This is a genomic window from Actinotignum vesiculae, assembly GCF_051267215.1.
GTDB classification, from domain to species: Bacteria; Actinomycetota; Actinomycetes; order Actinomycetales; family Actinomycetaceae; genus Actinotignum; species Actinotignum schaalii.
In genome coordinates, this window is record NZ_JBOZGG010000008.1 from 57,672 (window position 1) to 99,090 (window position 41,419).

25 protein-coding genes and 1 tRNA gene (1 of these 26 running past the window's edge) are annotated in these 41,419 nt (G+C 62.2%); 13 read left to right on the forward strand and 13 right to left on the reverse strand.

All coding sequences use genetic code 11. The features are described from left to right. Positions 1–842, reverse strand: the 5' portion of a protein-coding gene (locus ACRQHG_RS05730) for a cell division protein DivIVA (protein WP_241227345.1). The gene continues 484 nt to the left of window position 1, outside the view; only the first 842 of its 1,326 coding nucleotides appear in the window; it begins with the start codon at positions 840–842; its stop codon lies off the left edge, out of view. Positions 843–1,142: 300 nt separating this feature from the next. Between ACRQHG_RS05730 and ACRQHG_RS05735 the strand changes: the two genes are divergently transcribed. From ACRQHG_RS05735 to ACRQHG_RS05745, 3 genes are read left to right on the forward strand one after another with little or no spacing between them, the layout of a single operon-like run. After that, positions 1,143–2,390, forward strand: coding sequence for a hypothetical protein (locus tag ACRQHG_RS05735; protein ID WP_126134878.1), 1,248 nt, complete (start codon positions 1,143–1,145; stop codon positions 2,388–2,390). Beyond that, positions 2,383–3,408 (forward strand): DUF8094 domain-containing protein, encoded by a 1,026-nt coding sequence (locus ACRQHG_RS05740; protein WP_126134879.1) that lies wholly within the window; start codon positions 2,383–2,385, stop codon positions 3,406–3,408. Before ACRQHG_RS05735 ends, ACRQHG_RS05740 begins: the two co-directional genes overlap by 8 nt. 1 nt (position 3,409) lies before the next feature. Further along, positions 3,410–4,297 (forward strand): tetratricopeptide repeat protein, encoded by an 888-nt coding sequence (locus ACRQHG_RS05745; protein ID WP_126134880.1) that lies wholly within the window; start codon positions 3,410–3,412, stop codon positions 4,295–4,297. 12 nt (positions 4,298–4,309) lie between these two features. On the opposite strand, the gene ACRQHG_RS05750 is transcribed toward ACRQHG_RS05745, so the two are convergent. After that, positions 4,310–6,037 carry a glycoside hydrolase family 13 protein gene (locus ACRQHG_RS05750; RefSeq protein ID WP_126134881.1) on the reverse strand — a complete coding sequence of 576 codons (1,728 nt, stop codon included), beginning with the start codon at positions 6,035–6,037 and terminating at the stop codon, positions 4,310–4,312. A gap of 11 nt (positions 6,038–6,048) precedes the next feature. Next, positions 6,049–7,074, reverse strand: coding sequence for a LacI family DNA-binding transcriptional regulator (locus tag ACRQHG_RS05755; RefSeq protein WP_126134882.1), 1,026 nt, complete (start codon positions 7,072–7,074; stop codon positions 6,049–6,051). 401 nt (positions 7,075–7,475) lie between these two features. Between ACRQHG_RS05755 and ACRQHG_RS05760 the strand changes: the two genes are divergently transcribed. From ACRQHG_RS05760 to ACRQHG_RS05770, 3 genes are all read left to right on the forward strand, one after another. Beyond that, the gene (locus ACRQHG_RS05760) at positions 7,476–8,726 is read left to right on the forward strand and encodes a sugar ABC transporter substrate-binding protein (RefSeq protein WP_435719742.1); all 1,251 of its coding nucleotides are present in this window, start codon (positions 7,476–7,478) and stop codon (positions 8,724–8,726) included. 64 nt (positions 8,727–8,790) lie between these two features. Further along, complete coding sequence (locus ACRQHG_RS05765) at positions 8,791–10,428, forward strand: ABC transporter permease subunit (RefSeq protein WP_126134884.1); 1,638 nt, start codon at positions 8,791–8,793, stop codon at positions 10,426–10,428. Further along, positions 10,428–11,405 carry a sugar ABC transporter permease gene (locus ACRQHG_RS05770; protein ID WP_126134885.1) on the forward strand — a complete coding sequence of 326 codons (978 nt, stop codon included), beginning with the start codon at positions 10,428–10,430 and terminating at the stop codon, positions 11,403–11,405. The genes ACRQHG_RS05765 and ACRQHG_RS05770 overlap by 1 nt, the downstream gene beginning before the upstream one ends. Before the next feature lie 703 nt (positions 11,406–12,108). On the opposite strand, the gene glgB is transcribed toward ACRQHG_RS05770, so the two are convergent. The 6 genes from glgB to glgX form a co-directional block, all read right to left on the reverse strand. Next, positions 12,109–14,433, reverse strand: coding sequence for a 1,4-alpha-glucan branching protein GlgB (glgB, locus tag ACRQHG_RS05775; protein WP_241227346.1), 2,325 nt, complete (start codon positions 14,431–14,433; stop codon positions 12,109–12,111). 288 nt (positions 14,434–14,721) lie between these two features. Then, a complete protein-coding gene (locus ACRQHG_RS05780; RefSeq protein WP_435719744.1) occupies positions 14,722–16,173 on the reverse strand; it encodes a hypothetical protein in 1,452 nt (483 codons plus the stop codon). After that, a complete protein-coding gene (gene treS / locus ACRQHG_RS05785) occupies positions 16,170–18,041 on the reverse strand; it encodes a maltose alpha-D-glucosyltransferase (RefSeq protein ID WP_320755703.1) in 1,872 nt (623 codons plus the stop codon). The genes ACRQHG_RS05780 and treS overlap by 4 nt, the downstream gene beginning before the upstream one ends. 4 nt (positions 18,042–18,045) lie before the next feature. Further along, a complete protein-coding gene (locus ACRQHG_RS05790; RefSeq protein ID WP_126134887.1) occupies positions 18,046–20,430 on the reverse strand; it encodes an alpha-1,4-glucan--maltose-1-phosphate maltosyltransferase in 2,385 nt (794 codons plus the stop codon). Positions 20,431–21,182: 752 nt separating this feature from the next. Then, positions 21,183–22,283, reverse strand: a complete 1,101-nt coding sequence (gene trpS / locus ACRQHG_RS05795; RefSeq protein ID WP_126134888.1) for a tryptophan--tRNA ligase — start codon at positions 22,281–22,283, stop codon at positions 21,183–21,185. Between the two features lie 89 nt (positions 22,284–22,372). Next, positions 22,373–24,607, reverse strand: coding sequence for a glycogen debranching protein GlgX (glgX, locus tag ACRQHG_RS05800; RefSeq protein ID WP_435719746.1), 2,235 nt, complete (start codon positions 24,605–24,607; stop codon positions 22,373–22,375). A gap of 46 nt (positions 24,608–24,653) precedes the next feature. Here glgX and nudC point away from each other — a divergent pair, with 46 nt between their 5' ends. Continuing rightward, positions 24,654–25,679: an NAD(+) diphosphatase gene (gene nudC / locus ACRQHG_RS05805; protein ID WP_435719747.1), complete on the forward strand. Its 1,026-nt coding sequence runs from the start codon at positions 24,654–24,656 to the stop codon at positions 25,677–25,679. A 20-nt stretch (positions 25,680–25,699) separates the two neighbouring features. Here the strand turns inward: nudC and ACRQHG_RS05810 are convergent, their stop codons facing one another. Further along, positions 25,700–25,957 carry a mycoredoxin gene (locus ACRQHG_RS05810; protein ID WP_016441700.1) on the reverse strand — a complete coding sequence of 86 codons (258 nt, stop codon included), beginning with the start codon at positions 25,955–25,957 and terminating at the stop codon, positions 25,700–25,702. 104 nt (positions 25,958–26,061) lie between these two features. Between ACRQHG_RS05810 and ACRQHG_RS05815 the strand changes: the two genes are divergently transcribed. Beyond that, a complete protein-coding gene (locus ACRQHG_RS05815; RefSeq protein ID WP_126134890.1) occupies positions 26,062–28,056 on the forward strand; it encodes an ATP-dependent helicase in 1,995 nt (664 codons plus the stop codon). 26 nt (positions 28,057–28,082) lie between these two features. On the opposite strand, the gene ACRQHG_RS05820 is transcribed toward ACRQHG_RS05815, so the two are convergent. Both ACRQHG_RS05820 and ACRQHG_RS05825 read right to left on the reverse strand, forming a co-directional pair. After that, positions 28,083–29,141: a hypothetical protein gene (locus ACRQHG_RS05820; RefSeq protein ID WP_126134891.1), complete on the reverse strand. Its 1,059-nt coding sequence runs from the start codon at positions 29,139–29,141 to the stop codon at positions 28,083–28,085. 179 nt (positions 29,142–29,320) lie between these two features. Next, positions 29,321–30,889 (reverse strand): zinc-dependent metalloprotease, encoded by a 1,569-nt coding sequence (locus tag ACRQHG_RS05825; protein ID WP_126134892.1) that lies wholly within the window; start codon positions 30,887–30,889, stop codon positions 29,321–29,323. 239 nt (positions 30,890–31,128) lie between these two features. Here ACRQHG_RS05825 and ACRQHG_RS05830 point away from each other — a divergent pair, with 239 nt between their 5' ends. From ACRQHG_RS05830 to ACRQHG_RS05840, 3 genes are all read left to right on the forward strand, one after another. Continuing rightward, positions 31,129–32,286, forward strand: coding sequence for a YlbL family protein (locus tag ACRQHG_RS05830; protein WP_126134893.1), 1,158 nt, complete (start codon positions 31,129–31,131; stop codon positions 32,284–32,286). A gap of 136 nt (positions 32,287–32,422) precedes the next feature. Next, complete coding sequence (locus ACRQHG_RS05835; RefSeq protein ID WP_126134894.1) at positions 32,423–35,494, forward strand: UPF0182 family membrane protein; 3,072 nt, start codon at positions 32,423–32,425, stop codon at positions 35,492–35,494. A 334-nt stretch (positions 35,495–35,828) separates the two neighbouring features. Then, positions 35,829–37,226 (forward strand): Na+/H+ antiporter family protein, encoded by a 1,398-nt coding sequence (locus ACRQHG_RS05840; RefSeq protein ID WP_435719750.1) that lies wholly within the window; start codon positions 35,829–35,831, stop codon positions 37,224–37,226. 131 nt (positions 37,227–37,357) lie between these two features. On the opposite strand, the gene ACRQHG_RS05845 is transcribed toward ACRQHG_RS05840, so the two are convergent. Next, positions 37,358–37,431, reverse strand: a tRNA-Met gene (locus tag ACRQHG_RS05845). Between the two features lie 186 nt (positions 37,432–37,617). Between ACRQHG_RS05845 and ACRQHG_RS05850 the strand changes: the two genes are divergently transcribed. Both ACRQHG_RS05850 and ACRQHG_RS05855 read left to right on the forward strand, forming a co-directional pair. Next, positions 37,618–38,502, forward strand: a complete 885-nt coding sequence (locus ACRQHG_RS05850; protein ID WP_435719751.1) for a LysR family transcriptional regulator — start codon at positions 37,618–37,620, stop codon at positions 38,500–38,502. A gap of 798 nt (positions 38,503–39,300) precedes the next feature. Continuing rightward, positions 39,301–41,419: thrombospondin type 3 repeat-containing protein (locus tag ACRQHG_RS05855; RefSeq protein ID WP_435719753.1), on the forward strand; the 2,119-nt coding region annotated here is incomplete at its 3' end.

A 41,419-nucleotide genomic window follows, 5' to 3' on the forward strand; every position in this document is an offset into this window, starting at 1 on the left:
GCTTCCGCCAGGCGGCGTTCCGCACTGGCGGCCCGAGCCTCGGCGTCGTCGACAAACTTCGCCATGGCCGTACGCGATTCTTCATCGGAACGTGCGCGGGCCGCGGCCGAATCCGCTCGCAATTGCGCAACCTCACGTTCGGCCTCCGCGCGGATTTTCGCGACCTCGGCCTCCGCCTCGCTGCGCAAACGCGCCACCTCAGTTTCAGCCTCGGTGCGCAATTGCGTGACCTCTTCCTCGGCCCGGGTGCGCGCCTGCGCCAATTCCTGGGCGAGAGCCGCGCGGCGCTCCTCTTCTTCGTGGGTGAGCCGGGTGGACTGCTCGGCCTCATCGTGGCGCATTTTCGCCTCCAAACGCTCGGCTTCCCGCTGGGCCGAGGTCACCAGCTCCTCGGCCGTGCGCCGCGAGGTCGTGGTCAATTCAGTGGCTTCCGCCTCGGCACGCTGGCGCACCTGAGCTGCCTCGGTACGCGAGGTATCCAACGTTTCCTGCGCTTCTTTTTCCGCCGCGGAGGTGAGATTTTCCGCCTGCGAACGCGCCCGGGAGACCAGTAGTTCCGCATCGGAATTCGCCCGGCTCATCACGTCCATCGCTTGCTGTTCCGCCCCGCGCAACAGCCGCTCCACCCGGGTGCCCAAACCCGAATAGGACGGGCGTTCATCTTCGCGCAAACGGCTGTGCAATTCGGTGAGCTCACCGGACATACGCAAAACCTGCGCATCCAAACCCGCTACTCGCGACCGAGCTTCGGCGAGCGCATCAGCCAGTTGGTGAATGCGTTCATCGACCTGAGCTTTGTCGTAACCCCTGCGTACTGTTGGAAACAGTTCTAAATCCGCCATAACAACCTTTCCGCGCGCTGCTGGATAGAAATTGCTGCCCTAAGCCTACCGGTCAGCGCACCCGGTGGGGGTAGCGCTGGGCATGTGGTGAACGCTGTGGAGCTCACCACCATCGGCCGGAACGGAGTTTTATAACGGTTAGATAACGGTTAGGCTTTTCTCTAAGCCTAAAAGCGCGGCCGTGCGCCGAAAAATTCCGCCACCGAGCAGGTCACGCGGTAGCTTTAACGTAGGAAACTGTCGTCGATGGTCTTTCGCCGGTGCGGTTGTACCGGGCCGCAAGCCGGAGTGAGAAGGGGAATGATGAAGAAGAACGGAGGAGTCGGTCTCGCGCTCGCGGGCTTGGCGATCCTGGTGGTGGGCATTTTGCTCGGCACCGTGTGGAAGCCAGCCTCCAGCGTCTCCGCCACCGTGGCGCCGGATGGGAAAGGCGTGCTCGTCACCGCCCCCGGCGTCCTGGATATGGGCGGGACCGATGTGGAGGTAGCTGTCTCCGGCCCGGCGCAGGACACCATTTCCGTGGGCGCCGGCTTTTCCGGTGACGTGCTCGCGTACGCGGAAGGCGTACCCGGCGCCACTATTACCGGCATGAACGACGACGCCGCACTGACGCTGACCCCCTCTCAGGGGGAGGCGGACCCGGGCCAGGTTCTCGCCTCGGATATGTGGTTCTCCAAGGAAGAAGGCAAGGGGAAGGTGGAATTCACCTACACCGTGACCTCCCCGGGCGCGGAATCCCTCATTATGCAGACCTCCTCCGGGGCACTCCCGCAAGTGGAACTCACCTGGGCGCTGCCGGGTGGGCGGAATTGGTCCCTGCCCGTGAGCCTGCTCGGGCTGATTGTGGGGCTCAGCGGGGTGGCCCTGCTCATGACCGCCACCAAGAACCAGCGCAGCTTCGCCGCGAAGGTGCGGGCCGGGCAGGATGAGCGCGTATCGCGTGCCAAGCGGGCCGCGGATGAAACGACCATTATGCCGGCCGTACCGGCGGCGGTGGGCGAAGCCGGTGGTGCGGGTGGCACGGGCGGGGCGGTTCAGCCCGTAAGTGACTGCGCCGCGGGTGACCGGGTCGCGGTAACCGGGGGAGCGCTGGGCGCGGGCATCCTGATGGAAAGCCCGCGCGCGCAGGAGCTGCGCGAACGCCCCCTCGATCCGGCTGACCGCATCGAGCTGATCGCTCCGGAAGAAGGCGTTTCGGAAGAAACACCCGCCGACGAACCAGCAACCGAGGAATCGGCGGTAGACGAACCCGCGGCAGCGGAACCGGCAGCCGCGCTCCCGGGCCCGGATGAGGAACCCGGCTACCGCGGCTCGCGCGCCGAATGGCAGGCCGCGGCAGATTCTGGAATCCTCCCCGTTATCCACATGAAGGACGGGGTACCGGTCAAACCTGCCGAACTTGGCGATGCGGACCGCCCGGAAAACTCCGGTGACAACAGTAGCGATAGCGATATCGCCGCGGAATCCGATCCGCAAAGCTGGTGGAATATCTGGGGGCAAAAGCGGCCCAAACAGAACGACGACGAGGAAGGAACGACCCATGCGTAAGGCCCTGGCCACCCTCGCGGCACTGGCATTACTGGGCGGATGCTCGGCAAACGCCGTCGTCCTGGAACCCACCCCGGCTCCGGCAAGCCCGCGTGCCGCGCTCTCCGATAAACACTTCACCGAGCGGGTCGCCCCCGCGATTTTCGAGCAGCTCACCAAGGCCGACGCCGCCGCCAGCCCCGAGGAATTCAGCGGGCGCGGTTCCGGCCCCTTTAGCGTGGAGCGTAGCGCCCACTACGCGCTCAAACGCATTCTGGCCGATAGTTACGATATGCCCGAACTGTCCACCACCATTGATTCGGTGGCAATTTCCGGGGCGGAAGGTTTCCCGCGCAGCGCGCTCGCGGTGGTGAAATGGCCGGCGAATACCACCTCCCAGGGCCTTAACGTATTCACCCAGGGCGCGGCCCGGGAAAATTGGGCGCTGTGGGCCGCCATGGATATTCTTCCCGGCAGTGTGATTCCGGAAATTCCCGCAGGCCCGGCAGGTGCGCAGCGCGTGGCCGCGGATAACGGCGAAGGAGCGGTGGCCTCTCCGCAAGCCGCCCATGACGGCTACCTCGGTACCCTCAACGCCAAGGGAAGCGCCCTCAGTTACGGCTCGGATGCCGATCCGGCCGCCGCGGACGCGGTGCGCACCCAGCTGTCGCAGACCTATGATTCTTTGGCCGGCGCGGTGCAGGGCGTGGGCGCGGTGAGCCAGGCATTCGGCCCGGCCCAAACCACCCCGGAAAGTTTCCGCGCCAGCGATGGCGGCATCCTCACCGTTTTCCAAGTCAACCAGGCCCTCGAAATCCGCCACACCGCCCAGGGCGGTTCCATTAAGGTCACGGATGCGAAAATTGCCGGGCTGGCCACCGGCCAGGCCAATACCGAGGTGACGGTCCAGGGGACCATGCGCCTCAACTATTCCTTCACGGTGGCCCTGAAAATCCCGGCGGCAGGCGCCCAGAACACAACGATCACCACGGTAGCGGCATCGAAACCGGTGCTCACCTCGGTGCAGAACGGAGGCTAATATGGCAGATATGTCCATGCGCGGCCCGGTCGATTTAGCGGCCCTGGCAGCGGCGAAGAAGCAGGAAAACGCGGCGCCGGTGCCCGGCGCATACCTCACCACCCTCACCGCTGCCGGTCTCAACGCCGAAGTGCAGCTATCCGCGCAGGTTCCGGTTATCGTGCTTTTCGTGGCCGACGGCGAGGCCGGCGAGCTGGGCACCACCCTGGAAAGCGAAGCGCGCCGGCGTCATGGCCAGATCCGCATCGCGGTGGTCAACGCCAGCACCGAAGCGGAACTCGTCCAGGCTTTCGGAGTACGGACCATCCCCATGGGTATCGCGCTCGTCGGCGGCCAACCCGTTCCGCTTTTCCAGGGGGAACCCACCACGGCGCAGCTCACGGAACTCGTTAACCAACTTTTGGCTGCGGCCAACCGGGCCGGCGTGGCCGGCCGCGTGAGCGGGAAAGCCGATGAAGCGGGTGAAACACCTGTCAACCCCCACCATCTAGCAGCGCTCGAAGCCCTGGATAGGGGAGATCTGGACGCCGCGGAATCCGAATTTGACGCGCTCGCGGCAGAAGATCCGGATAGTGACGTGGCTCAGGTGGGCCGCGCTCAGGTGCGTTTGCTGCGTTCCACCCGCGGGCAGGACCCGCAAGCCGTTATGGCCGCGGCGGATGCCGGTGGGCCGGGCGATGCGGCGGCGCAGATCGCCGCTGCCGATATCGAGGTAGCTGCCGGCCGTCCCGATCTGGGATTCGCCCGGCTTATCACCGCCATCAAGGTCACCAGCGCTGAGGCGCGCGAAGAATTGCGCACCCACCTGCTGGAACTCTTCACCGCGGTGGGAGCGGATACCGAAGTTGTGCGCAAGGCCCGCCGTGACCTTGCCTCCGCGCTTTTCTAAGGAGAGGGGCTCCTACTCCACCGGCACCAGCCAGACGGTAGTATCCGCCGGGATCATCTCCCCTTCGCCCAAGGAACTGGCCGCCGGATCCGAGGCCAGCAGGACCCGCCAACCGGCCGGAAGCGGAGCGGCGTCGTCGAATACCGTGAGCATGAGAACCGGTGGACGCTGCGCGTTCACAGCTCGGTTGGTGGTCGCGGCGCGATTGACATAGGCGAGCACGCCGGCGCCGTACTCATCGCAGACGTCCTCGAGGGAACCGACCCCGAGCTCCAGCTCGTCGCGCAGGCGCAGCATGGTGCGGAAGAAGTGGAGCGGGGAGTGCGGATCAGCCTCCTGCACATCCACCGTGTAGCGTGCCCAGTCCGTGCCCTGGGGGAGCCAGGTGGCGCCGTCCGGGGAGAAACCGAAGCCGGGGCGATCCGATTCCCAGGGGAGCGGAACCCGGCAGCCGTCGCGGCCCAGCTCCGCGCCGTGCGTGCGGGCGAAAGTGGGGTCCTCGCGCACCTCATCCGGCAGCGAGGTATGTTCGGGCAGGTTGCGTTCCTCGCCCTGATACATGTAGTAGACCCCCGGCAGCCCGGCAGTGAGCTGGTGCCAGGCCAGGGCGCGGCGAGCACCCAGCTCGCGATCCGGTTGCGGATCGTGAGCCCCGATGCAATTCGCTCCGCGGGAGGTATCCCGGTAACCCAGGCGCGAGCACACCCGCACGCCGTCGTGATTCGAGAGTACCCAGGTGGTAGGCGCCCCCACCCGATCCGACTGGCGCAGGGACTGCACAATAATGTCACGCAGGGCGTCGCGCTCGAAAGGCGCGGCCAAATAAATGAAGTTGAAAGCCTGGTTCATTTCATCGGGGCGGATATAGCGAGCCAGGCGCTCTTCGGTATCGGCCCAGGCCTCCGCCACCAGGATGCGTTCGGGAGAGTACTCATCCAAGACCGCGCGCCACTCTCGGTAAATCTCATGAACCTCATCGCGGTCAAAGAACGGTGCCGGTTCGGGTTTCTCCGTTACCCCGGCCATTTCCACCTCCCCGGACCAATCGGGTAGCTCCGGATCTTTCATAAGCCCGTGGGCCACATCCACCCGGAAGCCATCCGCACCCCGATCCAGCCAGAAGCGCAGCGTCTCCAAGAATTCGGTGCGCACCGCGGGGTTGCGCCAGTTGAGATCGGGTTGTGAGCGATCAAAAAGGTGGAGGTAGTAGAGATCCTCCTCCGCGGCCGGGGTACCGGCAACGAAGGGTAGATCGCGTACCCGGGACCAGGCCGGCCCGCCGAAAACGGAACGCCAATTGGTGGGAGGCTCGCTACCTCCGTTTTTCCCCTCGCGGAACCAGAACAGCTCGCGTTCGGGTGAGCCGGGGCCGGCCGCCACCGCGCGGCGGAAGAGCTCGTGATCCCAGGAGGTGTGGTTCGGGACGATATCAACGATGATTCTCAGGCCGGCCTCGTGCGCGGCTTCGATGAGGTGCTCGGCATCCGCGAGGGTCCCGAAACGCGGGTCAACATCGCGGTAGTCGGACACGTCGTAGCCGGCGTCGAATTGCGGGGAGCGGTAGAAAGGAGAAAGCCAGACCGCGTCAATTCCCAGATCTGCTAGGTAAGGTAGCCGGCCCTCGATGCCGCGCAGGTCCCCGAGCGGCCCGCCCGAGGAAGCAAAAGAACGCGGGTAAATCTGGTAAATAACGGCGTCACGCCACCAGTTTTCACGTTCGGAAGCAGGGTGGAGGAGCATGGGATGTCCTTTCAGTTAGTGGGGGAGGGCGCGGCCGCGGTGGTGGAACGCACCAGTAATTCGGCCGGGAAAGTCATGGAGGCGCCCGCCTTGGTGCGCTGGGTTGGGGCAAGATCTTCCATGGCTGCCCGCAGCGTGGCGCAGGCGGCGTGCGCGATAGCCGCCACCGGCTGGCGCAGCGTGGTCAAGGCCGGGCGCATGAAGCGAATAAGCGGCGAATCGTCAAAACCAACAATCGACACATCCGCGGGCACCCGCACCCCGCGCCGCTCCAGGGTATCCAGCGCACCGAGCGCCATAATATCGGAGCCGAAAACCATGGCGGTGCACCCGCGTGCGAGCAGGGCTTCGGCCGCGCGCGCCCCGCCGTGGGCAGTGAAAAAAGTTTCTGCAACAATCACAGCAGCGCCGGGGAGAACCTGGGTGATGGCCTCGCTAAAACCAGTTTCTTTACGCTGGCCGGGGATATAGCGGCGTTGTCCGATGCCCAGGCCGATCCTGGTGTGCCCGAGTCCAGCCAGTAGCCGCACGGCCTGGTGCATGGATTCGGCGTCGTCGGTAGAAAAATCCGGTGCCGGAACCCGCGGATTCGCCCCGTTGATCGTCACGAAAGGGAGACGTTCGGCCAGGTGCACGTACCGTTCCGGGGAAGCTTTGGAATCGGCGTGCATACCCGAGACGAAAACCAATCCGCATACCTCGCGAGCGGTTAGTGACGCGACTGCTTCGTCCTCGGTAAGGGCGCCGGGAGCCTGGGTTGCCAGGGTGGTGGTGTACCCGGCGGCGTTAAATTCCCGTTCGAGCTCCTGATAGAACACCGGGAAAATCGGGTTGGTCAGTTCGGGAAGGAGCAGGCCCACGGTTCCGCTTGCCTCGCTCAGGCGAGGGGGGCGCTCATATCCGAGCATATCGAGGGCCGCGAGCACCGCGGTGCGCGTTTCCTCGCTGACGTTGCCTTTCTGGTTAATCACGCGCGATACGGTCGCGACGGACACCCCCGCGTGGGTGGCAACATCTTGCATGCGAATTTTACTCATGGGTACCGAGACGTCCTTGTGCTGGTCGGCGCGGTGCGCGCCGTCGTGAAACATCGTACTGAGGCTTTTCTGAAAACTCCAGCGCGAAAGTGGGTGCGGCGGGGTGTGGAGAGCGGGAACGTGCCTGCCGGTCTCGCCTCTATGCGCTGTTACGGTTCGGCACGACGGCGCAGCTACCCACCGATCACCATTCCCACTCTGAAAGTGTTTCTGAAAAGAGAATAGCGCCATAAGCCCGCAAAACTGCGGAAAAGTCGGCGTGATTCACCGAGGGGAATGTAATGGCGTAAAAAAGACTGCAAAAAGGGGTGAAAATTACCGAATGATGCGCTACCCTCGGAGATAACGGGGAACGTGATGGTGCGATCCCGCGTAGCGAAGAATCAACGCAAGGAGTAAAAATGCGACGGAGCATAAGCGCGATGGCCGCGGTATCCGCGCTGGCGTTTGTTTTAGGCGCCTGCGGTGGTAATGGCGGTGCGGCGGATAAGAGCGAAGCCCCTGCCGGAGCCAGCTCGGCGGCACCGGCTGCCGGAGGCGGGGCCACCATTACGGTGTGGACGGATTCCAACCGTCAGCCCGCCCTGGAAAGCGCAGCGAAGAAATTTGAATCGGAAACCGGCAACCACGTGGAGCTCGTGGTCAAGGAATTCGGGGATGTGCGCGCGGAATTCCTCACCCAGGTCTCGAACGGTCAGGGCCCGGATATCACCGTGGGTGCCAATGATTGGCTCGGTGAATTCGTGGCGAACGGCGTCGTCGCCCCCATCGAATTAGGTGATAAGGCGAAGGACTTCAATGACGTGGCCACCACGGCCTTCTCCACCGGCGGTAATCTGTACGGCCTGCCCTACGCGCTGGAGAATCTCGCCCTCATCCGCAATACCGCGCTGGCGGATTCCACTCCGGCCACGTTTGACGAAATGATCGCCAAGGGCAAGGAAGCGGGCGTGAAGTACCCCTTCCTCATCCAGACCACCGACAAGGGCGATCCCTACACCTACTACCCCTTCCAGCAGTCCTTCGGAGCGCCCGTTTTTGAGACGAATGCGGACGGTTCCACCTCCACGAACCTCGGTATGGGCGGGGTAAACGGCGAGGCTTTCGCCACCTGGCTGCACGAGCAGGGCAAGACCGGCGTTTTCGAAACGGCGATGACCTACGATATTGCGGTCGATGCCTTCAAGAAGGGCGAGTCGCCCTATATTCTGGGCGGCCCGTGGATGATTGAGGACTTCCGCAGCGCTGGCCTCAAGGTAGCGGTGGAGCCGATTCCGGCGCCGGGCCCCAAGGCCGCGACCCCGCTCGTAGGCGTGCAGGGCTTCTATGTTTCCGCGCAGTCGAAGAACCAGATTGTGGCCAACCAGTTCCTCGTTGATTACATGGCCACCCCGGAGGTGCAGCTGGATATTTACAAGGCCGGCAACCGCCTCCCGGCGCTGACCGCCGCAGCTCAGGAAGCCCAGAAGGACGAGGTGACCGCCGGTTTCGCGCGGGCGGCCGAAGGCGCTCAGCCGATGCCCACCATCCCGGAAATGGGTGCGGTGTGGGTGCCCTGGGGCGTCACCGAAGCTCAGATCATTGACGGCGCCGAACCGGTGGCCGCATGGCAGAGCCTCATCCAGAATCTGCAGGCAGAACTAGCCAAGTAAGCTGCGAACGCGAGGGTGACTCGGAGGTGTCCGGGTCACCCTCGCGTCAGCGAAGAGGTAAGTCATGAGTACGGAAACGGAGAACCGGACCGGGCGCCGCGCGACCGAGCGTGGCAGCGCCCGTGCGGAAAAGAAGATCCCGGTGGTGGGAACCTCGCACGCGCGCACCTGGTCGGTGGGTTTTGTTATCAAGCTGGTCCTCATGGCGCTGGTCAACGCGCTGGGGATCTACATTATCGCGGCGGCTTTTAACGAGGGATCGTGGATCCTGGTTGCTGTAGCTGCGGCGGTGCTGGGCATCGTGGATTACGTGTATTTCTCGCGGAAACACCTGGCTGCCAAGTACCTCACGCCGGGGCTGGTATTCCTCGCGATTTTCCAGGTGTTCGTTATCCTCTACACCGGTTACATCGCGTTCACCAACTACGGCGACCGCCATATGCTCACCAAAGAGCGCGCCACCGAAGCACTGCTGCTCACCTCCACCCAGCGGGTTGAGGGCAGCGCGCAGTACCCCCTCGCAGTCGTGGACGCGGGCGGGGAACTCGGCTTCGCTATTGTGAGCGACGACGGCGCGGTGCTCGTGGGCACCGAGGATGCACCCTTCGTCGCTGTGAAAAATGCCCAGGTCAGCGGCAAGCGCATCACCGAGGTGCCCGGCTATGAGATCCTCACGCCCGCTCAGATCGGGGCGCGGCAGGCGGAGATCACCGCGCTGCGCGTCCCCATGAGTGAGGACCCGGGGGATGGATTTATTGGAACCCAAACCGCCACAACCGGTTTTGTTTTCCAATCGACCCTCAAGCACGACGCCGCGGCCGATACCCTCACCGATATCACCACGAGCAAGGTCTATCACGCTGATTCCAGTGAGGGCTTCTACCGCGCTGACGACGGTGAAACTCTCAATACCGGCTGGCGGGTGACGGTGGGCTTCAAGAATTTCGCCGACGCCTTCGGTGATGCCCGCTACGCGAGCCCCTTCCTCAAGGTGCTGGTGTGGACTTTCGCTTTCGCCTTCCTCTCGGTGGCGACCACTTTCCTGCTGGGCATGTTCTTTGCGCTGGTCATGAATGACGAGCGGATGCGCGGGCGCAAAATCTACCGCACGATTATGCTGCTTCCCTACGCTTTCCCCTCCTTCATGACGGCATTCCTCTTCGCCGGTATGCTCAACCCGAAGTACGGGTTCTTCAACCAGGTGCTTTTCGGGGGTGCGGAGATCGGGTGGCTGACCGATCCGTGGCTGGCCAAGCTTTCCGTGATCCTGGTGAATCTGTGGATGGGCTTCCCCTATATGTTCCTCATCTGCACGGGGGCGCTGCAATCCATTCCGTCCGAACTCAATGAGGCGGCAGAGATCGACGGCGCGGGCGGGCTTAAGCGGTGGCGGTATATTACCTTGCCGCAGCTCATGATCCAGGTGACCCCACTCCTCATCTCCTCCTTCGCCTTTAACTTCAATAACTTCAACCTCATCTACATGCTCACGCGCGGCGGCCCGCAATTCGCGGACGCCTCGGTACCGGTGGGCTCCACGGACATCCTCATTTCGATGGTGTACCAAATTTCCGGGCTTTCGGGCGCGGCAACGAAGAATTACGGCCTGGCTTCGGCCATGTCCATCCTCATCTTCGTTATTGTCGGCACGATTTCCCTCATCAGCTTCCGGCGTTCGCGTTCAATTGAGGGGGCACAGTAATGGCAAACGATTCCATCATGACGGTTCCCGGCGGTGCTGCGGGCGGTGTGGGTGTAACCGCGCGCGGCGCAGTTCCCGTGATCGAGGAGAAGATCAGCCACAAGGAACGCCATCACAATAAGGTGAGTTTCGGGCGCTGGTTTTCCCAGGTGGGCTTCCGGCACCTGGTCGGGCTTTTCGCCGTCGTCTATTCGGCCTTCCCGATTATCTATGTGCTCTCCGCAGCCCTGAACCCGAATACCAAAACGACGCTGACGTCTGCGAATTCCCTTTTCTCGGAGATCTCGACTCAGAACTTCACCCAATTGGGAACCTCGACGATGTTCTGGCGTTGGTTCGCTAATACTCTGGAGATCGGGATTTTCTCCGCGCTCGGGGCGGTTCTTATGGGAGCGGCCGCGGCCTACGCATTTTCGCGCTTCCGCTTCCAGGGGCGCAAAGGCGGGCTGCTGGCCCTCATGGTCATTCAGATGTTCCCGCAGCTGCTGGCATTCGTAGCAATTTTCTTGCTGCTCAGCCAGCTCGGCGAGGTAGTGCCGGTGCTCGGGCTGGACTCCAAGCTCTCGTTGATCTGCGTGTACCTGGGCGGGGCCTTGGGCGCCAATACCTTCCTCATGTACGGCACCTTCAACTCCATTCCGATGGAGCTGGACGAAGCGGCGAAGATCGATGGCGCTAGCCATTCGCAGGTCTACTGGACCATCGTGCTCCCGCTGGTCACCCCGATCCTCGCGGTGGTGGGACTGCTGGCCTTCATCGGAGCCTTCAACGATTTCATCCTGGCCTCCACAATTCTCTCCAAAGAAGAGAATTGGACCCTGGCTATCGGCATGAATATTTGGGTGGGCGGCAATGAGAAGCAATGGGGCTGGTTCACAGCCGGCGCGGTCATCTCCGCGCTCCCGATTCTGCTCCTCTTCCTCTTCCTGCAGCGCTACATCGTGTCGGGACTGACGGGCGGATCCGTCAAGGGGTAAGCCCGGTGGCTGATTCCTCCGGTTCGGGCGGCCGGTCACCTGGTAATGCTCCGCCGGAGCTGACCGGCCACCCCTGACATATTTACTCATAACCCGGACTTTCCGTCGGTGATTTGCCGAGGAAAGTCCGGGTTATTGGTTCGGCAATGAGGCACTATGTGTTTTTCGAGCTGTACTTCATTTGTTATACGTGCGAAGTACACCTCGGAAAAGGTACTTAGCCCGGCCAGTACGGCGGTCCGCTTGAGCGGTTTGGATCGGCGGAGCACTATAGGGGCGGCGAAGTACGCATTTCGAACTATCGCTCTCGTCACATGCGCGTACGGAACATAAAATCACCTGAAAACGAGGCTCTCCAGCGCACTTTGTTTCCAGGCGCGGATTGGGACGGGGTGGGCTCGCAAAGAGCAACGCCTCGACACGCGGTGTCCGCAAAAAGCAACGCCCCGGCACGCGGTGCCCGCAAAAAGCAACGCCCCGAGGGCAGCGCTCACAAAGTGCAACTCCAGCGCATGATTTGGAAAAGTTAATGTAGTTGTGGTTGCTTTTTGTGTGTAGGCAAAGGCGTAGGCCCGGTGGTCACGTGATCACCGGGCCCACTGTTGCGCCGCTGCCAGGCGCTGCCGCGAAGGAGCTAGTAAGCGGCGCGCGCTGAGGCGGCTATCTTAGGCGGCTGCTTGAGGCGACTGTTTGAGGTGCTGCTTTATGCGGCCGCAGCTGCTGCGGATTCCTCCGTGCCCTCATCGCCCCCGCCGGCCGTGGCATTCCCGCCAGCCGCGCCCGCCGCGCCGGCCGCGCCAGTTTCAGCTTCTGCATCGAGGGCTTCGCCGGCTTCGCCCGCCTCAACCCCCGCGAGTTGCTCAGTCGCGTGGTGGAGGTAAACCACCCCGAGCGGGGGAAGCTGGACCGGAGCCGAGTAGGGCCGGCCGTTCCAGCCGATCTCCTCCGCGTGGACCTCCCCGAGATTACCCACCCCGGAACCGCCGTATTCCACCGCGTCGGTATTGAGCACTTCCGTCCAGGTCCCGCCGTCCGGCAAACCGATGCGGTAATCGTGGTGGGGGATACCCGCGAAATTGCAGGCCACCACAACAACATCTTTGCCATCCGCGGAGCGGCGCAGGAAAGTAATGACGTTATTATCGGCATCCGAGCCGTCAATCCACTCGAATCCGTGCGGGGTGAAATCATCACTCCACAAAGCCGGATGCTCCACGTAGAGCTCGTTGAGCCGTTTGACAAGGGACAAGATGCCATCATGTTCGGGCTGGTCGGTCAGCCACCAGTCGAGGGATGCGTCGTCGTTCCATTCGCGGATCTGCCCGAATTCCTGGCCCATGAACAGCAGCTGCTTACCCGGATGCGCCCACTGGTAGGCGAGCAATTCACGCACTCCGGCGCGTTTTTGCCAGTCGTCGCCGGGCATCTTTTGGTAGAGCGAGCCCTTGCCGTGCACCACTTCATCGTGACTGAGTGGCAGCAGATAGTTTTCCGAATAGGCGTACACCATGGAGAAGGTGATTTCCCCGTGGTGCCAGCGCCGATTGACCGGCTCCTCCTCGAAGTAGCGGATGGTGTCATTCATCCAGCCCATATTCCACTTGAGGCCAAAGCCGAGCCCGCCGCTATCCGTCATCGCGGTGACGCCCGGCCAGGAGGTAGATTCTTCCGCGATCATCATGACGCCGGGATTGCGCCGGTATGCGGTGGCGGTAACTTCCTGGAGGAAGGAAATGGCCTCGAGGTTTTCCCGCCCGCCGTAAATATTGGGTTGCCACTGCCCGGCTTCCCGCGAGTAATCCAGGTAGAGCAGCGAAGCCACGGCATCCGCGCGGATTCCATCGAAATGGAATTCTTCCAGCCAGTACAGCGCATTGGCCACCAGGAAATTCCGCACTTCCCGGCGCCCGAAATCGAAGACCAGGGTGCCCCAATCCGGATGCGAGCCGCGTTGCGGATTCGGATCTTCGTACAGGGCCTGGCCGTCGAAACGCGCGAGCGCCCACTCGTCGGTGGCGAAATGCGCGGGGACCCAGTCGGTAATGACCCCGATCCCGGCTTGGTGCAGCCGGTCAATGAGGTAGCGCAGGTCATCGGGGGTGCCGTAGCGCGAGGTGGGGGCGTAATACCCGGTCACCTGGTAGCCCCACGACGGCGTGAAAGGATGCTCCGCCACCGGCATGAATTCCACGTGGGTGAAGCCGCAGTACTTGACGTGCCCGATGAGCTGGTCAGCGAGCTCCCGGTAGGAAAGCCCCTTGCGCCACGAACCCAGGTGGACTTCGTAAATGGAGACCGGCCCCGAAGCCGGATCGGTACGCTGGGCCATCCAGGCGTCGTCGTTCCATTCGTAGTTGGATTCGGTGACGATAGAGGCGGTGGACGGCGCGGTTTCGCTGTAGCGGGCCATGGGATCGGCCTTCTGGTGCCAGCTCAGGTCCTTGTACTGGATCTCAAACTTGTAGCGCGCCCCCGCGCCGGCGCCCGGCACGAAGATTTCCCACAGCCCCGAGCTGCCCAGGGAGCGCATGGCGTGCAGGGAACCATCCCAGCCGTTGAAATCACCGACCACCCGTACGGCGAGCGCATTGGGCGCCCACACCGAGAAGGCCACGCCCGTGACATCCCCGAGAACGGAGGGGAAGTGGCGCACATGCGCGCCCAGTGCGTTCCACAGTTCTTCGTGGCGCCCCTCCGAAATGAGGTAAATATCGGTTTCGCCCAGGGTGGGCAGGAAACGGTAGGGGTCATCCCCGCGGCTTTCCACGCCCCCGTACGAGGCCACCACCCGGTAATCGGGCACGTTGGGGGTGTTGAGCACCGCGCGCCAAATTCCGTTGTATTCGTGTACGGCAGGTACCCGCCCGTCCAGCGTTTCAATAAATACCGCATCCGCGAGTCGCCGAATGGTGCGAATGGTGACGGTGCTGCCGTTGGAATGGGGCCCGAGGACATCGTGGGGTGCGTAGTACCAACCCTTGGAAACAGCCTCGAGCGTGCCTTCATCAACTTCTACGTAATTAGACATGTGTGCCTCTCTGCACGATGGAGCGTAGGCGGTCAGAGCGGGAAACCACCCGCGCGCGCCGGTGATGTGCTGTGTCCTGCCAAGCGGCATCGCGGAATTTCCGGGAAGTACCGCGCGACTATCTACATATCCCAGGATACCTGAAAGATGCGCTATCCCGGGCCGCGGCTGCCTGCCGTGGACAGCGCGCGGGCCGGGTGCGGAGGAGGTGGCGGGCGTGGGTGGTGGCGTGCGAAGGGCGACGACGCCGCAGCCCGCCGCGGGGCGGCGGGCTGACCTGCGGTTCTGCTAGTTCTCGAGCAGGCGGTGGACTCCGCCCAGGGGGAGATCGATCCAGTCCGGGCGCTGATTGACCTCGTACACAACTTCGTAAAGTGCCTTGTCCAGGAGGAGGGCGCGCAGCAGGGGCCGGTGCGCGGCGGGAATCGCGCCGTAGCCGGATAGGAAAGCAACTTCCGCGGCGCGGGTCCACGCGCGCATGCGGGAGGCGGGCTGGCCATCGCGTTCGCCCTGGCCACCGGCGTAATCGAAGGAACGCAGCATGCCGGCCACATCGCGCAGGGCGAGGTCGGGGGCCACGCGCTCGGGGAGTGGGCGCAGGGGCTCACCTTCAAAATCGAGGGCCACCCAGCCACGCCCCGGCACATCCACAACCTGCCCGAGGTGGTAATCCCCGTGGATGCGCTGGAGCGCCGGCCAGGCGGTGGCCGCGGCGGCGGCAAAAACCTCGGTGATGCGCGCACGGCTGGCTGCTAGCTCGGGGATAGCCGTAAGGGCGGCGCGAGCTCGTGCATGCCAGCTGGCCAGCTGCGCTTCGCGCAGCTGCGGCGTCGCCGCGGTGGTACCCAGGCGGGTGGCGAGTGCGGTGTGGAAAGCGCGGGTGAGGGAGCCGAGTTCGCGGATGCGTTCGGAAAAATCGCCCAGCAGCGCGCGGGAAGTATTCAGAACAGGGCTGTTCGGGGCGGGGAAAGAGCTCGTGACGACGCGCCAGGCGTCGTGGGCGCCGGTGAGGAACTCCTGCGCCACCAGCACATCGCTGCCCGCTGCGGCCGGGCCACCCACGAGCGCTGCCGAGCCCCACTGCGCGGGAACCGTGCCGGTATCCGAAAGCGCGGCCTGCAGCTCCACGTCCGGGTTCGCGCCCGGGCTCAGCACCCGAAAGAGCTTGATAATGAGGGGCACGGTGCTGGTCTGATAGATGATTGAGCTATTGGATTGTTCGCCGCTCAGCGGCCGGGCAGCGCGGTAGCTCCCCGGGAAGCCGGCCGGGCGCGTGACCAGGTCAAGGGTGCTGTTGGCGGGCTGGCTAGGTGCCGTGCTGAGCGCCGGGGAATGCAGGAGGGGCTCGCTGCCCGGCTGGCCGGTGGCGGCCTCGAAGAGGAAACGCTGGCCGGCAGGATGCGTGGTCGCGTCGAAAATAAGGTGGCCGTGGGCGCGGGCAATCGGGGTGGCGGGAGGGGCCGGCTCGATTGGCTCAGCCGGCGCGACCGGCGCGACCGCCGTGACTGGCGCGGCGTCGTCGTGCAGCGTGGACCCGGTAGCGGGGGCGAGGAGCAGCGGGACGTTGTAGAGCGTAGACCCGGCGTCAATAATGAGCCAGGTGAGGGTGAAGGGCTCTGCGCCGCACGCGAAGTCAGCGCGGGCCCGCAGGTAGAGCGGATGGGCTTCGCCCCGGTACCAGCGCCGGGCGTGCATCCACGCCTCGAGTTCCGGAATCCGCTCGCCGATGTCCCAACTCACGCTGCGCTCCCTTCTTCATGATCTGCGGTGTTCGCCGCGGTGGGCTTTTGCGCGGGTGCCGCGGCGGCCGGCGGCGCCGGGCGGGAGAGCGCCGTGAAGTCCACCTGTTCTCCGATTTCTGCGGCGCGGGCACCTTCCACCGGGCCCGGTTCCGCCTGCCCGGGCGCATCTAGTTTGAGCCAGAAGAAATCGCGGCTGCCCAGCGTGACATCGTAACCGCCAGCGGCACCGACGGCCGGGAAACCTGCCCCGCCAAACACATCCGTGGCCAGCCACCCGGCATAGTCGGGCAGCTCGATGCGCCCGGCGCGCGGGGTATTGGCCAGGTTCATGATGCAGAGGAGGGTCTCCTCTGGGCAGGAGCGGGTGAAAGCGAGGATCGCGTCATTATTCGATTCGCGCAGCACAAAATCACCCGAGCCCATGGCCGGGTGGCCGCGCCGCACCTCCAGAATCCCGTGAATCCAGTGGAGCAGCGACGCCGGCTGCGCGAGCTGCGATTCCACGTTGACCGCCTGGTAGTTATAGGACAGCGAGGTAATAGCCGGCAGGTAGAGCTGGCCCGGATCCGCGGTGGAAAAACCGGCATTGCGATCCGGACTCCACTGCATCGGGGTGCGCACGCCGTCGCGATCCGGCAACCAAATATTGTCGCCCATCCCGATTTCGTCGCCGTAGTAGAGGTAGGGCGAACCGGGCAGGGAAAGCAGCAGCGCGTGCGCCAGCTCGATCTCCGCCCGGGAATTCCCCAGTAGCGGGGCGAGGCGGCGGCGGATCCCCACATTAGCTCGCATGCGCGGATCGTCGGCATACCAGCCGTACATGAGGGCGCGTTCTTCCGTGCTCACCATTTCCAGGGTGAGTTCATCGTGATTGCGCAGGAAGGTACCCCACTGGGCCCCGGCCGGAATCGCGGGGGTGCGCTCCAGAATCTCCCGGATCGCGGTGGCACGCTGGTCGCGCAAAGCGTAATAAATACGCGGCATCACGGGGAAGTGGAAGCACATATGGCATTCGGGCGCCTGCGCTGTTCCGAAATATTCGACGACGTCTTCCGGCCACTGATTCGCTTCGGCCAGCAAAAGCGTGCCGGGAAATTCCTCATCGAGGACCCGGCGCACCTTCGCGATAAACGCGTGTGTTTCCGGGAGGTTTTCGCAATTCGTGCCTTCCCGCTCGTAGAGGTAGGGGATGGCATCCAGGCGCAGTCCGTCCACCCCTAGCCCGCACCAGAAGCGGAAAATATTGAGGACCGCTTCGTGCACCTTGGGATTATCGAAATTCAGATCCGGTTGGTGGGAGAAGAAACGATGCCAGAAATACTGTTTGCGCACCGGATCGAAAGTCCAATTGGAGACCTCGGTGTCCACGAAAATAATGCGGGCATCTTCGTATTTTTTATCGGTGTCCGACCACACGTAGAAATCCCCGTAGGGCCCTTCCGGATTAGCGCGGGAAGATTGGAACCACGGGTGATCCGCGGAGGTGTGGTTGATAACGATATCGATGATGACGCGGATACCGCGCCGGTGGGCCTGATCAACTAGCTCCCGAAAATCATCCATCGTGCCGTAGCGGGGATCCACGGCGGTGTAATCGGCGACGTCGTACCCGCCGTCCCGCCCCGGGGAAGGGTAGAACGGCGGGATCCAGATGCAGTCGATCCCCAGCCACTGGATGTAATCGAGATGCGCGATCAGGCCGCGGAGATCACCAACGCCGTCGGCATCGGTATCTCCAAAAGCCTTGAGCAGCACCTCGTAGAACACCGCGTGGCGATACCACTCCGGATCATCGATTAGCCCGGGGTGTTCGGACTGGGTGATGCGGGGCCCGGAAGTGGCAGCGTTGAGGGAAGGAAGGGACATAGGATCAGAGGGCCTTCACGGAGAGAATATGCGCCGGGGTGGTGAAGGGGTTGAGCCGCACGAAGGGCCGGTTATTCCACTGGAAATGCCCGCCGCCCAGCTCATCCACCACCTCGATATGCTCGGGCGCCTCGCCGCGCGGCAGACCGCTGGCATCGAAAGCACCGAAAGCGGACATATCCAGGGAGATCTCCGCCTCCTGGGTGGTATGCGGATCGAGGTTGAGCACCACAATCACGCGGTCCGCGGTTCCCGACGGAGTTTCCTCCGGGCGCGCCACCTTCGTGAAGCACAGAATATTCGGATTCGACGTGGGGTTAATGGTGATCCCGCGCAGGCGCTGGAGGGCCACGTGCTCCTTGCGGATCTCGTTGAGGCGGGTGAGAAGCCCCTGGATACCGTAGGGATCGCGGGTGTAATCCCGCGGGCGGTATTCGTATTTCTCGTTGTTATTCATTTCTTCGAAGCTGCCGCGCGGCTCCGATTCCACGAATTCATAACCGGAGTAAATCCCGTAGGAGGGCGCTCCCATCGCCGCCAAAATCGCGCGGATCTTCCAGCCGTTCGGGCCGGATTGTTGGAGATAGGGGGTGAGGATATCGTGCGTCGTCGGCCAGAAAGTGGGGCGCAACATCGCATCCGATTCCCGGCCGACCTCCCACAGGTAGTCCTCAATTTCCTTCTTTTCGTTACGCCACGCGAAGTAGCAGTAGGACTGGTGGAATCCTACCGCGCCCAGGCCCCGCATCATCGGCGGGGCGGTGAAAGCCTCGGCCAGGAAAATAACCTCCGGGTGGGTGTGGCGGAATTCGGCCAGCAGCCGCTGCCAGAAACTCACCGGCTTGGTATGCGGGTTATCCACGCGGAAAAGCGTGACCCCGTGCGAAACCCAGGTTTCCAGCACGCCCTTGACAGCCTGGTAGATACCTTCCGGATCGTCATCGAAATTGAGCGGGTAGATATCCTGGTACTTCTTCGGGGGATTTTCCGCGAAAGCGATGGTGCCGTCCGGGCGGTGCAGGAACCATTCGGGGTGTTCGTGCAGCCACGGGTGATCCGGGGAGCATTGCAGTGCAATATCGAGGGCGACCTCCATGCCCAGATCCCGGGCGGTGGCCACGAAGGCATCGAAATCCTCGAACGTGCCCAGATCCGGGTGGATGGCATCATGCCCGCCCGCTTCGCTGCCAATCGCGTAGGGCGAGCCGGGTTCACCGGGCTGGGCAATCAGCGAATTATTCTTCCCCTTGCGATCAGTCAGGCCAATCGGGCTAATCGGAGTAAGGTACACCACGTCGAAGCCCATGGAGGCAATGCGGGGCAGATCTTCCGCCGCGGTGCGCAGGGTCCCGGAATGCCAGGTGCCTTCGTCGTCGCGCCAGGCTCCCACCGAGCGCGGGAACATTTCGTACCAGGCGCCGTGCAGGGCCAGTTCGCGGTCCACGGCGAGGGGGAAGCGCGCCGATTCGCTCACGAAATCGCGCACCGGATACCTGTGGATAATATCTTCGACGACGTCGGACGTCACGGCCGCGAAACGTACCGAAGCCGGGATGGACTTTTTTCGAACGACGTCGATAGCGTCATTAATCGCCGGCCGGTCCTTTGAACCGCGCGGCAGCAACTTCGCCACCCTCTTGAGCAGCTGCTCGGCTTCGAGGAACACCAGGTCAATATCCTGGCCGACCGGGAGCTTCGCTTCGGCGGTATGCCGCCAGGTGGCCAGCGGATCCGACCACGAGCGCACAAAGAAAGCCCAATCGCCTGGCTCGGTGGGGGTGAGCCAGCCTTCGTAACGGCCCAGGCCCGGGCGTACCAAGACCATGGGAGCGCTCTGAACTTCGCGACCCTGCGGATCAACGAGGACGGCTTCACAGCCGAAAAGATCGTGCCCTTCGCGCCAGACGGTGGCCTGCACGGGGAAAGCTTCATTCACGGTGCCCTTAGCGGCCAGCGAGCCGTTTTGCACGCAGGGTGTCACATCCATAATCGGGATGCGGGCGATATTGGCCCGCGGGGCGGGGGCCGGGGCCACAGGTGCCTGCGGGAAAGCCGGCGGGTACCCTTCGGCGTTTGCACGGCCGTGCGTGGTAGGGGAGGCTGGGGGCGTAGCGGTGGTTTGTGCCGCGGGGGCTTTTGCGGAGGTCTTCGCGGAGGTCTTCGCGCTTTTTGCCGATCCGGAGGCCTTTGTGGACTTTGCCGCGGTGGTGCTCTTCGTTGAGCGCCGGGTGGCCGCGGGTTTCTTCGGGGACGCTGCCTTTGCCGTTGCTGGCTTCTTCGCGGTGGCGGACTCCGCGGCGGCTGGCTTCGGGGCCGCGGGCGTGGTTGCCGGCTTCTTTTCGGGCGTGGATGCCGAATTCTTCGCGGGCGTCGTCGGTTCAATGGACATGGCTTATCTCCTCGTATCCTCGGGCGACATATGGCGGGAGTGCGTGCAAGCGGCAGCAACCCCACGGCTCGAGCGGCGACGCACGAGCCGATGATGCGTCTGTGTAAGGATGCTCACAAGCCCAATCCTATTAGGTTTCCGGGCTTCTGGCACACCGGCCCGCGGGGGTGGACGCACGGCGGGTTGGCTGCGTCGTCGTATGTGTGAGCTTCGGTCCGGCGCCGCGGGAGGCACTATGTGTTTTTCGGGCTGTACTGCATTTGTTGTACATGCGAAGTACACCTCGGGAAAAGTACTCCTGTCCCCCGGTCCTCTCCTGTCCCCAGTCTGCGGATCGCCTCAAAAGTGCACATCCTGAACCGTTGGGGTCGCGTAGTGCACGCCTCTTGTGGCCGGCGTACTGGTACTGGAGAACACCGGGCCTAACAGAGTGGTACTGCCCGGCAGAAAACCGGGTGCTGGCTGTAGCTCCAGTACCACTTTGCGAGCCGGCGGAATACTGGTCGGTCAGTTCCGTCGTTGGGTTCGCAGAAAGCAACGTCCTGGCGTGGAGGCCTACAAAATGTAACCTCCCGACATGACGTGCCTGCAAAAAGCAACGTCCTGGCGACTACGCTCACAAAATGCAACCACAGCTCACGAAATTGGTTTCTTAATGTAGTTGGTGTTGCTTTTTGTGTTAGGAGGTAGCCGTCGAGTGCTGGGAAGCGTTCCGCGACCAGGCTAGCCCGCGCACCTTTCCGGCCCGCGCGCTAATACACCATCTGGAGTGCTTCACGCACCTCCGCGAGCGTCTTATTGGCGCGCTCGTTGGCAATTTCAATGCCCCGGCGCACAATCCCATCCACGTAGCCGGGATCCTTGGCCAGCTCGGCGCGCTTGGCCCGGATAGGCGCAAACATCTCATTAATCGCTTCGGTGACGATCTTCTTGAGCGTACCGGCCCCGCCGTCGCCAATTTCTTCCGCGATCTCCACCGCGGGCCGCCCCTGCGCCAGCGAAGCCAGGAGCAGCAAATTTGCCACTTCGGGGCGGTTGTCCGGATCGTAGGTAATATGCCGATCCGAATCCGTGACCGCTTTTTTGATGCGCTTGGCGGTTTCATCCGCGCTCATACCGATTTCGATGGTGTTGCCGCGCGATTTGCTCATCTTGGCGCCATCCAAGCCCAAAATAGAGGTGCCCTCAGAAAGCAGGGCCTGCGGGCGCGGGAACACCGGGGTTTCACGCCCGGCCGGGCGGCCGTAGCGCGCCTCGAAACGATCAGCGATGACGCGTGCTTGTTCGAGGTGGGGGAGCTGATCCTTGCCCACCGGCACCAAATTAGCTTTGCAGAAAAGGATATCCGCGGCCTGGTGAACCGGGTAGGTGAGCAGCAGCCCGGAAAGGGGCCGCCCGCCCGTTGCCTCGTGTTCCGCCTTGACGGTGGGATTGCGGCGCAGCTCGGCGTCGGTCACCAAAGAAAGGAAGGGGAGCATGAGTTCGTTGAGGCCCGGAATAGCCGAATGTGGGAAAATAACCGCGGCATCCGGGTCGATACCCACCGCGAGGTAATCGGTGGCCAGGGAACGCACCCGTTCCCGGATAGGCCCGGTGCCATCCCGATCCGTAATGACCTGAAAATCGGCGATAACCAGCCAGGTTTCCACGCCTTTGCGCTGCAATTCCACCCGGTTGCGCAGGGAACCGAAGTAGTGCCCCAGGTGGAGATTCCCGGTGGGGCGATCCCCGGTGAGAACCCGGAATTCCTCCGGAGAAGTGTTGATCTTCTCTTTGATTTTCTCACTCAGGCGCTGCGCATGCGCCAGGGACGCGGCGGACGTGGACCGTTCGAGGGATTCCTCGACACTCATACCTTGCTCCTTCAGTCATACACCCAGGTCATACCCCCGAATTCCCCGGGAGCACGCTCTGCTTGTCTATTGTAGGCGCCGCTCGCCCGCTACCGCTCCGGATTGGCGAAGTACAGCTGCATCGTCAGCGGCTCCACCCGGGTGGAGGCCCCGGGCTGGTAGATACGCTCCGAAGACCGCGGGGTGGGCCAGGAAGAATCCCAGGCCAGCGCGAAGGGATTACCGCGCCCCTGCGGGAACCGGATAGGAACGTGGTGATTTGAGCCGTTGATGACCACGAGCGCATCGGCGTCGCGCTCAGAACCGGAACGCAGCATTTGCAGCAACCGATTCGAAGGATCGAACCACCGGTGCTCGGGCATCGGTTCGCCGGTATCAGCAAACCACTGCAGATCGGGAATGTGGTCGCGCCCGGAGGGCGATTCGGTGTAGAACATGCTCGGGCGCAAGACCCGGTGTTCGGAACGCAGCCGGAAGAGGTACGCCACGGTTGCCTGCAGCTCGCGCTGCCATTCCTCGCGGTCCCAATCCAGCCAGGACACGTGATTATCCTGGCAGTAGGCGTTGTTATTCCCGAATTTCGTATCGGCAAATTCGTCGCCGCCGTAGAGCATGGGTACCCCGGCGCTGAAAACTAGCGTGCCGATGAGGTTGCGCATGGTGCGGGTGCGTGCCTTGAGCACGCCCTCGGGAAGCGGGGAGGTATCGGTGCCTTCCCCTTCCACCCCGTGGTTCCACGAGCGGTTGTTGTCGGTGCCGTCCCGCCCGTTTTCTCCGTTGGCTTCGTTGTGCTTGGAATCGTAGGAGACCAGGTCGTAGAGGCTGAAACCATCGTGCGCGGTAATGAAATTGACGGAGGCAAGCGGCCCGCGCCCGGAGGGGGAACGCCCGTGCCCGAAAAGATCGGCGCTGCCGGCCAGGCGGGTCGCCACGTCGCGCAGGTCCCCGCCCAGGCCGCCGCCTGCAACCGCGCGCTGAGCGGCCACCCAGAACTGCCGGATGGAATCGCGGTAGCGGTCATTCCAGTCCGCGGTGGGCGGCAAGAAATTACCGGTTTGCCAGCCGTTCGGCCCCAGATCCCACGGCTCGTTAATGAGCTTGACGTTGGAAAGAATAGGGTCGGTGGCCATCGCCAGGTAGAGGGGGTGGTTGGTATCGAAATGATCGCCGCGGCGTGCCAGGGTGGCGGCCAGGTCGAAACGGAATCCGTCCACGCCGATCTCGCTCACCCAGTAGCGCAGCGAATCGAGGGTGAGCTGGAGGACGGGCGTGCGCCGGAAATCCAGAGAATTCCCGGTGCCCGTGGTGTCATAAAACTGGCCGGGCTGGTTGGGTACCTGCATGTAATAGGTGGTTTGCCCGAAGCCGCGTAGCGAGACGGTGGGTCCGTTGACCCCGCCTTCGCAAGTGTGGTTATAAACCACGTCGAGGATGACTTCCAGGCCGGCATCGTGGAGACGCGCTACCATATCGCGTACTTCTTGCAGCACGGCCAGGGGGCCAGCGGCTCGCGCGGTGGCGGTGGCCAGGCTCGGCTCGGGAGCGAAATAGGAGAGGGTGGAATACCCCCAATAGTTGGTGAGATCGCGTTCGGTGAGGAACGGTTCTGACATTTTCGCGTGGATGGGCAGTAGCTCCACGGCTGTCACGCCCAGGGAACGCAAATAATCGGTGACAATCGGGTGCGCTAGGCCGGCGTAGGTCCCGCGTAATTCTTCGGGGAGGGCAGCTAGCTGCTGGGTCAGTCCGCGCACGTGCGTTTCGTAGATAACCGTGTGGGACCAGGGCGTATACGGGTGGCGGATATGCGTTTCCGTGGGTGCGGTCACGACGCCGCGGCACATGGCCTCCAGGGAATCGGTATCGTCACGCTGCGGCGGAACCGGGACGGGATCCAGAGCGTCATTCACCTTGTGCCCGTACAATTCGGGTCCCAAGCGCGGGGTGCCGGTTATGGCCCGCGCGTAGGGATCAAGAAGGAATTGCGCGGGGTTAAAACGCATCCCGGTATCGGGATTCCACGGGCCGTGTACCCGGTAGCCGTATTCTTGACCGGCACGCACCCCGGATACGTGCCCCACCCAGGTGGTGAAACTCGCGTCCCGATGCAGGGAATAGCGACGCTCGGTGATACCCGAGGCACTGCGATCAATAAGGCACAGGTCAACCGCGGTCGCGTGCGGAGCCAGGACGGCGAAATCCGCCCCGGTATCGGTGAGGTGCGCCCCCAGACGCACGGGCCGCAACCGGACGGGCAGAGCACGCTCGGAGGCGCGCGCCACGTACCGGGATGCGGTCGGGGAAGTAGCCGGTAATGAAGTCACCTTCGTATTGTCGCAAAATATCGGCGTTCGGCAAGAATCCAGAAGAGTGATATTAGAATTTTGGTGGAAGGGCGACCGGCACGCGGCCGGTTCCGGAAGGGGCACGATGGTGGGGTACGACGGCGATTTAATCTTGGCGCGCGGGAATCTGGACCGGGATGAACTTTCCCGAAACGACCCGCAACGCCTGGCGGAATTGGCGGAAAATGCGGGATATCTGCTTATTTCGGGGTGGGGTGCTGTCCTGGATAATGACGGTGCACCCCTCCTCTTGAGCCGCGGTGAGCTCCCGCGCGCCACCGCGGATTCACCAACTGTTTACCTGGGGAAAGTTGCGGGGCGCCCCTATTTTGCGTGCGATCTCACCACCGTTATCGGCGGTGGGCCCACCCGTGATAACCCGGAAGTGGATGCTCCGGGCTACCGGATTGGCTCGCTGCAAAATTACGCACCGTCCTGGAGCGCGGATATGTCGGCACTGGTGACCGCGGCGGTAGCGATCCTCAATACCTGGCGTGCCACCCGCTGGTGTGCGGTATGCGGCCAGCGCATCACCGTGGATAGCAGCGGCTGGAGCGGGCAGTGCCCGGAAGGCCACGTGGTCTTTCCACGCACCGACCCGGCCGTCATTATGGCGGTGCTTGATTCGAATGATCGTATTTTGCTGGCGCATAACGCGCGCTGGCCCGCTGGGCGGCACTCCGTACTCGCGGGTTTTGCCGAGGCGGGGGAGTCGCTGGAAGCGGCGGTGCGCCGCGAGGTGCGCGAAGAAGTAGGGGTTCCGCTGGGCGAGATAAGCTACTTCGCCAGCCAGCCCTGGCCCTTCCCGCGTTCCCTCATGATCGCCTACGTGGCGCGGGTGGAGCCGGAGGCGGAAGCCCGGGCGGGCGGGGCGGATGCCCTGGTGCGCGTGGACGGGGAAGAAATCGACCATGCCGCCTTCTACAGCGCCGCACAATTAGATGCGGCCCTGCGCGAGGGCAGCCTCACCCTGCCCGGACCTTCCTCGGTGGCCGCGGCTCTCATCACCGAGTGGTACGGACCCGAAATTCGGCCCTATTTGGGCTGGTAATAATTAGCCCGAGTGCCGCTTTAGTTCCCGGGGGAGGCTAGTTCAGCGAGTTTCGCCTGCACTTCTTTCAAGCTCGGATTTGTCAGGGTGGCGCCGTCGGCGAACTCAAGGGTGGGCACCACTTTATTGCCGCCGTTGAGAGCCGCAACCTTGGTGGCCGCGGCCTCATCTTCTTCAATATTCACCGCGTTCCAGGTGATACCGGCCCGCTTGAGCTGGGCGGAGAGGTTGCGGCAGTAGCCGCACCAGGGCGTTGTATACATTGTGAAATCAGCCATGGAGTGATCTTAAGGTGCGAGATGTTCGGCGCGCCACGGGTTTCGATGAGGGGAAAATTTCTGTCGGGGGCGTGTGGCATCCTGAGAGGGCAAGGAGGAACACGATGGACTCACCCGAGGAATTGCTGGAATTTCTGGATCCGGATCAGCGCGCGGTCGCTACCGCTTTACGCGGTCCGGTGTGCGTGCGTGCCGGGGCGGGCACCGGGAAAACTCGGGCTATTACCTACCGGATCGCCTACGGGGTGCGCAGCGGGGTTTATGCCCCGCACAACGTCATGGCGGTTACCTTCACCTCCCGCGCGGCCGGGGAATTACGTTCGCGCCTGCGGGATCTCGGGGTGGGCGCTGTACCCGCCCAAACATTCCACGCTGCCGCGCTGCGCCAACTCTCCTACTTCTGGGGGACCGCGGTGGGGGGCACCATCCCGCGGATCACCGAATCGAAATTCGGGCTGGTTTCCCAGGCTGCCGGCCAGATCGGTCTACCTACCGATAAAGTGAGCATCCGCGATCTCACCGCGGAAATCGAATGGGCTAAAGTCTCGATGATCAGCCCGGATAACTACCCGGAAGCCGCCCTGGCGGCCGGGCGCGGGGAAGTCGCCGGCCAGCTCAGTAGCGATATAGCGCGGCTGGCGAAAACCTACGAAGAAGTGAAAACCGAACGCCGCGTTCTCGATTTCGATGATGTTCTCCTCCTCCTCGTCGGGATCCTGCTGGATCGGGCGGATATCGCTCGCCAGATACGCGAGCAATACCGCCACTTCGTGGTCGATGAATACCAGGATGTTTCCCCCCTCCAACACCGCCTGCTGCAGCTATGGCTGGGGGACCGGAAGGATCTGTGCGTCGTCGGGGATGTTTCCCAGACCATTTACTCCTTCGCCGGCGCATCCTCCTCCTACCTCGCCCGCTTCCAACAGGAATACCCGCGCGCTCGCGTTATCGAACTCACCCGTGATTACCGTTCCACCCCGCAAATCGTGGCGGCTGCGAATACCGTTATTGCCGATGATGTTTCGGAAGGAGCGGTGCAGCTGGTCTCCCAGCGCCGCTCCGGGCGCCCGGTTACCTTCCGGGAATACGAATCAGAGGGGGCGGAAGCCGCCGCAGTTGTGAGCGCGATCCAAGCGCTCGCCGCGGAAGGCACCGCGCTCTCGGAGATAGCCATTCTGTACCGCACCAATGCCCAATCGGCGGAATTTGAGGCAGCACTGTCCAAAGCGGGGGTGTCCTACCAGGTGCGCGGGGCAGAAAAGTTCTTCTCGCGCCGTGATGTCCGCGAAGCCATGGTGGCCATGCGCGCCGCGGCACGCTCCGGGGTGCATGGCCCGCTGGCGGATAACGTGCGCACCGTGCTGCGCCAGATGGGGTGGCGGGATGAAGCGCCGGCCACTGCCGGCTCCGCGCGGGAAAAATGGGAAGCCCTCCACGCCCTCATCACTCTCGCGGAGGATATGGAGGATAACCGGGCTGCCTCCATGGCTGATTTCGTGGTGGAACTGGAAGAACGCGCCGCCACCCAGAACGTTCCCGAATTGGAAGGCGTTACGCTTTCCTCCCTGCACGCCGCTAAAGGTTTGGAATGGGAAGCGGTTTTCTTGGTGGGGATGAGCGAAGGACTCATGCCCATTTCCCTCGCGAAGAAACCTGCGGCCATTGAAGAAGAACGCCGCCTCCTCTACGTGGGAATCACCCGGGCCCAAGAATTTTTACAGCTTTCCTATGCCTCCTCCTCCGGGCACCGTTCGGGCCGGAAAGTCTCCCGCTTCCTTACCGGGCTGTGGCCACAATCAGAAGAGGAAGAAACCTCGCGGGCCACCCGCTACCGGCGGCGCTCGCGGGCCGCTGCGGAAGAATTCGCCGCTGACTACCCCGAAGATGTGGCGCTCTTTGAGCAACTCGTAGCCTGGCGGGCCCAACGCGCCCAGGCCACCGGCAAACCCGCCTACACAATTTTCCATGACACCACGCTGCGGGCGCTCGCGATAGCAAAACCGCGCAGCATCCACGCCCTCGCCCAAATCAAGGGGGTGGGAGCTACAAAACTCGCTATCTACGGGGAGGAAATCCTCGCCCTGCTGGCCGAACACTGAGCGCAAGCGCTCCTGGCCGGGCATTCTTAGGCCGGTGCGGGGCCTGCTTCACAGGGGCAACGCTCATGCGAGGAAAGCGCAACCCGGTAGGGGAATCCGGGCAGCGGCGGCACCACCCACTGGGTTCCCCGAGCATAGTCCGCTTGCCCACCCAGGGCTACAAGCGCGCCGTGCACCGCGAGCGCTGCCGCGAGGGGTACCCCGGGAGTGAAGGGAGCATTCCCGCGGGTGCTAAATACCTGGGGAGCCAGATAGCGCCAGGCAGGATCCGCATCCATCGCCGCGAAAAGCAAACACCGAGCACACGGCCCACTCCCCGGAACCACCACCGGGCCCACCCGAATATCAATATCCTCGATATAGGCCAGCAGATAAGGAATGCGCTGCGTTTCCCACGGGGAACACCGCAGCGGATCAGGTAGCTGCAAAGAGGTCACCAGCGCGAGATCGGGACGGCCCCATTCCAAGGCCGCCCCGGCCGGTTGGGCGGCCACGCGATTTCCGCGCCCGGTGGCCGCCGCCTGGTTCGCGTGCTTCGCTTGCTTCGCGGCCCGTTCTATTCCCAGCGGCGTAACCCGATGGGCCTCCGCAGCAACCTCGATGACCGTAGTTCCCCAGCCGCGCTCGCGAAAATAACTCTGCAGTGCCTGGTGCCGCGCGAATGTACGCCAGCTTGGCCGCCGGAAAATCGGGTGGTCAGTGCCGTGGGGTCTGCTGGTATCCGAGGTGAGAATATAGCCCAGGCCACCGGCAGCAAGAACCGTGCAGATCTCTACCGCCAGGGCATCCAAACGCTCAACGAAAACTGTGCGCCAGGCCAGGTCGGGGGAACCCGGCGGGGAAGTTTCAAGCAAGTCGGAATCCCGCAGCGTGCCCAGAAGCGAGCGTGCCCGCTCCTTGCTCACCGCGCGCCGCTTACACGCATCGAAGAATTCGCTTTCCGTACCGACGGAAGCTAAGGAGGAAACTACCTGCTGTTCCGCCACAGAAAGCCCCGTTAGCCGCAGTGCGACGCGCGGATCAAGACCTATCTGCACTTCATGCGTATCTGACCAGTACACTCCCAGCGGCGAGCGAATCATCATGAGACCACCTTGATAAACACCATGGCCTCAGCATAAAAAGCGCATCGCACCAGCGCGAAAGCCCATCCACAGGCACGGGTATTATCCCCAGACCTGCCTTAGTTATCCACAGCGGGTTCTTCAGGTCACTCGGGTCTTCCGGGTCCCGCGGGTCACTCGGGGTGCGTAGGTCCTTCAGGTCACTCGGGGTGCTCGGGTCCTTCGGGTCCGGACGTATCGGTCGTGTTCGAGTCCCCGGTGGCCTGGTGCGGCGTCGTCGTACCGAAACCCGGTTCGTGCGGCGCGTTGCCGAAAGGCGTGCCCCCATCACTATTGCTCAGAAGCTCCGCGAGGAAAGCATCCAGCTCTTCATCCAGCGCGGAGGGTTGTTCCGCGGGGGAGAAGAAACGGTCCGGATCGTCGAGGTGTTCGGGGAGCGGCAGCAAATCGGGGTGCTTCCAGAGCGCGTCGCGCCCCTCCATGCCGCGTTCCCGGGCGGCGCGCGCCCAGAAGGCTGCCGCTTCACGCAAACGCCGCGGCGCGATATCGAAACCAACAAGGGGGCCGAAAACGCGGTTCGACGGCGCTTCGGTTACCTCGCGGCGCGTGAGAGCCTCCGACAGCTTCATACTGTGGGGAAGCTGGGCCGCCACCGCGGTGCTCGTGACAGCGCTGACCCAGCCCGCCACCAGCGAAACAATATGCTCGAGGCGCTCAAGCGTGGCCTGCTGGGTGGGGGTGCGGGTGAAAGCGAAAACCTCATTCATGTCCAGCTCCGGCATCTGCCCGGACATGAGCTGTTCGGGATCGAGCTGGAGCTCGCGGACCTTCTCCTCGATGGCGTCGGTATCGATGGCGATATCGGCGGCGTAGGCGGCCACGGCGTCAAGAATCGTGCTGCGCAACCACGGTACCTGGGAGAAGAGCCGGGCCGCGGCCTGTTCGCGCACCGCCACGTAGAGCTCAACTTCACGCGCATCCACATCCAATCCCGCGGCGAATTCCGAAATATTAGCCGGCACCAGCGCGGCCGTTTCGCCCTCCACCAGCGGGAAACCGGCGTCCGCGGTGCCGAAGGAAATGTGGGCGAGTTCCGCGAGCCCTTGGCCGTATTGCATTCCCAGTAACGACGCCGTCATTCCGGAGAGCATCCCCTCCAGCCCGCCGGGAATCCCCCCGAGCATCCCGCCCGATAGCATCTGGCGCATCTCCTCCGGGGCGCGTTCGAGCTGCGCGCTGAGAGCTTCACCGAAAGCCCGCGCGAGGTTCGCACCTACCGGAGCGGTGAGTTTCCGGAAAGTCGGAAGAGAATGAGCGATCCAGTCCAGGCGCGACCACACCTGGTTCGGGCCGCGCGGCGGATCGAAAACCGTGACCGGGTCAAGCCACAAACTTGCCACGTCCATCGCGGAGCGAGCCTGATCACCCGCTGCGGCGGTGGGAAGCCCCGGCCCGGATTTATTCACGGTATCCCGGGCGACCTGCTCCCCGATTTTCCAATTGACCGGCCCCTCACCCGAGGAACCGAGCATGGCGCGGATCTGATTCATCACCAGCCCGATATCAGCCGGCAGGCCCGCGCCGGCCGCGCCGCCGATCCCGGGAAGCCCGGGGAACGCTCCGCTGCTCGTGCCGGTGCCAGTGCCGTTCCCGGATGTTGCATCGCCGCCGGGGGCGAGGGACCGCAGGATTTCCTCGGCCGCCTCATCGCCAAGGACTGCCCGCAGCATCTTTTCCCATTCGTCACGCGGCTGTGAATTCTCAGTCATTCTTCTCCTCGAGGTCCACCACTAAGCCTAAAACACCGCGGGCCCGCGCGGGTAGGTGCCTCCGCCCCTGGCGCAGGAGCCGGGGCCCGCGCGGTACCGGCACGTTGTCGTGAGCGGCGCGCTGTCGTGAGCGGCGGGATAGGTGAGCAGCGGGATAGGTGAGCGGCGGGATAGGTGAGCAGCGGGACACGTGAGCAGCGGTAGGACTGAGCCGCGCGATCAGGCATGATGGAGAGGTGATGAAAAAACGTGGTCAGGCAGGTAGTCCCCGTTCCGCGCGCCGCAATTCTCGGGCCGCGCGCCGCAGTGCCCATCCCGCGCGCCGCAGCGGCTTTATTTTTGCGAGCCTGGCGGTCCTCGCCCTCCTGCTCCCGGGTGCCTACACGGTGGAAATGGCCGGCCCGGCCCTTGACGTGACCGGAGAAGTGGCCGGTACTCGGCTGGTGAACGTGGAGGGCGTGCCCACCTATCCCACCGATACCCAGCTCTATATGACCACGGTATCCGCGGCGGGCAACCCCGAGGCGGGAACCCTGGGTGCACACGCACTCTGGGCGCTAGTTGACCAGGAATCCCAGCTACTGCCGGTGCGCCTGCTTTATCCGCCCACGCTTTCCAGCGCGGAAGACGATGCCCGCAACGCCGAACTGATGAATAATTCCCAAACCGTCGCGGCCGGAGTTGCCCTGGAAAAGGCCGGCCATCAGGTCACCATGAAACTGCGGGTGGTGGAGATTCCGGAAGGCTCTCCGGCGGCCGGTCAGCTCGAAACAGACGATATTATTACCGGCATTGCCGCCCCGGGCACCGCACCCACCACCGTCTCCACTTTCGGGGAACTGTCGAAAGTCCTGTACGCCACCGAACCGGGAAGCACGGTGACGGTTTCCTACCAGCGCGGCGGTGAATCCGGCACCACCACGATTATTACCGCGCCTTTCCCCGCGGATGAAACCGGCTGGGTCCACCCCGGCTCCCTCCTGGGGGTTTCCCTCGCGGTGGAAGATGTGCAGCTCCCGGCCACCGTCACCTACGCGGTGGAAGGCATCGGCGGGCCCTCGGCCGGCCTCATGTTCGCTTTGGGCATGTACGACGAACTCACCCCCGGCTCCCTGGGTGGCAGCGCCGTTATTGCCGGCACCGGCACCCTCGCCTTCAACGGGGAGGTGGGCCCCATCGGCGGGATCCAGCACAAAATCGTGGGGGCGCGCGACCGCGGCGCCACCGATTTCCTCGCCCCGGCCGCGAATTGCGGGGAAACAATCGGGTACGAACCGGAAGGCTTACGTATCTGGGCGGTGCGGAATTTTGACGACGCCGCAGCTGCCGTCCGGGCCATCGGCGCGGGGCGCACCCCGGCACTCCCCACCTGCCAGGATCTGGCTGCGGGCCGGTAGGGGCGTGTTCGCGGGCGGCGTCGTCGTACCAAAAAACCGTTCCCACACGCGCGATTCTCAGCTTTTTCCGCTATGTTTGATAGGGAATAGTGATGGCCGGGCGCCCGTGCGCCGCGGAAGAAGTTGAGGATTTCGTTTGAGTACAACCGCACATCCCCGTTTGCGGCGGGAGACGCCGGGAGCTTTTTGGTGGACACTGGGTGTTCTAGCCATTCTCCTCGTGGCGCTCGTCGTCGGATCGGGCGTTTACACCGACGTTAAATGGTACGAACAAATCGGCGCGGCCCGCGTGTTCTGGACCCAGTGGGGCTGGACCATCGCGCTGGGCACCATCGGCACCCTCCTGGTTGCCTTCGTGCTGTGGCTGAATTTCCGCCTCGCGCGCACGAAAGATGAAGGGATCCAGGCCCCCAGTGTTGCCAACTACCGGAAAGCGGCGGAAAAGTACCGCTGGGCCACCAACCTGGGCCTCCCGCTGCTCGCCGGTCTGATTTTCGGCGCACCGCTGGCGGGTGAATGGCGCACCTACCTCATGTGGATTTTCCGCACGCCCTTCGGGGATACGGATCCGCAATTCGGGCGCGATGTGGCTTTCTACGTCTTCACGCTCCCGGTGCTGCAATCGGCGCTCAGCTTCGCCATCACCCTGCTGGTGATCGGCGCGATCGGCGCGGTGCTGGGCCACTATCTCTACGGCGGGGTCACGGTGGATTCGGGCAAGGTGCGGGTGCGCAACCGGGCCCGGGTGCATTTCTCCGTGCTGGGGCTGCTCGCCTTCATCCTGGTGGCCGCCTACTTCTGGCTGAGCCGCTACACCCTGCTGCTGTCCAATAATGATCGTTTCTCCGGGGCTTCTTACACGGATATTAACGCCAAGCTGCCCGGGCTCACGATCCTCGCCATCACCTTCCTGGCCATCGCGGTGCTCTTCGTCATTTCGGCGCTGCGCGGTTCCTGGCGGATTATTACCGCCGGGCTGGTGGTGGCCCTGGTCACCGGGGCCACGGTCGGGTGGGCCTGGCCGGCACTGGTGGAACGCTTCCGCGTTACCCCGAACGCCATCGAGATGGAAACGCCGTATATTGACCGCAATATTTCGGCCACTCTCAAGGCTTACGGCCTGGATAATGTGGAGACCATTCCCTATAACGCCCGCACCGATGCGGAAGCCGGGCAGCTGCGTAATGACGCTGAATCGACGGCGCAGATCCGCCTCCTCGACCCGAATATCGTGTCGCCCACCTTCAACCAGATGCAGCAGAATCGCCAGTACTACGGCTTTGCCTCGCAGCTGGCGGTGGATCGTTACAACCTCAATAAGACGGATCGGGATACCGTTATCGCGGTGCGTGAACTCAACCTGGACGGCCTGGGCCCGGACCAGCGCAACTGGGTGAATGACCACACGGTTTACACCCACGGTTACGGCGTGGTGGCCGCCTACGGCAATACCACCTCCGCCTCCGGCGCCCCGCAATTCCTCCAGTACGGCATCCCCTCCCAGGGTGAGCTGGGCGAATACGAACCGCGCGTGTACTTCGGGCAAAACAGCCCCGAATACTCCATTGTGGGTGCGCCGGAAGGCACCGCGCCCTGGGAAATTGACTATCCCTCCGATGCTGCGGAAGGATCGCAGGTCCTCAATACCTATACGGGCGACGGCGGACCTTCGGTGGGGAACTTCTTTGACAAGCTCATGTTTGCCATCAAGTTCCGCTCCACGGATATTTTCTTCTCTGATCGCGTGACTTCCGAATCGCAGATCCTCTTCAATCGCGACCCGCACGAGCGGGTGCGCCTGGTGGCTCCCTACCTCACGCTCGATTCCAAGGCCTACCCGGCCGTGGTGGATATGGACGGAGATCCGGCCACCCCCAAGCGCCTCGTGTGGATTATCGACGGGTACACCACCTCGAATAACTACCCGTATTCGGCGCGCGAATCCCTGGCGGCGGCCACCACGGACGCCCTCAACTCGCGTGGTATGTACGGGGCGGCCTCCGGCCAAGATGTCAATTACATCCGCAATTCCGTCAAGACGGTTGTGGATGCCTACGACGGTTCGGTATCGCTGTACAAGTGGGATGAGAAGGACCCGATCCTGCGGGCTTGGGAATCCATCTTCCCGGGCATGGTGCAGCCGATGGACAAGATGTCCGGGGATCTCATGGCGCATGTGCGCTACCCGGAGGATCTGTTCAAGACGCAGCGTTCGCTGCTCACCCGCTACCACGTGAAGGACCCGGCCTCCTTCTACTCCGGTGGTGACTTCTGGAATGTTCCGAACGAACCGGCGGTGGATACCGCGAGTACGGGCGGTATTGCGGCGGCCCAAACCGATAGCAAGCAGCCGCCCTACTACCTGACGCTGCAAATGCCGGGCCAGGATTCAGCGGAATTCTCCCTATCCACGGGCTATATCCCGGGTGGGCAGACAGACCGTAATATCATGACCGGTTTCTTCGCGGTGGATTCCAACGCGGGATCCACGCCGGGGGAGAAGCGCGAGGGCTACGGCAAGCTGCGGCTCCTCGAGCTGCCGCGCGACCTCACGGTTCCCGGCCCGGGCCAGGCGCAGAATAACTTCCTTTCCGACCAGAATGTTTCCCGCGCGCTCAACCTGCTGCGTTCGGGCGGTACCACGGTGCGGATGGGTAACCTGCTCACGCTCCCGGTGGGTGGCGGCATGCTCTATGTGCAGCCGGTCTACGTGCAGGCTTCGCAGGGCACTACCTACCCGCTCATGCAGTACGTGCTCACGGCTTTCGGTGATGGGAATATCGGCTTCGCGCCCACCCTGGAAGAGGCTCTCAACCAGACCTTCGGAGGTGATTCGGGCGCCCAGGCGGGTGACGCCGGATTGCAGAACGTCAAGGAAGATATTTCCGCTGGCGAGGGCAAGGCACCCGCGGCGGGTGGCACGCCCGGTGCCACACCCACTCCCGGTACGACGACGCCTACCCAGCCCGCGCCCCAACAGCCCAGCGCTGCGCCGGGAGCGCCGGCGCCCGCCCCGGCCCCGGCCGCGGGTGGCACCCCGCAGGAGCGTTTGGATGCCGCGCTGCAGAGCATGAAGCAGGCGGTGGGCCAGGCCGATAGCGCGATGAAGAGCGGTGACTGGGCGGCCTACGGTCAGGCTCAGAAGAACCTGCAGACAGCGCTCGACCAGGCCATCGCAGCCCAGAAGGAGCTAGAAGGCGCTCGGTAAGCTGAGATAGCAACCTGGCTAGCAGCCGACTTAGTGGCGGCCACCCGTTCGCGGGTGGCCGCCACCGGCGTCTCTGGTGTCTTTAGCCTCTCTACGATCTACCGGCTCTCTAGCACCGGGAGCCCTCTTTAGCGCCGAGAGCGGGAGGCGGTGGTAGGGCAAATACCCGAGTGTTTATTCATAGGTTGAGCTGGGCGAATGCTGCGCGGCGTCGTCGATAAACATACGGCGTAGCCGCGGCTTCACGCGACCGCTAGTGCAAGAATTAGTAGAAAAGCTGCGCATTTATGGATACTTATTCGGCGGGTGCGCCGCTCTGGGTATATTCAGTTTTATGAATGCTGTTGTGGTGGCTGTTTGTTTGATGCTCCTCCTCGCGGTACTTCGTGTTCACGTGGTACTGGCTCTGTTTATCGGCGCGCTCGCCGGTGGTTTACTCAGCGGGATGGGCCTGGAGGGGACCATGGTGGCCTTCCAGGAAGGCCTGGGTGCCGGGGCGAAAATCGCGCTCTCCTACGCGCTGCTCGGTGCTTTCGCGATGGCGGTGGCCCATTCGGGGCTTCCGAATCTGCTGGCACAGTGGATGCTTGGCCATCTGCGCAGCTCTGACGGGACGGGTGCTCGTAAGCGTGCCTTCACCCGCTGGGCCATGCTGGCGGGGATTTGCGCGATGGCGGTGATGAGCCAGAACCTTATCCCGGTGCATATTGCTTTTATTCCGCTGCTTATCCCACCGCTCCTGGTGGTCATGAATAACCTGCGCCTGGATCGGCGCGCGGTGGCCTGCGCGCTCACCTTCGGATTGGTGACCACGTACATGTTCCTCCCCATCGGCTTCGGGAAAATCTTCCTCACGGATATCCTGCTGGGGAATATCGCGAAGGCCGGTATGGATGTGAGCGGCATCAACGTAATGAGTGCCATGGCGATTCCGGCGGCGGGGATGGTGGTTGGGCTGCTGCTCGCCGTCTTTGTTACCTACCGCAAGCCGCGTGAGTATCGGGATGTGGCGGTGGATACCGGCGCGGCCGGGGGCGCGAACACGGGCGGCGATGCCGGTGCGGCGGGCGCGGCGGGCGCGGCTCCGGCTGTTTCTCGCTACCGCATTGTTATCTCGCTCGTGGCGATTCTGGTGTGCTTCGGGATCCAGCTGGTCCTCAACGCGGTGGATTCGGACGCTGATGCGCTGCTGGTTGGCGCGCTGGTGGGGCTGTGCGTTTTCATTTTCTCGCGCGCCATCAAGCTGCACGAGGCCGACGACGTCTTCACCGGCGGCATGAAAATGATGGCCCTCATTGGCTTCATCATGATCAGCGCCCAGGGCTTCGCGAACGTGATGAGTGAGAGCGGGCAGATCGAACCACTTGTGAACGCCACCGCGGCGATGTTCGGGAGTAATAAGGCGATGGCCTCGCTCGCCATGCTGCTTGTGGGACTGCTGGTGACGATGGGGATTGGATCGTCGTTCTCCACGCTGCCGATTATCGCGGCGATATACGTGCCCCTGTGCGTCACGCTAGGATTCTCCCCGCTGGCCACCGTATCGATTATTGGCACGGCGGGCGCGCTGGGCGATGCCGGTTCACCCGCTTCGGACTCTACTTTAGGGCCGACGGCGGGGCTCAATGCCGATGGCCAACATGACCATATCCGCGACTCGGTGATCCCCACCTTCATCCATTTCAATATTCCGTTGCTCATCGCGGGTTGGATTGCTTCGCTGGTGCTGTAGCGCAGCGGGGTTGGCTAGCAGGTAGTGGTTCTCACTTGGTTTGAGTGGGAATTCCGGGGCTAGCATAGGCCCGGCGCGGATATGGCAAGAGTGCCTGACCGGTATTTCACCTGGTCAGGCACTCTATTTCGTGGCGGGGAGAGGATTTGAACCTCTGACCTCCGGGTTATGAGCCCGGCGAGCTACCGAACTGCTCCACCCCGCGGCGACTGTTCTACTATACGGGCTTCCTGGGGCAAATGCAAGTGTGGTCTTGATCTCCTTGGTATGGGTATGTGTTAGGGGTGAAAATTTATTCGAGACGAGAGGCTTTATAGTGTGAATTTCGCGAAATTGAGTGGTATAAGTAAACTAAGAAAAGTCAAGATATGCACATAGCTATGGGGGCGCGGTGAAGCTGCAGCATCTAGAAGCCTTTGTTGTGGTGGCAAGGGTTGGGTCGATTAAAGAAGCAGCGGTTGAACTGAACTGCAGTCAACCATCGGTCACGAAGCAAATTCGCGAATTGGAAAAGACTTTGGGTCAAGAACTTCTTGACCGGTCTGGGCGCGGAATTCGGCTTACTCCTGTAGGTGTACTGTTCGCCGGAAGGGCCCGGGAGATTCTCAGCTTGTCGCGGCGCACGGTCGAAGAGTTCAGTATGTTGCACGGTGATATTGGCGGGCATGTGGTTATAGGCACTGTTGAGGGCGCCGCTGTCGTCGATGTTGCTCGGGCAATTAAATGTGTGCGGGATAAGCATCCTGGAGTCGGTGTTACGCTGCGTCGGATACGCAGGGAAACCATTCTAGAAAGGCTCGCGAGCAATGCGCTTTCTTTCGCTATCGTTCCGGATTCCTGGGATCTAGCGGGATACGAGAGGCTTCCCTTGCCAACGCGGGACCGGTGGGGAATTTTGGTTCCCGCTGCGTCTTCTCTTGCGGCTAAGAAAGGTGTGAATGTGGAGGACCTTGAAGGCCTTCCGCTCATTTGCCCGGATGATAGCGTGGGTCATCGCCAGTTGGCTCGGTGGCTGGATGAGCACAGTGATCAGTGCCGGGTTATTTATGACGTGGTCTACCACGCGCCACAATTGGTTGATGCCGGGGTTGGCTATGCGATTATCAATGATTGTTCTGCGGGTAGGTGCTCACCTCTCGGTCTGGTGTTCGTTCCGTTAGTGCCATCCACGCACTCCTCCACGAGTCTTGTGTGGGATCCGAGCCGTGCGCTCACACGAGTGGAACTAGCATTCCTGGAAGAGGTTCGAGGTGTCTGCGCACAGGCGATCCGGTGACTTGGTGGGCGTCATTACTGCCGAGAGCTTCATTCAGGCCAGTTCCATTGCGCAGCGCGTGGCGTAAATATGGTTCTAGCATCCTGAAACGGTGGGGCGTCCTGGAAATTAAGAATCATTCCAGCTTTTAATGGAATAAATATTAATAGTACAAATAGCTCTAGCATTTTTATCGGATGAACGAAGTCTGGTGCAACGGTGCGCTAACTCGGTGAAGTGTAGCCGATCACTAGTTATTTACTTCACAGTTTGCCGGGGAGTTTCTTGGAAAACCGTGCTAAATGGGTAGAAAGTCCTCCTCTTTGGATGGTGTGGGCGTGTGAAGTTCCAGGTCAGAGTCGTAATCGTCCGATTAATAAAATGTCATTAAATCGCGAAATTGCAATTTATAGTTATGTTACGATTCTGAATGATTTAGCTGGTGTGGCGCGTTACTTATTGTGTTTTGGTGATGCTCAGGCGCATCTCTTTCACAAAATTCACCTAAGTGGCGATATGCGCACCCGCAAGTCATCCGATTATCTACCAATGGAGAAAAGATGTCTCACTACACGGGGGCGCCTAAATCGGCACCCGGCATTTTCACTCCGGCTGGCACGCGAACGCGGGGGGGGGGGTACTCTCCGCAAGAAACTGTGGGCCGGTCTCACAGCCGCAGCGTTGTGTTTGACTCTCACCCCCACATATAGTGCGCCTTCCGCACATGCTTACACTGAGATCCAGTCGGTTGGACAAACGGGTAAGCCCAACACCATTAGGGGTTGGGTATTCCAAGACAGAAGTAAAAGTCGAACCTACATGAATACTCCTGAAGACAAGGCTCTTCCCGGAGTGAAGGTTTACGCACAGTGGACCGACTATAACAATAAGAAGAAAAAGGGCGCCGTTTCCCCCGTTTATTGGACGCGCTCGGAAGCTGATGGCAAGTATGCCATTAACATTCCTGAGTGGACCGACGCTTTCGGCACCGTGCATACGTGGGAGGCTACCGCAGGTCAAACTTTGCGCGTATGGGCGGAGAATCCTGACGAGTCAAAATACACCACCGCGTTCGTGGAAGGAGATTCCACTTTTGGTGGTCAGGGAGACCGCTACCGCGGAACCTGGAATGGCACGGTTGGTGTACGGGTAGTCGAAGGGTTCAATATTGCGTTCCAGGAACGGCCCGAATATGATCAAATGTTCCACCCCGAGGATCAATGGAAGAAAAGTACCCGTGCGGGTGCCGGTGGTCATGTAAAAGGTCGTGTCTGGTTCGAGCAGCGTGGTACATTCGGTGACGTTGATGCTGTTCCCCGGTTGGAAGATCGATACGGAGACATTGCCGTTCCCAATACGAAGGTTGTAGGAGCCTACGTCCAGGATGAAGTGGCTCGCCGTTTCGATGCGTGGAAAGAGAAGAATCCCGGTTACAACCGAGATGACTTCAAGACTGCGCAGCGCGAGATTATGGCAGCTTATGAGGCGGAAACTGGAAAGTCAGCTATCGCAGAGACTGTTTACGACACTACCGATTCCGCGGGATGGTACCACCTGCAGTTCCAGGGGCTGTGGGGCAATAATTACTGGAGCAATGGCATCGGGAAGCATACGCACGGTGATCCCGTTCCCGAAGGGGATCCAAATGCTGCCTGGACGAAAGGACAATGGCACAGTCGCCACATTAATGTCCAATATATGTATGTCGCTCCCGTACTCCCGAATGGCGTTGGTGGGTCGCTGAACAATCTCCGCGACAACATGTTCCAAAGCATGACTAATGATGTAACCCTAGCTACTGACGGTGCTATGGATAACATCATTAATGTTAATTACGCCTTGCGTATGGAGAATAGGCATTTCGAGGTTGAGAAATATAACCAGACCGACAAACCTGCCGCTCCGGGAGATACAGCATCCACGAAGGCTACCGGTTTCGAAGCGAATCGCGGCTATGACATTGTGTGGACCGATTCGAACGGAAACGAGATTAAGACGTGCACCTCTACTGCTTCGAACTTGGGTGTGGTCGAGACTTGTGACCTTCAAGTACCAGAAGATCTAGATGCAGATCAGATCTATACCGCAACTATTTACCCTGAGGGCAGTCGAGACGCCGCTCTAGCAAAGGATGCTTTCGCAGCTAAGGTGACACCGGAGTACAAGAAGACCATCGTTGATCTTGATACCCAGAAGACTGTTGAAGCGCCCTTGAATAAGGAAAATGGCACAAAACCGAAAGATGCAAAGTATTCTGCTCTTACGGAGGAAGATATAATTCCTAAAGAACTTCTCGCCGGCGTTGATCAAACAAAGGTGAAGGTTGGTTCTCAGCCCTGGGCTAGTGTTAATAGTGACGGAACGATTACCCTTACTCCGACTCGTGACGCTGTTGAACCCGGTGAATACCTTGTTCCGGTGAAGGTAACTATTGGTTCAGAAAACGATTCATACGAAAAAGTTATCCTTGCCCCGATCACAGTGCGTGATCCCAATGCTGATGGTGATAACGATGGCACTCCAGATCTGAAGGATCGGTGCCCGTCTGTTGCTGGTCCGGCTTCTAATAATGGTTGCCCGGCTTGGGGTGATGGTGATGGTAAGCCTGGCGCTGATGTGACGCTTGAGAAGGATCCGGCTAATGGCCCGATTCCTGGTTCTGCGTCGTGTGAGGCGACTGGTGGTGCTACTTGCGTGATTGGTGAGGATGGCAACGTTGTTGTCAAGGTTCCTGGTGACGCGAAGGATAAGGACGAGATCACTGTCACGATCAAGGATGGTGATAAGACGTTTGATACGTCGAAGGTGACTGTCACTGATCCGGATACTGATGGTGATACTGTTCCTGATTCGTTGGATCGGTGCCCGTCTGTTGCTGGTCCGGCTTCTAATAATGGTTGCCCGGCTTGGGGTGATGGTGATGGTAAGCCTGGCGCTG

Coding starts and splice junctions, on each gene's coding strand:
- ACRQHG_RS05735 (WP_126134878.1), top strand. CDS start 1,143: ATGATGAAGAAGAACGGAGGAGTCGGTCTCGCGCTCGCGGGCTTGGCG.
- ACRQHG_RS05740 (WP_126134879.1), top strand. CDS start 2,383: ATGCGTAAGGCCCTGGCCACCCTCGCGGCACTGGCATTACTGGGCGGA.
- ACRQHG_RS05745 (WP_126134880.1), top strand. CDS start 3,410: ATGGCAGATATGTCCATGCGCGGCCCGGTCGATTTAGCGGCCCTGGCA.
- ACRQHG_RS05750 (WP_126134881.1), bottom strand. CDS start 6,037: ATGCTCCTCCACCCTGCTTCCGAACGTGAAAACTGGTGGCGTGACGCC.
- ACRQHG_RS05755 (WP_126134882.1), bottom strand. CDS start 7,074: ATGAGTAAAATTCGCATGCAAGATGTTGCCACCCACGCGGGGGTGTCC.
- ACRQHG_RS05760 (WP_435719742.1), top strand. CDS start 7,476: ATGCGACGGAGCATAAGCGCGATGGCCGCGGTATCCGCGCTGGCGTTT.
- ACRQHG_RS05765 (WP_126134884.1), top strand. CDS start 8,791: ATGAGTACGGAAACGGAGAACCGGACCGGGCGCCGCGCGACCGAGCGT.
- ACRQHG_RS05770 (WP_126134885.1), top strand. CDS start 10,428: ATGGCAAACGATTCCATCATGACGGTTCCCGGCGGTGCTGCGGGCGGT.
- glgB (WP_241227346.1), bottom strand. CDS start 14,433: ATGTCTAATTACGTAGAAGTTGATGAAGGCACGCTCGAGGCTGTTTCC.
- treS (WP_320755703.1), bottom strand. CDS start 18,041: ATGTCCCTTCCTTCCCTCAACGCTGCCACTTCCGGGCCCCGCATCACC.
- ACRQHG_RS05790 (WP_126134887.1), bottom strand. CDS start 20,430: ATGTCCATTGAACCGACGACGCCCGCGAAGAATTCGGCATCCACGCCC.
- trpS (WP_126134888.1), bottom strand. CDS start 22,283: ATGAGTGTCGAGGAATCCCTCGAACGGTCCACGTCCGCCGCGTCCCTG.
- ACRQHG_RS05810 (WP_016441700.1), bottom strand. CDS start 25,957: ATGGCTGATTTCACAATGTATACAACGCCCTGGTGCGGCTACTGCCGC.
- ACRQHG_RS05815 (WP_126134890.1), top strand. CDS start 26,062: ATGGACTCACCCGAGGAATTGCTGGAATTTCTGGATCCGGATCAGCGC.
- ACRQHG_RS05820 (WP_126134891.1), bottom strand. CDS start 29,141: ATGATGATTCGCTCGCCGCTGGGAGTGTACTGGTCAGATACGCATGAA.
- ACRQHG_RS05825 (WP_126134892.1), bottom strand. CDS start 30,889: ATGACTGAGAATTCACAGCCGCGTGACGAATGGGAAAAGATGCTGCGG.
- ACRQHG_RS05830 (WP_126134893.1), top strand. CDS start 31,129: ATGAAAAAACGTGGTCAGGCAGGTAGTCCCCGTTCCGCGCGCCGCAAT.
- ACRQHG_RS05840 (WP_435719750.1), top strand. CDS start 35,829: ATGAATGCTGTTGTGGTGGCTGTTTGTTTGATGCTCCTCCTCGCGGTA.